Here is a 57,671-nt window from a genome sequence, read left to right as displayed (position 1 = left end):
CGCCCGGCGCTTCGTCGCCTCCAGCTGTGCCCTCTACGACGGGGTTTGGCGCAGCTACTTCATCGAGGCCGACGAGACCGGCATCGTGCACGTGCTCCCGGACTACCGGGTCCGCACGAACGCCGTCGCGTCCCGGCCGGCGTTCACCGCGGCCGACTCCATCGCCGTCGGCGACGGAGTCGTGCGCCGCTTCACCCATCCACGCGGCGTACACGTTCCGGCCGGGCGCAAGAAGACCTTCCAGGGCAGCACCCGCGGCCTGGTCAACTTCCTGGCCGAGGTGCACTCCGACGCGTCCGTGGGGTTCGGCACGGTCCAGTACGTGCCGATCAGGCCCTGACCCTCGATGACCCTCGATGGGTTCCGGACACCAGAACGTGAAGTGGTCTGCTGCCGAGGAACCCCGGAGCATGGCCCCACGTGACAACCGGCCGTCCGTACGCGACCCGGGCGGTCCGCGTTCCCGACTCGCAGAGGATTCAACATGGCAGACGTGATCGGCCTGGGCATGACCCACTACCCGATGGTGGCCACGGACAACGCGAACATGGCGAGCCTGCTTCGCGGAACGCTGAAGGACCCCGACATCCCGGCCGACCGCAAGGATCCGGAGAACTGGTCCGAGCAGGCGCGGCGTGAATGGGGCGACGACGCCGGTGCCGCCGCGGCGCAGGGGCACCGTGAGGCGCTGCGCGCCGGCTTCGACCGCATCCGGGCCGAGCTCGACGAGTTCCGGCCGGACGTGATGGTGGTCTGGGGCGACGACCAGTACGAGAACTTCCGCGAGGAGGTCGTCCCGTCGTTCTGCGTGCTGGCCTACCAGGACACCGTCGTGGACCCGCTGGCGCTGCTCCGCAAGCGCAACCATCCGAACGCGTGGGGCCTGCCCGACGAGGGCCAGAGCTTCGTCATGCGGGGCCGGCCGGACTTCGCCAAGCGGCTCGTCACCGACGTGATCAACTCGGGTTTCGACATCGCCTACTCGTACGAGAAACGCAGCGGGATCAACTTCCCGCACGCCTTCGCCAACACCCAGCTCTTCCTCGACTGGGACAACGTCGGCAAGGAGTTCCCGTACCCGATCGTGCCGATCGCGGTGAACTGCTACGGCGAGCACGTCATCGCCCGCCAGGGCGGCATCGCCCGCTTCGCCGACATCAACGCCGGTGAGGACCTGGACCCGCCGGGGCCGTCGCCGCTGCGCTGCTTCGAGCTGGGCCGAGCCGTCGGCCGGTCCGTGCGCGCCGGCGGTCGGCGAGTGGCGCTGGTCGCCTCGTCGAGCTGGTCGCACGCCTTCCTCAACGACAAGGACTGGCACCTGCGTCCGGACACCGAGGCCGACCTGCGGCTCTACGAGGCCATGGTGGCGGGCGACTACGACACCTGGCGCGCGGCCACCACCGGCGAGGTCGTCGCGGCGGGCCAGCACGAGATGCTGAACTGGTTCTGCCTGCTCGGGGCCATGTCGGAGCTGGGACTGGAGCTGCGGTGGAGCGAATTCGTCACCACCGAGGTCTTCAACTCCAACAAGGCGTTCGCCGTCTACCGCTGAGCGGAGGAACATCCCATGACTGAGACGACAACCGTGAGGCCGGCCGCTGCCCCGGTCTCCGACGCGGAGCTGCGCGCGGTGGAGCGGTACCTGTTCCAGGACGCCGATCTGCTCGACGAATGGCGGTTGCACGAGTGGCTCGGGCGTTTCGCCCTCGAATGCCGCTACCTGGTGCCCTCAACCGACCTGCCGGACGGAGATCCGAGCCGGCACCTGTTCCTGGTGCAGGACGACCGGTTCCTGCTGGAGCAGCGGGTGAACTCGCTGCTGACCCGGTCGGCGCACGCCGAGTACCCGCATTCGAAGACGCGGCGGCTGATCACCAACATCCGGGCCGTCGACGAGGGCGACGACCGGCTGACGGTGCACGCCAACTTCGCGATCTATCGCACGCGCCCGGGGGTGTTCGACACCTACGTCGGCCGGTACCGGCACGTGCTGCGCCGCGACGCCGAGCACGGCTTCGTCTTCATCGAGCGGCGGGCGGTCCTGGACCTCGACACGCTGCGCCCGCAGGGAAAGGTGAGCATCATCCTGTGAACAGGTTGGCGGGACGTATCGCGATCGTGACCGGTGCCAGCCCGAACATCGGCGGCGCGCTGGCCCGCGGGCTGGCGGCCGAGGGCGCCAAGGTCGTCTGCACGGATCTGTCGGCGGACACCGCCGAGGCGTGCGCGAAGAGCATCGTCGAGGCCGGGGGGCAGGCGCTGGCCGTGGCCGGCGACGTCACCGACCCGGCGCACAGCGAGGAGGCCGTCGCCCTGGCGGTCTCGAACTGGGGCGGGGTCGACATCCTCGTCAACAACGCCGTTCTGTTCAACCAGAAAGGCATCCTGACGATGCCGATCGAGCAGTACCGGCGTCAGCTGGACGTCATTCTCTCCGGCGCCTTCCTGTTCACCCGCGCCGCCGCGAAGGCGATGATCGCCGCCGGTTCGCCGGGCAGCGTCGTCAACGTGCTGTCGACAGCGGCATGGCAGGGGCAGCCGGGCAACATCGGATACTCGACCGGCAAGAGCGGTCTGATCAACTTCACCCGGTCGGCGGCGATGGAACTGGCCGAGCACCGCATCCGGGTGAACGCCTTCACCCCGACGGCGACCAAACCGGTCGACCCGGTCAGCATCGAGAGGACGGCGAAGATCAAGGCGACCTCGGCCCGCGACTACACGATGGATTTCGCGGGCCTGATGCCGTGGCATCGGCTTCCGGTGCCCGATGACTACGTGCCGACGGTGGTCTTCCTGGCCTCGGACGAGTCCGCCATGATCAACGGAACGAACATCACCGTCGACGCGGGCGCCACGGCCAAGTACTGGCCCTGGAACCCGCACGGTGCCTAGGTCACGCGCCGGTGCCGGGCCATGAGGATCTTGGCGCCTGCCGGGCGCCGCGCCCCGCTCGGACAGGGAGCGGACACCGGTTCGCCGCAGAGTTCCGGCCGCTGAGACGGTAGATGGAACGGGACGCCGCGCACTGCGAGAGTGACGTCGTCGCCGTTCTCCGACGACGTCAGCGAGATCCTCCCGCCGCTGCCGGGAGAGTGAGCGAAGGAGTGCCTCGAAGGTGGACGCCTTGATCCGGATCAAGCCGGCGCGACGCACGGTCGTCGTCGGGACCCGGACCATCCGGGCCGAACAGATCCATCTGGGCGGTGCCCTCCGGGGTGCCGCGCTGGTCCTGTGCGACGCGGGCGACCTCGGCCCGGACAGTGAGGCCGTCGCCAACGACCTGCTCATGCAGGGGTACGAACCGCTGGTCGCCGAGATCGACGGCGACACGGCGGAGCGGGATCACCGCGCGGACATCGGCGCGTTGCTCGATGTTCTCGCCGAGCGCGGCTGGGAACACCAGCAGGTCGGGGTCCTGGGCTACGGCACCGGCGCGCGAGTGGCCCTCACCGCGGCCTTCGGTTTCGATCTCGGCGCCGTCGTCAGCATCTCGTCGGCGGCGGCCGATGTCGCCGCTCACGCGCTCCACCTGCTCGACCGGCCCGCGGTCATGCGCGTCCCCTGGCTGGGACTGTTCGCCGGCACCGCGACACAGACCGCCGGCACGCTGGCCGATCTGCGGCGCAGGCTGCGCGCGGACGCTCCGGTGTACACGCGGGTGGTCGGCTACGCGGACGGGTCGGCGTGGCCGCACCTCGACGATCGCGACGCGGTCGATCACGCGGCCTCCTTCGACTCCTGGCAGAGGGCGATGGAGTGGCTGAACCTCCGGGTCGTCCCGCGACCCACCGAGCTCGCTCTGGCATGGGCACGGCGGCAGGCGAACGAATGACCGCCGCCGAGCCCGGAGCACGATTGGAGAATCGAGTTTCCATGTACATCGACGATGACCGGACCAAACCGCGATTCAGGGTCCACCGGTCGGTGATGGTGGACACGGAGGTCTTCAGGCTCGAGAAAGAGAAGATCTTCAACCACACCTGGTTGTACGTCGGTCACGAGTCCGAGCTGTCCAAGCCGAACGACTTCAAGACCCGTTCGGTCGGTGGACGGCCACTGATCTTCGCCAGGAACAACAAGGGTGAGATCAAGGTCTGGATCAACTCGTGCCCGCACCGCGGTGCCCTTCTCTGCCGGGAGCCGAAGGGCAACGCCCGATTCATGACGTGCTTCTACCACGGCTGGGCGTTCTCGATCTCCGGTGAGATGGTGTCGCTGCCCGGCGACCAGTCCTACGGCCCCGACTTCGAACGCCCGTCGCTCACCGCGGCCCCCAGGATCGACTCCTACCGCGGGTTCGTCTTCGTCTCCTTCGACCCCGACATCGTCGACCTGAAGACCTACCTGGCCGGTGCCGCCGAATACCTGGACCTGATCTGTGACCAGTCCGAGGTCGGCATGCAGGTGATCGAGGGCACCCACGAGTATTCGGTCCGGGCCAACTGGAAGCTGCTCGTCGAGAACAGCTACGACGGCTACCACGCGGTCACCGCCCACCAGCGCTACTTCGAGATGGTCAAGGCCGCCCGGGGCAGCCTCGACGGCTCGGCACTGGGCAAGTCCTCGGCGATCGACCTGGGCAACGGCCACGCCGTCATCGCCGGGGCCGTCTCCGCCCTCGACACGTTCGGCCGGCCGCTGTCGGAGGAGGGCCGACGGGAGAAGGCCGAGCGGCTCGGGCGGCTGCGCCAGATCCACGGCGACGCCTGGGTCGACAGGATGGAGGGCGCCCGCAACTTGGTGATCTTCCCGAACCTGGTGGTCATCGACCTGACCATGGGCGTCGTGATCCGCAAGATCGACCCGCTGGCACCGGACCACATGGAGGTCACCGGCTGGGAGCTGGTCCCGCCGGAGGAGGGCGACGACCTCAGGCGTCAGCGGCTCGACAACTATCTGACGTTCTGGGGGCCGGGCGGCCTCGCCACCCCGGACGACGTCGAAGCCCTGGAAGCCTGCCAGCGAGGTTTCGCCGCCTTCCAGGAACTGTCCTGGTCGGACATCTCCCGCGGCATGGCGAAGCCCGACCCGTCCGGCTCCGACGAGCTGCAGATGCGCACCTGGTGGCGGCAGTGGAACCGGCTCGTCACCGGTGAGCGACTCCCTCCGGAGGAGCACGCCCCGCTGGCGCCACACTACTCGGGCCGATCCATCCTGCGCGCGGATCTGGAGGCCAGCCCCACCTCCTGACCTCGATCCCGAGGACACCCGCCCGACCTCCGAACTATCCCCCCGCGTCATCGAAGGATGTGAAACGCCGATGTTCGATCTTTCACCCACCGCCGCCCAGCAGAGCGCGGTGGAGGAACTACGCAGCTTCCGCCCCCGGATCAGAGAGATCGCCCGAGAGGTCAACCGCACCGGGAGGCTCCCCGCCGATCTGAGGACCGACCTGAGCCGTGCCGCCGGGGCGACGCCGGAGGCCGTCGCCGACGGCAGCTCCGTGCTGCTGGACCCGGTCGGCCTCGTTCTCGTCGCCGAGGAACTCGCCATCGCCGACGCCGGAACCGCACTGGAGATCATCGGTGCCGCCCAGGCGCAACTGCTCGCCGCGGCCCTCGGCGACAGCGCCGCCGTCGAGCGCGTCGGCGCCCTGCGGGCCTTCGGCGACGTGGCCCTCGGTCTGTACGAGGGCTACGGCCGGGCCCCGTCCGAGTACCGGCTGCGCGCGGAACGGCAGGGCGACCGGTGGTCGCTGGCCGGCCGCAAGGACCCGGTGTCGCACGGCGCCGACGCCTCCGCCGTCCTGCTCGCGGGCCGCACCGACGACGACGCCTCCGCCGCCTTCCTCGTCGAGGCAGCCGGTGTGCAGGTCGAACGCGACGACCGCAAGGAGGGCAAGCTCGCCCTCGGCCTGGTCGCCTCCGCGGCCGTGCGCGTCGACGGCGCGACGGTGCCCGCCACCGCTCGGATCGGTGCGAGCGCCGAGGAGTTCACCGTGCTGCGCGCGTTCAACACGCAGCGCCTGCTCGTCCCCGCCGTCTCCATCGGACTGGGCCAGGCCGCCGTCGACACCACCGCCGAGTGGGTGTCCGGGCGCAAGGTGCGCGGTGCCGCCCTCGGCCGCAACCAGGGAGTCATGTTCCCGCTGGTCGACGCGGGCATCGCGCTCAGCCGGGCCCGGCTGCAGATCTGGGACCTCGCCTCCCGGCTCGCCGAGTTCGACACCGGAGCCGTACTGGAACGCCGCGTCGGCCGTGCCGTCGCCGCCGCCTGCGCCGCCGGCACCCAGGCCGCCCGAATCGCCTGCAACACGATGGGCTGGCGCGGCCTGAGCCAGCAGTTTCTCGCCGAGGCCCGCTACCGGGACGCCGGTGTGCTCTCGGCCGTCGACTTCGACGTGCTCCACCACAACGTCCCCGTCATCGAAGCGGCCTGAGGTTCCTCCTCTCGACCGGCGAAGCGACCACCGATCCCTGCGGAGCAAAGGAATTCAGCGATGGCGATCTCCCTCAAACCCTCTCAGAAGACCGTCGAACTCGTCGAGCTGACCCGCCGCTGGTCGCTCGACGTCGTCCGCCCGTACGCGCGCGAAGCCGACACCAACGAGATCTACCCCGACGTGCCCGAGGTCATCGAGGCCTGTCCGCTCGACGTGGCCCCCGTCGGGTTCGCCACCCTGCGAGACGACGAGTACGTCGACCGGGCCCACACCCTGAAGACCGACATCGAGTTCGGCCCCAACGTGCTGTCGGTCTTCATGACCGAACCGCTGTCGCAGGGCGACTCGTGGGCCTGGCAGATGCTGCACGGCGGCACCGTCTCCGAGGACTTCATCAACCTCATCGGCACGCCCGAGCAGGTCGAGAAGTGGTGCACCGGCGAGCACGTGCTCACCGCCATCGCCATGACCGAGGACCAGAGCGGCACCGACCTGGCCGGCATCCAGACCACCGCCGTGCGCGACGGCGACGAGTGGGTGCTCAACGGCAAGAAGGTCTTCATCTCCAACCTGCTCGAATGCGAGTGGATCGTGCTGCTCGCCACGATCGACCCGGAGGCCGGCAGTGCCGGGGTCCGCGCGTTCATCCTCGACAGGGACGACATAGCGAAGTTCGACGTCACCACCGACAAGGAAGACAAGATCGGGTTCCGGTTCATCCGGAACGCGACGTTCGAACTGCACGACATCCGCATCCCGTTCGACCGTTGCGTCGGCGGTCCTGAGGCCCCCGGCGTCGCCGCCGCCCTCGGTGTCTTCTCGAAGAACCGGGCTACCTGCGCCGTCTGGGGCACCAGCATCGCCCGAGGCTGCCTCGGCTTCACCGAGCAGTGGATCGACGAGCGCGCCGAGGAGTACTCCCCGGCGCGGCTCACGCGCATCCGCGCCGACTTCGCCGAGATGCACGACACCCTCGACGACGTCGTGCGCCTGGCGCTGAAGTCCGCCTGGCTCAAGGACAGGGGCGAGAACGCCGCCGCGACGGCCTGTGAGGCCAAGGCCGTCACACCGAAACTCGCCGAGTCGATCGTCCTGCGCTGCCTTCAGCTCGTCGGCGCGGAAGGCGCCTCCGAGCGGCACCTGCTGGAGAAGTGGTACCGCGACATCAAGATGACCGACGCCATGCTCGGCCCCGGTCAGGTCCAGCGCCGCAGCGTGGCGCAGATGCTGCTGCGCGGGGGAGCGGGCCGATGAGCGCGTCGTTCGATCTGACCCTGCCCGACGAGGTCGTCGCCATGCGGCAGGCCGCGCGCAGCCTCGCGCTCGGCCGGCTCGACGCGGTCGCCCGCGAGGTCGACACGACCGGGCAGGTGCCCGCCGACGTGGCCGGGCACCTGCGCGACATGGGCTTCACCTGCGTCGTCGACAGCGAGTTCGGTGGCGGCGGTGTCCCCGACACCCACACCCAGCTGATCGGCGTCGAGACACTGGCTCACGGCGATCCGTCGATCGTCGGCGCGGAGGTGTTCACCGGCGGCGGAGCGCTGCTGCTCAGCCTGCTCGGCACCGCCGGGCAACGGCGGCGCTTCCTGCCAGGGGCCGCCGCCGGCTCGGCCGCCGCGCCGACGGTGGCGCTCTACGAACGCTTCGAGCCCTCTCCGCGCGCCTATGACACAGAGATCACCCGGATGCCCGACGGCCGCTACCTGGTACACGGCGAGAAGGTCGCCGTCGCCCTGGGCGGCGGGGCCGATCATGTGATCGTGGTGGGCCGTGACCCCGAACAGGACGTGTTGCGGGCCGCCGTCGTCGCACTCGCCGACATCGAGGTGGCGAGCGCGCCGGCCCAGGGCCATCTGGCGATGTCCAGTGCCGGGCTGACCCGAATCCGATTCGACGTCACCGTCGACGCCGACACGCTGCTGCACGACGAGGCCGACGGCGTCACCCTCGCCCAGGCGGTCGCGCGGACCAGGCTGCTCCCGGCCGCCGTCGCGCTGGGCGGGGCGACCCGGGCTCGCGAGTACGCCACCCGTTACGCCACCGAACGCGTCGCGTTCGGCCGGCCGATCATCTCCTTCCAGGGGGTGTCGTTCACCCTCGCCGACAACCACATGCAGCTCGACGCGGCCCGGCTGGGCCTGTGGAGCATCGCGACGGCACTCGACGGGCTCGACGACGACCGGCTCGCCGACGAGGTCGGCCGCACCGTCGCCGAATGCCACGCGGCGGCGACGACGGCGACCCGCGACGCGATCCAGATGCTCGGCGGGCACGGGTTCCTCACCGACCACCCGGTCGAGCTCTGGTACCGCTGCACCGCCCTGCTGTCGACGATCGACTGTGATCCACGCTTCACCCGGTTCGCGCCGGCCGTCTGAGGGAGCCACACATGGTGAATCTGGAGCTCAGCCCGGAGCTGCGGCGCTACGAGCGAGAACTGCGCGAGTGGTCGGTGGAGATGGTGCGCCCGCACGCCCGCAAGGCCGACACCGACCACGAGCCACCCGCGAACTGGAAGGAGATCATCGACTCCTGCCCGGTGCCACTGTCGAAGAACACCGCTCCGGCCGGTGCCGCCGATCACCCCGAGGATCTGCCCACCTTCCCCGACGGGGAGCTGATGCGTGGCCTCGTGCAGTACGAGATGCTGAACTACGGCGACATCTGGGCCATGCACTGCATGGGCGGCGGCATCGCCCACATCGTGGTGCGGATGCTCGGCACCGAGGAACAGTCGAAGCGCTGGTACGAACCGATCATCAGCGGTGGTGGCACGACCGGTTTCGCGCTCACCGAGCCGCAGTTCGGCTCGGACACCAGCATGATCCAGACACGGGCCGTTCGTGACGGTGACACCTGGGTGCTCAAGGGCCAGAAGATCTTCTGCAGTCACGGTGCCTCCGCCGACTTCGTCGTCGCGTTCGCCACGACGGACCCGGCGCGCGGCGCCGCCGCGTCGGAGGCGTTCGTCGTCGAGCGAGGCACCCCCGGCTTCGAGATCATCCGGGCCAACGAGGACAAGCTCGGCCTGCGTTCCTGGGAGACCTCGCAGCTCGGCTTCGACGACTGCCGGATCCCGCTGGAGAACCGGCTCGGCTACGTCCCCGGTGCCGACGGCACCGCGGGCGGTGGGCGGCTGGGCGCGCTCAGCGTGCTCAACAACAACCGCCCCAACGTCGGCAGCATGGCCATCGGCATCGCCCAGGCCGCCCTGGACGTCACCGTCGAGGTGCTGGCCGAACAGCGGCACGGCTACAGGCCGCACCGCTGGTCGGCGATCCAGGACGATCTCGACGCCATGTCGGCGGCGCTGGAACGGGGCCGCCGGATGTGCCGCCGCGCCCAGTGGATGCGCGGGCAGGGCCTGCCGAACAGGCTGGAGGCCTCCGCGGCGAAGGCGTTCTCGCCGGGCACCGCCGAACGCGTCGTCCGCCGCTGCATGCAGATCCTCGGCCCGGACGGGGCCAGTACGGACCTGCTGCTGGAGAAGTGGTACCGGGACTTGAAGATCCTGGACATCTTCGAGGGCACCGGGCAGGTCCAGCGCATGGTTGTCGGCAAGGAACTGGCGAAGCAGGCCGGATAGGAGTCGGGTCGAGTTGCGGGCCATGAATGTCAACGAGGGGGAGCGTGGTGTGTCGGCGGAGGGCGGGGAGCCCGCTCGACTCGACGATGTGCTGGAGCGGATCCTGGCCGGACGCCACAGCCACCGGGCCTTCCGTTCCGAGCAGGTGCCGCCGGAGCTGATCGAGCGGATGTTCGCCCTCGCCCAGCGCACCGCCTCCTGGTGCAACTCCCAGCCATGGCAGGTGATCCTCACCAGTGGTGAGGCGACCGAGCGGTTCCGTACCGTGCTGTACGAGGCGGCCTCGACTCGTGACGGCAGTTCGGACATTCCACAACCGCAGGAGTACCGGGGCGTTTACCGGATACGACGGCGGGAGGCGGGCCACGGGCTCTACGAGAGCCTGGGGATCGACCGGAAGGACTTCGAGGCGCGAAGGCGCCAGGGCATGGAGAACTTCCGCTTCTTCGGCGCGCCCCATGTCGCAGTGATCACATCGGAGCGGTCACTCGGTCCCTACGGCTACGTCGACTGCGGCGCGTACGTATCCGTGCTCCTGCTGGCCGCCGAGAGCCTGGGGATCGCGGCGGTCGCGCAGGGCGCGATCGCGATGCACTCCGACACCGTGCGCGCGCACTTCCGGATTCCCGACGACCGGATGATCGTCTGCGGTGTCTCCTTCGGCTACGCCGACGAGGAGCACCCGGCGAACCTTTTCCGCACCGGCCGAGAGGAACCGACGAACGTGGTCGACCGGCGCGACCGGTGACCGTGGAGGGTCGGTCTTTCATCGCTTTTCTTTGTCTTTGCGGCCTGCTGCTGATAACGGATCGGTAAGACCGTACTGTCATGGGCCGCATACAGTGTGTGATTTTGCCAGGGTGGGAGGGCGAACCGCGGGACGGGAGGCGAGATGCACGATGAGCATGATCGGACTCACGGTCACGGCCTCACGGCGAGACCGCGAGGGCGCATGCCGTACGGCGATCCGCCGCCCCGGCAGCCGTCGCCGTCCGCCGGGCAGCCGCCTTCCGAGCCGTCGCACGCCCCAGAGGCGCCGAGTGCCATCGGAGTCCCGGATCCCCCTGAGCCGCCGGAGCCGGCCCAGCCTCCGCGCCCCGTGCGGCCTCCAGGGTCCCGGGCGCCCGTAGGGCCGCCCTCTCCTCCTGAGCCGTCGGAGTGGCCGGAGTGGGAAGAGGCGACGGTGCCGCGCGGACCCGCGCGGCACCGCAAGGACGAGTGGGACGGGGAGAGCGGTGGCCTCGCCCCCCGTTCGCCGGTCCGCGACTCCCGGTCATACCTCGACAGCAGGCCGTTCTCCATGCCCCCGCCTCCCGGTCCGTGGCGGCGGCCGTGGTCGCGTCTGTCGCGCGACCAACTCCTGAGGCCCGCGCTGATCGCGGGGTTCCTCGCCGCGGCGGGGGTCGGCGTCTGGTCGTCGGGATGGTCCCCGTGGGACGGCGTTCCCACCGCGGGCACGTCGCCCGCGTCTTCCGGGGAGGGCGTTCTCCTGGGGCACGACATGGTGATCACCGCCTCGCGAGCCCCCGGAGTGGACGCGAAGACCCCGCCGGGGGTTCGCGAGGGCGACGAGGGAGGGGACGCGAAGGTCCCGAGAGGGAGAGCCTCCGAGGGAGGGGCGGGACCGGACGCGAAGGCCCCGCGGGGTGGGGATCGCGGGGAAGGGAAGAGGCCGGGCCATGAGAGGGCCGGTGCGGCAGGCGGTGGGAACGGGAAGGTCTCCGCCCCCGCCCCGGCGGGGGTGCTCCCGGCGGACCGCGCCCCCTCCTCCGCCAGGGACGCCAGAAACGAGTGGGTCGAGCGGGTGGAGCGGGCAGGAGCCGCCAAGAAGCCGGCCGAGCGGCACGCACGGCACCGCGAGGGCGATTCCGCGCGGGCCGCCGCCGGGGCGGAGACGGGGCGGGCGAAAGAAGGCGCGGGGCAGGAGAGCGGGCGCGGGGCCGCGTCGAAGGCCGGTGCGGGACGGGGGAACGCGAGCGGCGGGCGAGGGGACGGAAGCGCCGGGCGCCGAGCGAGGGACGCCGGTGGGACGGCGGGACGGTCGCGCTCCGAGGCGCGGGAGGACGGGGCACAGCCCCGGGCGGGCAGGACGGGGGCACCGGCCACCGGGTCGCCGCCGCCCTCGGCCTCCAGGAGCAGGCCGTCGTCCGGGGGCGGCATCAGCGCCGGCTACGCCTGCCGTCATCTGTCCTCCACGGACTGGCGCCACGCCTACTGCGTACAGGTATGGAACGACTACAGAAACAGAAACGGCCTGCGTTGACCCGCTTTCCGCGGGTGACTTCGGTTGACGCGGAGTGATGATTAACCGCCGGACCGGATCGGACAAGGCCGCTGACCCGCGGCGATGCGGAGCGCAAGAAAAACGGGCACGAATATGTTTTCATCCTGAGCGCCGGATGATCGTCGCGTCGGCTCGCAGCCCCGATCTCATCGAAGGATCCGCCGCATGGAAGGGGGGTGGTTCGGACGTTTCCGCGTCGGTGGGCCTGACCTGGGAAGCCTTGACAGGGGGTTTACAGGCAATTTCCGGCGTGTTAAAAATCTGTAACTCGTGCAGCGGGTCGCGAAAAACCAGATTGTTGGTTGTCGCGGCATCGTTGGTTTTCACGGTTCCGTTCTCGGAGACGGCACCCTCCGAGAACGCGCGCACCACCGCACGAATCCGGTATCACCGCACCACCGCACGAACCCTGGTATCACCGGCAGCGCCTGACAACGCCGCCGGCGGCATAAGCGCGGCGGCGCGCGCCTTGCCTGACTGTCCCCCCAAGTCAGGAAAGGACCCTCCATGTCCCCACGCCCTCGGCCGTGGGCCAGGCTGCTGACCGCAGTCCTGCTCATCACCACCGGCGTCGCGGCCACCGGATCGACGGCCCAGGCGGTCACCGGATCGGCCACCGGCGCGGCGGCCCGCGCGATGATCGACATCCCGGCCTCCGACTATCAGCAGGTCGCCCTGGCCAGGGGCTCCGGCTCACTCGGCGAGGCGATGTCGCTGACGGTGCTGCCCGACAGGTCGGTCCTGCACACGGCCCGTGACGGCACGATCCGCCGTACGACCGCGGCCGGGAGCACCGCGACGGCCGGCAAGCTCAACGTCTACACGCACGACGAGGAGGGGCTGCAGGGCATCGCGGCCGACCCCGCCTTCGCCACCAACCGCTACGTGTACGTGTACTACTCGCCCAGGCTGAGCACCCCGAGCGGTGACGCGCCCACCACCGGCAGCGCGGCGACCTTCGACCAGTGGAAGGGGCACCTGAATCTCTCCAGGTTCACCCTCAAGTCCGACAACACCCTGGACATGGCGAGCGAGAAGGTCGTCCTGCAGGTGGCGAACGACCGTGGCCAGTGCTGCCATGTGGGCGGTGACATCGACTTCGACGCGGCGGGCAACCTGTACCTGACCACGGGCGACGACACCAACCCGTTCGAGTCGAACTCCTACGCCCCCATCGACGAGCGCACCGACCGCAACCCGCAGTTCGACGCCCAGCGCTCCTCGGCCAACACCAACGACCTGCGCGGCAAGGTGCTCCGCATCAAGCCGCAGGCCGACGGGACCTACACCATCCCCAGCGGAAACCTGTTCCCTCCGGGCACGGCCAAGACCCGTCCCGAGATCTACGCGATGGGCCTGCGCAACCCGTTCCGCATGTCGGTCGACAAGGCCACCGGCATCGTCTACCTGGGCGACTACGGGCCGGACGCCGGCAGCAGCAACTCCAGCCGCGGCCCGTCCGGCCAGGTGGAGTTCAACCGCATCACCGCCCCGGGCAACTACGGCTGGCCGTACTGCACCGGCACCAACACCACCGCCGAGACCTACAACGAGTACACCTTCCCGTCCGGCCCCTCCCAGGCGAAGTACAACTGCACCGGAGGCCCGACGAACAACTCGTTCCGCAACACCGGTCTGACCACCCTGCCCGCGGCCAAGCCCAGCTGGATCCGCTACGGCGGCGACGCCGGATCGCCGCCGGAGTTCGGCAGCGGCTCCGAGTCGCCGATGGGCGGCCCGGTCTACCGCTACGACGCGAACCTGAACTCAAGCGTCAAGTTCCCCCAGACGCTCAACGGACGGTTCTTCGCCGGCGAGTACGGCCGCCGCTGGATCAAGGCGATCGAGGTCACCTCCTCGGGGGCGCCCGGCGAGATCTCCGCCTTCCCGTGGACCGGCACCCAGGTCATGGACATGTCCTTCGGCCCCGACGGCGCCCTGTACGTGCTCGACTACGGCACCGGCTCGGGCAACCAGGCCCTCTACCGCATCGAGTACATCGGGGGCGGCAACCGCAACCCGATCGCGAGGGCCGCCGCGAACAAGACCTCAGGGGCCGCGCCGCTCGCCGTCACCTTCTCCTCGGCCGGCAGCTCCGACCCCGAGGGCGGCGCGCTCACCTACTCGTGGAACTTCGGCAACGGGGCCACCTCCACCGCGGCCAACCCCACCTACACCTACACGACCAACGGCACCTACACCGCCACACTGACCGTGCGGGACCCCGGCGGGCTGACCGGCACCGCCAACGTCACCATCACGGTCGGCAACACCGCGCCCACGGTGAACTTCGTCCAGCCCGTCAACGGGCAGCTGTTCTCCTTCGGTGACACGGTGCCCTTCCAGGTCAACGTGAGCGACCCCGAGGACGGGACCATCGACTGCAGCAAGGTCACGGTCACCTACCTGCTCGGCCACGACAGCCACGCCCACCAGATCACCAGCAGGACCGGCTGCTCGGGAAGCATCGCGGTCCCCACCGACGGTGAGCACGACAGCGCCGCGAACATCTACGGCGTCTTCGTCGCCAGCTACACCGACAAGGCCGGCCTGACCACCGAGAGCACGCGCACCCTGCAGCCTCGCCACCGTCAGGCCGAGCACTTCGGCGCCCAGTCCGGCGTCCAGCTCGCCGACCACGCCACGGCCGAGGGCGGCAAGACCGCGGGGTTCATCGACAACGGCGACTGGATCTCCTTCACGCCGTACGCGCTCGGCAACGCGACCTCCATCACCGCCCGCGTCTCCTCCGGCGGTGCCGGCGGAACGCTCGAGGTGAGGGCGGGATCGGCCACCGGCACGCTCCTGGGCACGGTCACCGTGCCGGTCACCGGCGGCTGGGACACCTTCAGGGACGTCTCGGCCAACCTGAGCAACGCTCCCTCGGGCACCACCACGCTGTTCCTCGTCTTCAAGGGCCCGACGGGCCAGGGCAACCTCTTCGACCTGGACGCCTTCACCCTGAACACCGGTAGCAGCGGTACCAGCACCACGGTGGAGGGGGAGGCCTACACCTCTAGCTCCGGCGTGCAGTCGGTCGCCCACGCCGGAGCCAGTGGCGGAAACACGATGGGCCACATCGAAAACGGCGACTGGGCCGGCTACAGCACGCTGAGCGCGTCCGGGGCGAAGACCTTCACCGCGCGCATCTCCTCGGCGGGTTCTGGCGGCACCATCCAGATCCGCGCCGGTTCGCAGACCGGGACGATCCTCGGCTCGGTGGCGGTACCGGTCACCGGCGGCTGGGAGACCTACCAGAACGTCACCACCACCCTCACCGGGACGGGCTCAGGGGCGATCTTCCTCACCTTCACCGGTGGCTCCGGCTCACTGTTCGACGTCGACACCATCACGATCACCAAGTGACGGATCCCCGGCGCGGCACTTCGCCGCGCCGGGAATTCTCACGTACCCGAAAGGACAGCGATGCGTAGTCTCATCGCACGCGGGCTCGCGGTAGCCGCGGCGGCCCTCACGGCGGCAGCGACCGTGCTCGTCCCCGGCGCGGCCCAGGCCGCCGCCCCGTTCGACGTGCTGGTCTTCTCCAAGACGGCCGGATTCCGGCACGACTCCATCCCGACCGGCATCCAGACCATCAGGGATCTGGGCACGGCCAACGGCTTCACCGTCACCGCGACCGAGGACGCGGGAGCCTTCACCACGGCCAACCTGGCCACGTACGAGGCCGTGATCTTCCTCAGCACCACCGGTGACGTCCTCAACAACACCCAGCAGAGCGCGTTCGAGAGCTACATCAACGGCGGTGGCGGCTACCTCGGCATCCACGCGGCGGCCGACACCGAGTACGGCTGGGCCTACTACGGCCAGCTGGTGGGCGCCTGGTTCAGCAGCCACCCCGCGATCCAGCAGGCCACCGTGCGGACCGAGGACAACACGCACCCGGCCACCTCCCACCTCGGCGCCACCTGGAGCCGCAGCGACGAGTGGTACAACTACGGCACCAACCCCCGTTCCAACGTGCGCGTCCTGCAGAACCTCGACGAGGGCAGCTACAGCGGCGGCAGCATGGGCGGCGACCACCCCATCACCTGGTGCCGCACGCAGGGCTCGGGCCGCTCGTTCTACACGGGCCTGGGGCACACCATCCAGTCCTACGCGGAATCGGCCTTCCGCAGCCTGCTGCTCGGCGGCATCAGGTACGTGGCCGGGCAGGTGACGGCCGACTGCAGCCCGAGGACCTCGGGCACCAGCATCACGGTCGAGGGGGAGTCCTACACCTCCAACTTCGGCGTGCAGCCGGCGAACCACGGCACGGCGAGCGGCGGCAGGACGGTGGGCTACATCGAAAACGGTGACTGGGTCGGATACTCGTCGGTCAACGTCTCCGGGGCGAAGACCTTCAGCGCCCGCGTCTCCTCGGCCGGTGCCGGTGGCACCATCCGGGTGCGCGCGGGCTCGCAGACCGGGACGGTGCTCGGCACGGTGAACGTGCCGAACACCGGCAGCTGGGACACCTTCAGGACCGTCTCCACCACCCTCACCGCGACGGGTTCGGGGCCGCTGTTCCTCACCTTCAGCGGCGGCTCAGGCTCGCTGTTCGACGTCGACACCATCACGATCACCAAGTAGTGCCCGCGGCCGGTGAGTGCTCCACCCGATCGTGATCGGCCTGATCGGTCGTTCGCGGAGGTGGGAGGCTCACCGGCCGCACCTGTCTCTTCGCGGTGGGCCGTCGACGACCGTGGCTGATCGCGGCCGAGGACGGCCCCTGACGGCCGTCCTCGCTCGCTCGGGGCGTTTCATGAGGGTATGTGGGCAGGGGCTTTTCAAATAGTGGACTGTTGTTTGGCGTCTCGTCTCAACCCTCGGTACCCTTGATCTCAAGGTCGAGAGGCGCTGCAACGGGCTCGGGTCCGCCACGCTCGGCCCTGATCTTCCGGTAAGGGCGCCTCCCACAACAGGGAGGTGGACCGATGAACGGATCCTTGAAGCACGCCGGCGAGCACGAGAATGACTCCGCCTCGCACACATCCGGTGACGGTGCGCGTTCCGCGGACGGCACCCAGGGAGCCGAGGCCCGCGCGCGGGCACTGCGCGAGCTTCTCGGGCAAAGAATCCTGGTGCTCGACGGAGCCTGGGGCACGATGCTGCAGGGGGCCTCGCTCACCCCGGCCGACTACCGCGACGATCGCTTACTCGACCATCCGCGCGACGTGACCGGCGACCCGGACCTGCTGAACCTGACGCGCCCCGACGTCATCCTGGACATCCACCGCCAGTACCTCGCGGCCGGCGCGGACATCACCACCACCAACACCTTCACCGCCACCAGCATCGGCCAGGCCGACTACGGGCTGGAGTCGCTGGTGCGGGAGATGAACCTGCGCGGCGCCCAGCTGGCCCGCCAGGCCGCCGACGAGGCGGGCGGGCGCTTCGTGGCCGGCTCTATCGGCCCGCTGAACGTCACGCTGTCGCTCTCCCCGCGCGTCGAGGACCCCGCCTACCGGGCGGTCTCGTTCGACGAGGTCCGCGCCGCCTACGCCGAGCAGATCAGCGCGCTCGCCGAGGGCGGGGTCGACCTGCTCCTGATCGAGACGATCTTCGACACGCTCAACGTGAAGGCCGCGATCACCGCCGCGCGCGAGGTCGCCCCGCACCTGCCGCTGTGGATCTCGGTGACGATCGTCGACCTGAGCGGGCGCACGCTGTCGGGACAGACCGTCGAGGCGTTCTGGAGTTCGATCCGGCACGCCGAACCGCTCCTGGTCGGCGTGAACTGCTCGCTGGGCGCCGAGGAGATGCGCCCGCACGTCGCCGAGCTCGCGCGCCTCGCCGACACCTACGTCGCCTGCCACCCCAACGCGGGCCTGCCCAACGCGTTCGGCGGCTACGACCAGACCCCGGACGAGACCGCGGCGCTGCTCGACGAGTTCGCCAGGGCGGGAATGGTCAACGTCGTCGGCGGCTGCTGCGGGACCTCGCCCGCGCACATCGCGAAGATCGCGTCCGCCGTGTCCGGCCTGCCGCCCCGCCAGGTGGCCGAACCCGCGGCCCGCACCCGCTTCAGCGGCCTGGAGCCCTTCGAGATCGGCCCGGACACCGGGTTCGTCATGATCGGCGAGCGCACCAACGTCACCGGCTCGGCGCGCTTCCGGCGCCTCATCGAGGCCGACGACCACCAGGGCGCCGTCGACGTCGCGCTGGAACAGGTACGCGGCGGCGCCAACCTGCTCGACGTCAACATGGACGCCGACCTGCTCGACAGCGAGCAGGCGATGACCACCTTCCTGAACCTGATCGCGACCGAGCCCGAGGTCGCCCGCATCCCGGTCATGATCGACAGCTCGCGGTGGAGCGTGCTGGAGGCCGGTCTCAAGTGCGTGCAGGGTAAAGGCGTCGTCAACTCGATCAGCCTGAAGGAGGGCGAGGAGGCGTTCCTGCAGCAGGCGCGGATCATCCGCGACTACGGCGCCGGTGTGGTGGTCATGGCCTTCGACGAGCAGGGACAGGCCGACACCGTCGAGCGCAAGGTGTCGATCTGCGCCCGCGCCTACGACCTGCTGACGCAGAAGGCCGGGTTCGCCGCCGAGGACATCGTGTTCGACCCCAACGTGCTCGCCGTCGCCACCGGCATCAGTGAGCACAACGGGTACGCCAAGGCGTTCATCGAGGCCCTGCCGCTGATCAAGGAGCGCTGCCCCGGAGCGCTGACCAGCGGCGGCATCTCCAACCTCTCGTTCTCCTTCCGAGGCAACGACATCGTGCGCGAGGCGATGCACTCGGCGTTCCTGCTGCACGCGGTGCGCGCCGGCCTCGACATGGGCATCGTGAACGCCGGGCAGCTCGCGGTCTACCAGGACATCCCCGCCGACCTGCTCGAACTCGTCGAAGACGTGATCTTCGACCGGCGTGAGGACGCCACCGACCGGCTCGTCGCCTTCGCCGACACGGTGAGCGGGTCCGGCACCCGCCGCGTCGTGGACCTCGCCTGGCGCGAGGCCCCGGTGGAAGAACGCCTGTCGTACGCCCTCGTACACGGCATCGTCGACTTCATCGAGGCCGACACCGAGGAGGCCAGGCAGCAGCGGAAGCGTCCCCTGGAGGTGATCGAGGGGCCGCTCATGGACGGAATGAAGATCGTGGGCGACCTGTTCGGGTCGGGCAAGATGTTCCTGCCGCAGGTGGTCAAGAGCGCGCGGGTGATGAAGCGCTCGGTCGCCTACCTCGAGCCCTTCATGGAGGCGGAGAAGGAGCAGGCGAGGCTGGAAGGACGCCTCGACACCAGCCGGGGCCAGGGCAAGGTGGTGCTCGCCACCGTCAAGGGCGACGTCCACGACATCGGCAAGAACATCGTCGGCGTCGTGCTCGGCTGCAACAACTACGAGGTCGTCGACCTCGGGGTGATGGTCCCCGCCTCGGTCATCCTGGACACCGCCGTCGCCGAGGGAGCCGACGTCGTCGGGCTCTCCGGCCTCATCACCCCGTCGCTGGACGAGATGGTCACCGTCGCCGAGGAGATGCGCCGCCGAGGGCTGAAGCTGCCCCTGCTGGTCGGCGGCGCCACGACCTCACGTCAGCACACCGCGGTCCGCATCGCTCCCGCCTACGACAACCCCACGGTCCACGTGCTCGACGCCTCCCGTGTCGTCGGCGTCGTCTCGGACCTGCTGGACGCCGACCGCGCCGAGGCGCTGGACGCGAGCAACCGCGCCGACCAGGAGCGCCTGCGCGAGCAGTACGCGAACAAGCAGCGCACCCCGCTGCTGAGCGTCGAGCGGGCCCGCGCCAACCCCGAGAAGGTCTCCTTCGAGGACCTGCCCGTCCCCGACTTCACCGGCATCCGCGTCGTGGAGCCGGACCTGGCCGTGCTGCGGGAGATGATCGACTGGCAGTTCCTCTTCCTCGCCTGGGAGCTGAAGGGCAAGTATCCGGCGATCCTCGACCAGCCGGTGGCCCGCGAACTCTTCGACGACGCCAACACCATGCTCGACCAGATCATCGCCGAGGGGAGCTTCCAGGCCAAGGGCGCCTACGGCTACTGGCCCGCACACTCCGAGGGCGACGACATCGTGCTCGAACACGGCCTTCGCCTGCCGATGCTGCGCCAGCAGACGGCCAAGCCCGAGGGCCGGCCCAACCGGTGCCTGGCCGACTACATCGCCCCGGCCGGAGACCACCTCGGCGGGTTCGCCGTGGCGATCCACGGAGCCGAGGAGCTCGCGGCCCGCTACGAGGCCCAGAACGACGACTACCGATCGATCATGGTGAAGGCCCTCGCCGACCGCCTCGCCGAGGCGTTCGCCGAGCACATCCACCTGCAGGCACGGCGTGGCTGGTTCGAGCCGGACGCCGACCCCCTCATCGAGGACCTGCACGCCGAACGCTTCCGCGGCATCCGCCCCGCGCTCGGCTACCCCGCGAGCCCGGACCACAGCGAGAAGCGGGAGCTGTTCGACCTGCTGGACGCCGACCGCCTCGGCATGGGGCTGACCGAGTCCTTCGCGATGACCCCGGCCGCGAGCGTGAGCGGGTTGATCTTCGCCCACGAGTCGTCGCGGTACTTCACCGTGGGACGCCTCGGCCGCGACCAGGTCGAGGACTACGCCGTGCGGCGTGGCCTGGACCTCGCCGAGGTGGAGCGCTGGCTGCGGCCCAACCTGGCCTACGACCCCGAGTGATCTGATCCGTCGGCCGGTGTCGTGGGGCGTTTACGGCCCCGGCCGACAGGATTCACCTCTAAAGCCAGGGCGGCTCGCCGGGACGGTTCCTGGGTGGAGCGGAGTCCAGTGCACGGGGGACAGGCTTCGGCAGGGATCAAGGTGTCCCGGCGGCTGCTGGAGCAGGGGGTATCGGGCGAGGGGAGGGGATTTTCTGGTTGCCCTTCCAGGTGTCTCGCTCGCCATCGAGAGCGTCTGGGACGTCGTGGTCATCCGCCTGCCTGGGTTGGTTGCGGGCCACGATGAACCGGAGGTCCGACCTTCGCAGTGGTCAGGTCTCGGAGAGTTGGAACCAGACCACCCGGCCGGTCGGGGTCTCGTACCAACCCCAGGAGGCGGACAGTTCCTGAACCAGCCAGAGGCCGCGTCCGCCGCTGCTGTCTGGGTCAACGTCGGAGCAGATGCGGGGCGTCTGTCCAGGTGATCCGGCGTCAATGACGTCGATCCTGGTTGGTGACGGCGACGGAGACCCTGCCGTCGGGGTGGCGGCCGGAGTCGGAATGGCGTACCGCGTTGGTGAAGAGTTCGCTGACCAGCAGTAGCGCGTCGTCGGTCTGCTTATGGTCGATGCGGTCGAGCAGGTCGCGGACGTAGCGGCGGGCCAGGGGAACGGACTCCACCTCGGCAGGGAGGTCGGCCCGGCCCAGCGGCTCCGGCATCCTCATCGCGCCACCTCCAGGAGTCGCTCCGCCGCCATCCGCATTCTGCTCCGGCCCTGCCGGTCACGGTTCGCGCGGGCGGAGATCCGCTCCCAGGTGAACACCGAGGTACGGCCCCGCTGCGCGGTGACGACCCTCGACCGCCCTGGCGGCATGAAGATCTCCACACTCGGCCGACGGCCGGGCGAGAGTCGGACCACGGAGTCGAACCCGAGATCGTTCAACTCCCAGGCCAACTCCAGCAACTCACCACCCCACCCTTGAAGATCACGAATCTTCATCTTCCTGTCATCCCTCCGTCGATCCTGAAGCCGCTCGGCGTTGGGCGTGATGGGTCTGCGGCTTACGCGGAACGGGCTACAAAGCCTGCGATTGCGACGTACCATCACTCTCGGTGAGCGAGCACGTGCTAAATCTGCACCTGCAAATCTGAACCTGCAAGCACTTTCGCACAACCAGTTAAAGATTCATTACGATGTGTGATCAAACAGGTGTCTTGGGAGGGAGACCCATGGCCAGCTTCTCGCCGACCGTCCGCCATCGACGACTGCTGCAGGAGTTGCGACAACTCCGCACCGCGGCCGGCCTCAAGCAGGAGGAAGTGGCTGATCATCTGAACTGGTCGACGTCGAGGATGACCAAAGTGGAAGGCGGGACGCTGCGGATCTCCGTCAACGACGTCCGGGCCATGTTGCAGCTCTACGGACTCCGTGAGGGCGCTGAGTACGACGCGCTCGTCCAGCTGGCGAAACAGGCGAAGGAGCGAGGGTGGTGGCATGCCTACAGCGATGTGATCCCGCAGTGGTTCCAGGTCTACGTAGGGCTGGAAGCGGAGGCGTCGTCACTTCGTAACTACGAACCCGAACTCGTTCACGGACTCTTCCAGACCGAAGACTACGCTCGCGCGATCTACCGGGCGGCACGGGTGACCGACGCACCCGACGAGATAGAGCGGCACGTCAGCCTGCGCATGGCCCGACAGAGTGTCATCACCCGATCCGAGCAGCCCATGAACTTCTGGGCGATCGTGAACGAGGCCGCTCTGCGTCGCCGCGTCGGTGGCACCCGTGTCATGAAAGAGCAGCTCCAGCACCTCGCGGACATTTCGGCTCAGCCGAATGTGACCATCCAGGTCTTGCCCTACGCCATTGGCGCTCATGCGGCGATGCTCGGATCGTTCGCCATCCTGTCCTTCTCCGATGGAGCGAGTGAAGTCACCTACCTGGAGTACGTGACCGGAAGCCTCTATCTGGAGAAGATGGAAGAGATTCGGGCATATACGTTGGCATATGACCACCTGCGTGCTTCGGCTCTCGATCCCCGGGATTCAATCGATATGATCGCGAAGCTTGCAAAAGAAGACCTATAAGCACTGAAAGGGGCAAAGTGTTCCACGAAGAAATAGCTGGGGCAGTCTGGCGAAAGAGCAGCCTTAGTGGTGGGAATGGTGGCAGTTGCATCGAAGTGGCCTCTTTGAACGGAGGGCGTGTAGGTGTTCGTGACAGCAAGGACCGGAGCGGGCCGGCGCTGATTTTCGCCTCCACTGAGTGGCAAACCTTCATCAGCGGCATCAAGGACGGCTCCCTTGCGGATCCGGCCGCTTGAAGGTCTATCCGAGGCACCAGCCACGGTCGCGGATTGGGCTGTCGAAGTGCTGTCTGTCGGCCGCGCCGTTGTGAAGAGTGCCGTTCCTGAGAGGGGACGGCAACATGCCTGTGACAGGCTTCGGGGCGTGCGTTATCGACTGGCACTCTCGGGTGCGCGTCGGTGTCCTCAGGATGACATCCGTGCTCCGCTGGAAGTTTCTGAAACGACGGAGGCGAAGCGGCATGGTGCCTGACCTGCCAGGCGAGATTTGCGATGATGTCTCGGGCAGGGCTCGGATCACGGAGTGGGGGAGGGGTGAGGTGATGGCATTTGACCCGAAGTTGGCGGCGGCGCTGTCGGGGGCCACGCTCCGTCAGCTCGCCCACTGGCGCAAGGCCGGCGTCAACCGTGGCGCGGTGTTGATCCCGGAGATTTCCGGCACCCGGCCCGTTCTCTATTCCTTCCGCGATGTGGTGGCGTTACGGACCTGCGTCAAGCTGTGCAATGACGCCTCGCTGCAGAAGATCAGGCGGGCGCTCGACACCCTCCGCGGCGACTTGCAGGAGCACGATCACCTTTCGTCGTACACGCTGGTCGCCGACGGCAGCAGCATCTACCTGGCCGAGTCCGACCAGGCGGTCGACCTGGTACGCAGGAAAGCCAACGTGGTCATCCACGAGATGGTCGATGTCCTGCAGCCGTTCTACCGCGACGGCAGGCATATCCCGCCACTGCTGCGGCCCCGCGCGTATGTGACGGTGAATCCGGCGGTTCGCGGCGGAGTACCGGTGATCGAGGGCACTCGCGTCCCCTATGACGAGGTCGCCGCTCTCCTTAGAGACGGGCTCCCCCCGGAGCGGATCTCCGAGTACTACCCGAGCGTCACCCCTACGGCGGCTCTGGACGCCGCCGACTTCGCCGACTACGTCAACAGCTACGATCCCCCCAAGGAATCACGTGAGGCTGCTGCTGGATGAGAACGTGTCCCGGCCGCTCCACCAGGCCATCAACGCCTTCGTTCTGGGGCATGAGATCGTCCATCTGCTGGATCTCGACCGCTGGTCCGGGACTCGGGACGAAAACCTCTACCCCCGAGCGGTGGCCGAGGGATTCCACGTCATCCTGACCAACGATGCCAGGCAGATGCAGCGCCCCCGGGAGGTCGAGGCGATCGCCGCCTCCGGGTGGAACACGACTGGGCTCGGGAGTACGCGAAGAAACCCGGAGTGCACGTGGTCTCCGGCCTTGAGCAGTTACTGTCGGTGGTCGAGCAAGTGATCTCCGATCTCCACGCCGGTCCTGATCCTCTTCCGGAGGCCCCCTACCTTGCTTGGAGCAGTTGATCCCCGGGACTTCTACTTAAAGCGGTGGCGAAAGACCGACCGGTGGGCGGGGCCAAGCCTGGCCCTCAGCGGCGCCGAAAAGGTTGCGTCCTGGCTCGTCTACTCATTCCCGCCACCACCGCTGTCGACCATGTGCTGTCCTGGTTGCGTTTCAGACTCGTTCATCAGAGCCGGGCATTGATCAGCCACTACCACAGCCGAGGCGACCCCCTACCTCAAGATCTGCGAATGTAGTACCGGCGTTCCCCGGGAGGTTCGGCTCGATCGAAGACGCCCGTGTCTTCTGCGAACAGTTCTTTGATTATTACAGCAATGAGCATCGTCATTCGGGCATCGCGATGCATGGCCCGGCGTCCGTGCACGACGGCACCGCCGTCAAGATCCGCGCCAAGCGGATCGCCACGCTGAACGCGGCCTTCCTGGCCCGCCCCGAACGGTTCCGTGGTCGACGCCCCTACCCGCCGTCGCTGCCCGCCAGGGTGTGGATCAATAGGTCACTCACGCCCCTTCAGGCCAATACCTCACCACGAACCACAAAAGTGAACTGATGTCTCATTGGGTTTGACAGGCACCGCGGACCACGTAAGGGAAAAAGCGCCCTTCCTGAACGGCAAAGCATGAGCCATGATGTCAATGGCGCGCTCGAACAGTCGGGCCAGTAAAGGGGACCAGTAAAGGGGATCCGTCACATGAAACCGCTTGATAACGCCCAACCCGCCTTCGAATCCGAGCTATTTGATCTCGATAGAGTTTCACTGACGGTACTGCGAGGAATGCCCCTTGCCGCACTCGGACCGGCCCTGCCACATGTCGCTGAGGAAGCCGAGGACCCAACCAGAAGCAAGACCTCCTGCTCGAACGCAACCGGAGTTGGCTGACCCTCGGCTCGCCGCAGTCGATCACGCAGGAAGGCTTGCCATGCAGGCAGAAGATCCTTTTGATGACCTGCACTTCCGAACGCACAAGGTTCCTCGGCGCGACTTCGATCAACTGACGCACGGGCAGGCGACGCCTCGCGCGGTCCGCGGGATCCGGCAGGCCGAACACAGCCGGCGCCTGCTCCTGCTGCGTGCGGTTGACGAGAAAGTCAAGAAGCGGCCGGACCTCATGGGTCCCCTGCCGCATCCGGACCGCGCCTGGGAGCTACCCGACCGGGTGGAGCAGGTTTCCCGCCGCACCCTCGATCTGGTGCTCGCCCATCCGTACACCGGAGCGTGGGCCGGCTACACGACCCGGCTGCTGCAGGCCCCACCGCCCCTTTGACGGACCGCGACGATGGGGAGGACCGTCGGATCTGCCGGGCGACCACGGGACTGTCTGCCAAAACGCGGAATTTTCCACCTCGTGTCCATCAAGTCGAAAAGGCTTCATACTATGCATTTCAGGATCCTTGGTTCGCTCGATGTTTCACTTGATCGAATTGCTCTACAATTTCCGCACGGCCGCCAGCGAACCATATTAGCGATGCTGCTCATGCAGGTAGGAAATCTCGTATCGCTCAACCGGATCACTGAGGGGATATGGGGAGAGGATCCACCCGTCACCGCCAAGGGCCAGATCCAGACCTGCATATCTGCCTTGCGGCGTCAGCTGCGGAAATTCGGTGACGATCATGTGATCGTCACCAGCCTGGTAGGCTATACCATCCATATTCCCACCGAGTCGCTCGACTCTGCTGTATTCCGCCGGATGATCAACTCCGGCCGGGAGCTGGCTGCTGCCGGGAAGATCAGGGATGCGGCAGCCGAGCTTCGTGCCGCGCTCGCGCTTTGGCGCGGCACGGCGGTCGCCTCAGACGTCGAGAGCGGGGTGGTCAGAACGATGGCGATTCGGCTTGAAGAGGAGCGAATCAGGGCCACCGAAGAGTGTATCGAGCTTGAGCTCAAACTCGATCGGCATCACGAACTCGTAGCCGAGCTGAGTGAGCTCGTCAGATCTTACCCACTGCGCGAGCCGCTGAGAGCGTTGCACATGCTCGCTCTGTACAGGTCAGCCCGGCAAGCAGACGCCCTTGAATCATTCCAGGAAATCCGGGCCATCCTCGGAGAGGAACTTGGCCTGGAGCCATCCGACCAGCTTGATAGGATACACAAGTCCATCCTGAAACGGGAAAATTCGCTTACAATCGCGCCCTGGAATGGTCTCGGATCGGAATCTACAGGCAAGGTTGGCGCCATTATCCCCCGACAGCTTCCCAAGGCCGTTACGTTCTCGGCCGGTGAGACCGCTGCGTCCCTGGGGCGGGTGACCCAGTAAGGGCGCCCCAGTGCGGAGATGACAAACGCGACCCCTGATGATCGTCGGCTGTCTAAGCCAGTCGATCAAGAACAGGGGCCGCGTTCGCGTGCCATCATCCCCGATCGATGTGCCCTCCCGCCACCTGGAGCACGTCGCCCTCACCGACCCAGCCGCTGACCTGCATACGCCGGCCGAGGTCCTCGATTCCATGCCCGACCCACGCAGCCACCGGGGACGCCGCTACAGGCTCGGCCCGCTGCCGGCGTCAGCCCTGCTCGCTGTGCTCAGCGGGGAGATGCCCGCGCCCCTTCCCGTCCCTGCACTTGTCCCTGCCGGCCAACCGATGGGGTCGTCAACGTCAACCGAAACCGCCTCGCATATAACGTAATAGCGCGGCGTCATCGCTGACGGGTGTGCGGACAGCATGGCCATGCACCGTGCGTGAGCTTGTTCCGGCGTACGGACGGAATCGGAAGCCTCGACATACGCCACAAGCGGTTCGCCGGCTACCTGTGAAAAAATCCGCGCCTTGGCCGGTGCGAACGCGTCATCGAGAAGTCTCTGGATTTCAGTCAGCTCAACCCACTGGACATCGGCCTTTACCCAGTTCGAGTCCCGGCGGACTGGCTCCATCTGAAGGACATCGATTATATCCTCGTGATCGAGGTTACCGCCGGCTGCTGCTACCAGGAGGCGCTCAATGGCCTGCAGCAACGATATCAGGTGTTCCACCGGCACTCGGCCAATGTCGGAACTCCAGCCACAGAGTTCCACCTCGCCTTCCAGCCTGGAAACATCGAATCGGACGGGTGTTCCCAGACGGTACGGCATAGGGTAATGGCGCAGTTGAGTCCGGCTCAGCATGGCGGTCATGTGCTCGGGCGATGGTGCGCGTTCATTCATTGGTATACCGCTTTCGATGACACTACAGTTGTAGATGGCCTCGAAATAGAAATAGACGCCGCGGTCATGCGATATCCGGTTATGGATTTTTTCGAGCTCATAGACATCGTAAACGCTGTGCATGCAACCTTCCAGCATGCCACGCCATGCCTGCCTTACCAATTCATCGAAGCTCGCAGAGCCGACATCGATAGCGGCGATGCCTGTTTGAGCAAGCGTACCGACGTAGTCGTAAAGGTGGCGCTCAAAGCGGTTTGAGGGCATCACGGGAAAGACTATCTCGCGATAGCCGGTACGCACTGAGAGCACGGCGCACAACGCGGCGAGCAGGCAGCTGGACCGGCTGGTTCGCGTGCGTGCGCTCACGCACTGCACGGCTAGTGCAGCGGCTGGTGATGACATGTAGACGCCCACCGTGTCGTCAGCGTCCGCCTCCGTGAGCTCGGACCCCGCGGAAGGCGTCAGGTAGAGAGGCGAGGGCATTACGGCAAGATTGCTGCTCCAGTATTCCAGCGCTCTACGACGTTTCTGACATTCACGCTCCGAGCGCTCGAGTTCCGCCTGATCCAAAGGCTGATGACGGGGCGGTCCTATGACTCGAGCAGCAGAATCGCTTATCAGTTCAGCCAGCTCATGCTCAAGGATTCGCAAGGCTGCCCTGTCCACAGCCATGTGAGATAACTCAAGGAAGCCTGCGTACACCACTTCAGCGCTCATGGCCAGGGCGACTCGCAACTGTTGGCCGGCCAGCCGCTGCCCATCAGGCTGTCTTGGGGCTGTGATCTCCAGGTGCCTGGCGAGCTCGGCTTCAACGTCAACCCGATTGGCTCGGCCGCCTTCCAGCGAATAGATGTCAACCATCAATGTGCCAACGGAGGAAACACGCTGACATGGCTGCGGTCCGGTGGCGAAGGACGTCCGTAGCACTTCATGGCGGGCGATCAGGATGGCAAGGCTTTCAGTGACATCCTCCACACTCGCCGTTCCACTCAGGCTTATAGCACACGTTACGACAGGATACGGACGCCCCTCTACCGAACTGGAATCATCAATCCACTTCAGAATGTTGAGCTGACCTATAGTCAGTGGTCCTTGCCGGGTGGTCTCGGCCGAGAAATGTACGGGTACTGAAGATCGCGGTGTAAGTTTGATGACTGACATACCACTTCTCCACACACGCTCACGGCGTGCAAGAATTGATGGTTCGACCATCGTCTTTGGCTATTTCTAGCGCAGGCATCTGTAATCGTCAATAAGCTAGAGACACGCCTTGACATCATGAACTGACGTACGATTATGTCTTCGCGTATGGCTGATGTGGTCATGCTTCCGAAAGGAGCGGCCAGGTGAGCGTCAACAAGGGGGTCAAACCGATCGGGTTCTTGATGAGGAATCCGAACCTCGGGACGTTGCTGGTCGTCAACCTGGTCTCGTCGCTGGTGGGATCGGGCGTGGGCATCGCCTTGAGCGTCCATATCTACCAGCTCACCCAATCGCCGATCTGGACAGCCGTGCTCGCGGCGGTCCCGACCGTGGCCGGGTTGGCCTTCGGGCACCTGGCCGGGAGTGTCGCGGACCGCTGGGGCAACCCCCTGCGGATCATACGGATCGCGCTCTTCCTGCGGGTGCTGGTACTGGTGGCCGTCTTCGCACTCGCCGACTCGCCGCTTGGCCTCGTCTCCGCGGTGTTCGCCCAGGCGGTCCTGCAGCAGCTCTACATTCCCGCCGAGCAGGTGCTCATTGCCGACTACGTCACCGCCGAGGACCTGGCCGAGGCCAACGGCCTGAATTCGTTCGCCTCCAATGCCACCAGGCTGGTTGGGCCGGCGCTCGGTGGGTTCGTCATGGGATGGGCCGGATTCCGCTGGACGGCCATCGGGGTGACGACGCTGATGCTGCTGTCCGCACTGCTCAGCCTGCTCCTGCGGGGCTCCGGGCGGAAGACGCCGACCGCCGGCGGCACGGTGGAGGAAGGCGAAGAAGGCTGCGGCGACGGGTATCTGGCGATGCTTCGACGCAGCCGTCGCGTCCGGGGCCTGGTACTCCTGCAAGTCCTTGACGCGATCAAGGAGGGGCCGCTGTCTTCCCTGTTTCCAGTGCTGATGCTGGGCGTGATCGGCGCCACGTCCGGGCAGATGGGCCTGGTCAACAGCGCGTTCGCGGTCTCGGCCGTGATCGCGGGCCCGGTGATCGGCACGGTGGTCCGCCGACTGGGGTACCGGCTTCCTGTCCTGCTCGGCGCCGCGATCTCCAATGGCGCGATCCTGGTGCTGGCGATCTGGCCGTCGCTGCCGCTGGCGCTGATTGCCTTCGTCGTGTCCGGGCTGCCCTTCACCATCTCCTGGGTGGGCGGGCAGACCTGGCTGCTGCTCAGCACGCCGCGCTCGCTGCGCGGCCGGATCGTGGGTACGACCGGCGCCATCTACGCCGGGGTGTCGCTCGTCACCATGCTCGCAAGCGGCGTGCTGGCGGAATGGTTCGGCCCGCGCTGGGTCATCGGCCTGGGATCCTTCATCGCGCTGGCAGGCCTGATCGCCGTCACCGCACTGCTCGACGAACGCCGGCAGCCGACCAGCACCAGCCAGGCGGCATAGGCCACACCCGCGAAGTGACCAAGACGCCCCCGCCTCTGCCCGAGAGTCAGCCAGGGAGCTGTCAACCGGAAACTGCGAATTTGTTGTCCTGCCGGGCAGGACAACAAACATGCCGCGACGTTCCGCTACCTCGGAAGCCGACCTGCTGTCACGAGGGAAGGCTCTTCTGAGGCTGCCTCGGCGCTGGCATCACCAAAGCGTTGACAGCGGTAGATTCCGGAGGCCAACATTTCGACATGGACATGTCGATGCCTCCAACGGGACTCAAGTCTGCCCTGTTCTCCGACTCGGGAATCAGCGATCAATCACGTATTCAATCGCTCATGGAGGACATGTTCCGGCATGTGCAAGGGCGCGCAAATGTATTGGACGACCGGGTTAGCTGCCTGTCCCAGGTCCTGTATCTCATGTATCTGGCACGTGCCCGGAAGGCCATTTCCATAGCCGAGATAGGTTTTAGCATCGGCTTCTCGAGTATCGCCTTCCTCGAAAGCTCTCCCCAGGCGAAGGTCACATCCTTTGAAATCAACACCGAGACCTACGCCGGCTCGGCAAAGGAGTTCATCGACTCTCGTTACCCGGGTCGCCATCGCCTGATCTACGGAGATTCCACGCAAACGGTTCCGGCTTTCCAGGTAGCCGACCCGATGGATGGTTTCGATCTCGTCTTCTTCGACGGAGGCGACGAGTACTCGTGCGTGAAGGCGGACATCGCGAACGCTCGACGGCTGGCCAAGCCAGGCGCCACGCTCGTGGTCGATGGCATGACTCCCTGGTTCAAGTGGGGAATCGGCCCGACGACCGCATGGGAAGAGGCGGTCCGAGATGAAATCGTCACCCCGCTCGAGTACGTGTCCGACGCGCTTGCCGTCAGCCGGCTTCAGGGACCGACCGAGCGCGCGTGGGCAGTTGGACAATACCGGTAAGCGAAGGACCGCCAAGATCGGCGACGGTAGTAATATGTCCGCTTCCGGATGATCGATTTCCGAGTGACGCTGCGCAAATAAATCACTCCATCCCTACCGGGGGTACCTCGGTAGGGATTCTTGCTATGACGGCTCTTCTGAAGTTTCCTCAGCGCCGGCAGCACCGAGGTGTTGACAGCGGAAGCTTTAAAAAGCCAACATTGCCGTATGGACATGTCGATGCCTCCAACGGGACTCAAGTCTGCCCTATTCCCTGACTCGGGAATCAGCGATCGATCACGTATTAACTCGCTCATGGAGGACATATTCCGGCATGCACAAGGGCACGGAAGCGCATTGGGCGAAGGAATTAGCTGCCTGTCCCAGGTCCTGTATCTCATGTATCTGGCGCGTGCCCGGAAGGCCATTTCCATAGCCGAGATAGGTTTCAATATCGGCTTCTCGAGCATCGCCTTCCTCGAAAGCTCTCCCCAGGCGAAGGTCACATCCTTTGAAATCAACACCGAGACCCACGTCAAGTCGGCAAAGGAGTTCATCGACTCTCGTTACCCGGGTCGCCATCGCCTGATCTACGGAGATTCCACGCAAACGGTTCCGGCCTTCCAGGTAGCCGACCCGATGGATGGTTTCGATCTCGTCTTCATCGACGGAGGCCACGAGTACTCGTGTGCGAAGGCGGACATCGCGAACGCTCGACGGCTGGCCAAGCCAGGCGCCACGCTCGTGGTCGATGACATGATTCCCTGGTTCAAGTGGGGAATCGGCCCGACGACCGCATGGGAAGAGGCGGTCCGAGATGAAATCGTCACCCCGCTCGAGTACGTGTCCGACGCGCTTGCCGTCAGCCGAATTCAAGGGCCGGCCGAGCGCGCATGGGTAGTCGGACAGTATCGGTGAACAGGGTAGAGGCGGAACACGTCGAGGATTTGCGGCGTCACCGCACAATTTTGCCGGTGACGACGAATCCCAGCGTCCGGGCGTACCAGCCGTATGCGTACCCGGTCTCCATCATCGAGGCGCATGCCCCCAAGAACCGTGACTGGATTCTCTCGAACTTCATACACCTGGCCTATGACGAACACCCGATAGAGTCCCCGTCGCTGTGCTTCTATTCCTATGATTTCGCGGCCAATCCGTATCTGCACACTATCAGGGCAGACCGTGAGTGGATGCGAAGGTGGATCGGCCACAGCTTCGCCGAGTTCGTGCATGCACAGCTTCTCGATGGCTGGTATATCTACGCGTTTGTCGATGAGTTCTTCATCCCGAGACGACCGACGTACGGGGAGAGTTCTTTTCATCACGACGTTCTTGTCCATGGATCAGACAGTGATGCAGGGATCGCGCATCTACTGGGTTACGACGAGTTGATTCGATTTGAAACCACCCGTGTTTCATGGGCGGAGCTTGACGCCGCTTACGAATCCTGCGCGAACGCGGACCAGCCGTGGACGCGATCATTCATTCTCTTCAAATTCAACGCAATGGCATCCTACCGATTCGACCCGCGGTTTGTGGTTGCCGAGCTCGAGCTTTTTCTCGCTTCTGGGAATCCGGGGCGGGCTACCCAGGGCCTGGTCATGCCGGATGGTCGCCTGTACGGCGTGGCGGCGCTTGAAGCGTACCGGGACGAGCTCCTGGACACGCCGCCCGAAGAAGATGCGGGGCTCGATCTCCATGCCCCGCGGGCGCTGTTCGAGCACAGCAAATTGATGTCCGAGCGGTTGCAGTTGCTGCTCGGGGATGATCTGTGGCAACGTCATATCAGCGAGCGATACAGTGCGGTACTTCGATTTTATTCTGCTCTGCCCGTGGCGGTATTCGGTGCAAAGCAGAACAACGACCGTTCGGCACTGCATCGACTGATGGCCGGCTTTCCCGAGATCATCAGGCAACAGACAAGTACGGTGACGGATGCACTGGACTGTCGACACGCCGGCTTCAGGCACGCGGAGCGCAGGGAAGAACCGATGAGCCGTGATCGCGGCGACATGACTAATTCGCGTTACTCGACAAAGGACGCTGACGATGCGGGCGCGCAAGGTTCTTGAACAAGAGTTCCGCGAAGTGACTGGTCGCGAGCTGACGGACATGACGGTAGACGTATTCGGGCTCGGTCTCGACTCGCTGGGAATTCTTTCCCTGCTGGGAGGGCTGCGGGAGGCGGGATACAACGTTTCACTGAACGACCTGATGTCTGCGGCCAGCATGAATGAATTCGTGGCGACGATGGCGAACGCCGAGTGACCGGGGGGAAGCCATCATGATCAGCTCTGGTCCGGACAGACGGGCAGCGCTAGCCGCGGTCTTGGATGAGCGGATCCGTCGTGGAGCTGCCGAGACAGCCTTGGTGGACAGCACGGGCGATGTCTTGTCTTACGCCGACCTCGGTGCCCTTGCCTGCGCATGCGATGAGTTCTTCGGTCAACGGCACGCGGAACGGGTCGCCATCGTCGGTACGGCGTCGATCGAGGTCAGCGCGTCGATCACGGCATGTCTCTGGGCGGGGCGGACCTTCATGGTCGTCGACGACCAGGAAAGCAACGCCGTGCGGCGGCGGCTCATCGATCAGTTCGCCGCCGACGTGGTCCTCCTGACCGGCCCATCCGCCGAAACCACGCCTGCGAACCTGATGGATGAACCGGTCACCGTTACCGGGCGGGACCTGAGCAAAGCCGCCCGGCAATGGGATGACCAGGCTGTGCTCGAGCACAGCGAACGCATGGCGGTGCGGACACCGCAGGCAGCGGCATACTGTGTTCGGACTTCTGGCACGACAGCGGACCCGAAGCTGATCGAGATGAGTCGTGCGGCGATCGAGTCCTACTGCGCGGAGTTCAACGCCAGATATGGCCTCGCGCCGGGCCACCGCCTGGCGCTGTGGGCGGCCCCCACCTACGACGCCCTCTACTGCCAACTGATCTCGGCCCTGGCCAGTGGCGCGGCGGGCGTTGTCGCGCCGATGTCCATACGCAATGACGGGGACGCGGTGCTTCAGTGGCTGAGGGAGGCGCGCATCACCCATTTTGAGACCACCCCGTCGATTCTGAGGCGGGTGGCGTCCGCTGCGGTGCGGCCCGGGGCGTCGTGGCCGCCGCACCTGACGGAGGTGATGTGCAGCGGCGAGTGGTTCGACCCGCAAGTGGCAAGGCAGGTCTTCGACGCCGCGGAGCGCTGCGGGGCCAAGGTCGGACTGCACAATGAATACGGCCCTTCGGAGTGCATTCTGCTGACCTGGCACCAGATCACCCCGGAGGACGCCGACTCGGGCGACATTCCGGTTGGTAAAGCGATCGCAGGACGGACACTGTCCATCGAGCCGTTGGACGGCCGATCCGGATCCTCAGCGCAACACCCCGGCGAGATCGTGGTGGAGTCCGAGCACCTATGTCGCGGATACGGATCGGAGCAGGCCGGCTCGCTTGTGGCTTTCCCGGCACCCAATGGCGTCCCGGTCTTCCGGACAGGGGATCTCGGCTATCTGGACCACCGTGGTCGTCTGCGGTTGTCGGGACGGCGCGATCGAACCGTGAAACGACGCGGTGTACGGATCAATCTCGACCAGGTGGAGGCGGTGCTCCACGCGCTTCCGGCCGTGGGGCAGGCGGCCGCTCGAGCCGACGAGGCAGACGGGCAGGTGATGATCCACGTCTGGATCGTGCCGTCCGACAGCCGCCTCGATCGTGCCGCGGTCCTGACGCAGATCACCGAGACGGTGGAGGTCCGCCTTCTGCCCGACCGGGTGGTGATCTGTACATACCTGCCGCGCCTGCATTCCGGGAAGGTCGACTACCGGTCGCTCAAGGTAGCCGACTCGGGCGACGAACAGGTGGAGGTGACGGCGGATGAGACGACGCTGAAGGCGGTCGCCGCAGCGTTCGAGCGGGTACTGCCCGATGTGGCCATAACCGGCTCGACTGACTTTTTCGCCAGCGGCGGACACTCCCTCCTGGCGCTCGAGCTGAGCGCTCACCTGGAGCGCGACCTGGGAGTCAGGCTGACGATTCGTGACTACCTGGCCCACCCCACGGTCGCCGGGCTCGCCGGCGTGGTGGACCGCAACCGTCGTCAGACTCCGCGATCCGTATCGACCGCTGCCCCAGTAACCCTCGGTGAGGAGCTGACCTCCACTGAACGGCCGATCTGGGTGTGGAGTCAGATGTTTCCCGGCGACGGTGCACTGAACGTCGTCGGGGGATTCACCACGCATGCGGCCATCACCGAGCAGCGCCTCCGGCAAGCGCTGTCGGACTTGCTCAAGGACGTAGACCAGCTGAGAGTCCGGTACGTCCTGGGCCGCGATCGCCCGCGACGGGTTTTGCACGCAGCAGGTGTTGCGCGGGTCGACGTACTCCAGATCTCCGCATCCGCCGACACCTTCCCCCAACCGGAGGTGGACAGCAGTGCGTACCAGCCGTTTGACGTCGGGGCGGATCAGCTGGTCCGGGCCATATTGGTCCGCTCGAGCACGGAGCCCGCACCGGTGGGCGTCTATCTGATCGCCCACCACCTGGTATGCGACGGAGTGAGCATGGGACTGCTCGTAGCGGAGCTGCAGCACCGCCTTGGCACACCGGAACGCCGGACATCGCTGTCTTCGCTGTGCGTGCTGCCCCCGGCAAGACCGGATGCCCGTCTCGTCCAGTCTGCGGCAGGGCACTGGTCCACGGTCAGGCGTGGGCTGAAGGCTCAGCCTTACGACGAGCGGCTGCGCCCGAACGATGCCGCCGCAGGAGCGTCGGTGGTCGATTGGCGGCTGCCGACGCAGCCGATCAGGGAACTCGCGGACCGCCTGTCAGTGAGCCGGGCGGCTGTCCTCATCACGTTGATCGCCAGGGCGGTCGGCCGGGTGCTGGACCGGGACCAGGTTGTTGTCGAGACACCGGTCTCAACGCGGACTCCGGATGAGGTCCGCTCGATCGGCAATTACGTGGTCGACGTGCCCCTGCTGGTCGATGCCGCCGGTCAGGACACCACCCGCGTCATCGAAGCGGTTAACCGCGACCTGTTGGCGGCTGTCGACTTCGCCGCGCTGGTCCCGGGATTCGGCAGCGTACGGCCGGGACAAGGGTGGGCACCCGTCGGCGACGTCGTCGTCGTCCTGGAGGATCACGTGCCTGCGCCGGCTGTCGAGATCGACGGCGTGGCGAGTTCGGCTACGCAGCTCATCGGCTCGCCCCCGCGCCATGCCCTCGCGTGCTACTTCCGGGCCGACGCACTGGCCGAGGACATCACCTGCGTCGTCACGGGCCGCTCCGACGGTGAAATGGCACGTGCACTGTGTGCTGAGGCCGACGCCACTCTCACCACCATGACAAAACAGTTCTCAATGAGGAGGTTCGGCGATGGCCAACGTCGTGATTCGACCCGATGAACGCTGGGAACTCGAGCAGCTGATGGCCGGGATCGATCCCGGCAACACAGTGGTCCTGGCGGATGAGGTCACCGAGGCGATCAGGCGTTCGTCCAAGTGGGTCGATTCGCTCGCCGCGAGACCCGAGTTGCTGTACGGCGTCAACTCCGGCTTCGGCGCGCTGGCCAACGTCCGCGTCCGGCCCGGTGAAGAGGCGGAACTCCAGCGTCGCCACATCCTTTCCCACGCATGCGGCATCGGGCTCGGTGCTCCCGTTGAAGTCGTCCGGATGATGCTTCTGATCAAGCTGCTGACCTTCCGCGGCGGCTACACCGGCGTGTCGCTGGAGGTCGCGGAAAGCCTGCTGCGGATGCTCAACAACGGCATCCACCCCGTGGTACCCGAGCGCGGCACCGTCGGTGCGAGCGGAGACCTCGCACCTCTGTCCCACCTGGCGCTTCCCCTCCTGGGCCTCGGCCAGATCATCCTGGACGGCCAGGTGTGCGACACCAGGGACGTCGAGGAGCAGCTGGGCCTCGGCCGGGTAGAGCTCGGTCCCAAGGACGGTCTCGCGCTGACCAACGGGACCCAGTACATCTCGGCCGTCGCGGTGATCGAACTGCGGCGCCTCCTTGAGCTCGCGCGCTCGGCCGACCTGATCGCGGCGATCAGCACCCAGGCATTCAGTTGCGCCGACAGGTTCTTCCACGAGCGATACCACCGCGATTCGGGGAACCGGTGGCGGGCGGTGGTCGCCAAGAACCTCTCCCACTACACCCGCGGCGGAAACCACGCAGCCCTGGACTCCGCTGCACCGTCGATGCAAGACCCCTACTCGTTCCGATGCACTCCTCAGGTCCACGGGGCCGTGCGCGAGCACATCGCATACGCCCAGAACTCGATCCTCAACGAGATCAACACGACCGCCGACAACCCGCTGTTCTTCGTGGATGACGACCTGGTGCTCATGGGCGGCAACCTGCACGGCGAGTCGGTCGCCATGGCCGCGGACATGCTCGGCATCGTCGCCACCGAGCTTGCCGCCATCTCCGAGCGCCGGACCTACCAGCTACTGTCCGGACGCCGCGGTCTCCCGGACTTCCTCACCGAGGATCCCGGCGTCAACTCCGGGCTCATGATCAGCCAGTACTCCGCTGCGGCACTGGTAAGCGAAGCCAAGACCCTGGCGCACCCCGGCAGCGTCGACTCGATTCCAACCTGCCAACTGCAGGAAGATCACGTGAGCATGGGTGGCACCTCCGTGCTGAAGCTGCGGCAGATCGTGGACAACCTGGAGAACGTGCTGGCCATCGAGTTGATGACCGCATGCCAGGCCGCCGATCTCAAAGCCGGGCTGGTCCTTTCCCCCGCGGTCCGCGGCGCACACGAGCGTTACCGCACACGAGTGCCCCGGCTCAAGGACGACCGCGTCTTGGCCGGCGACATCGAGCAAACCCGCCAATTCCTCCGGCACGACCTGGCCGGCGACCTTGTCGCGGAACAGACCGCCGCAGCCGGTGCTCGAGAAGAGGCGGGTCGATGAGGCCAATGGATTACCCGCGGGTCCTGGAAGAGGTTGAAGCCTGCTGGCGTGATATCGCGCCGGAGTCCGCGATGAAGCCGGCCCCGCACGACGACCTCTTCGAAAGCGGCGCCGACTCCTTCACCTTCATCCGGCTGGTGCGATCGGTTGAAGCCGCGTGCGATGTCACGCTGCCGATGCTCGAGGTCTTTGAGGCTCCGCAGCTGGCTACCATAACGCGTTGCGTTATCGCAGCCAGGCGACGCTGAGATGGCGATGGTTCTGCCTGCCACCGCGGCCGAGTTCGGCCTGTGGTATCAGGAGCAGGCGGCCGAACTGCGAGGGCGTTACCTGTGCCTGGCGGCCGCGGAGCCATGCCCCGGGTCGCAGGTGAGCCTTCGCGACGCGGCCGGCGCCATGACCGCTGCCCTGGCCTGCCATCCCGAGGCGCTGGCACGGTTCGCGGTCGACGAGCAAGGCATACTTCACAAGTTTCTCGAGTCGCCTGCGGCTTCGCTGCCCGCGGAGATCCTTGTGTTCCCGGCGGAATGGCGGCGCACGGACGTCGTCTCCCACCTGGCAGGGCTGCCGACCCCCCTTGCGACCGGGCCGCTGATCCACCTGGCCGCACAGGCCGATCGCAGGGGAAACGCCACGCGGCTGTTCGTTCTGGCCCACCACATCGTCTGGGACGCACATTCCGAGGAGATCTTCTGGACCGAGGTCGACCGCCGGCTTACCGGACCCGGGGCAGGCGACGCGGGACATCACCATCCCGGCTGCGGTCCTTCCGTGCACCGCATTGCCACGCGAGACCATGCCCCGCTCGTGACCGACCTGCAGCGGCACCTGGCGATCTCGAATGGCGACCGTGTCTGGGAGCAACTTGCGGCCGCGGCGCGGAGGGCCGGAGTCACCCCGTTCGCCTGGACCGTCGGGCACCTGGCGGCTGCCGCAGCGGCTTGGTCGGAGCCGGCGACGGTCATGGCGTACATCGACGTGGACCTCCGCCCGCTGGCCGGCACGTCCCAGGACACGATGGGTTTCCACCTGTCTCAACTGGAAATCGCCACCGTCGACCGCGGCACGTCCGGTCCGGCCGCGGCCGCCGCCGTCCACACGGCTGTGATGCGCCGGCTGGCCGCCGCCATGCGGCAGGAGATCCGCCCGGTCAGCGAAGCCGCCGGCCACGGTGGTCACCCCTGCAAGTTCTATTTCCGTGACATCCGGCATCGGCGTCGTCTGCGTCACCTGCGGCCCGTCGACATCCGCTTGCCGGTGGCACGTAACCAGCTGTCAGTAGGCGTGACGGTCACCGATACCAGCCTTGAAGTGACGGTGACCGCACGACGCGGCACCGCTGACAGCACCGGTATCGCTCGTTTGGCGCAGCTGGCACGCCGGCACCTGATCTCGGCAGCGGCATACGGTGAAAGGGCGGCCCCCGATGCAGCACCTTAGGCTCGACGGCCCACCGGAAGTGTGGTGGCTCGCCAACTCCACGGCGGTTGCGGAGCACCTTCGCCGTAACGGTGCGGTCGTCATCGACGGCGATGGGTTGTGCCAGGACGTAGCGACTTTCCAGCGACTCGCCGCCGCGGCTTGCGGGCCGCTCGCCAAAGACAACCCGGAGCACAACAGCATCGACGATGACCCCACGGGCACGATCAACAGTCCGACCCCCTACTCACGGACCAGGAAGCTGCTGTGGCACAACGAGAACACGTTTGCGCGCATGTGGCCCAGGCGAATCATCTTCGGCTGCCAGGAGATCGGGGACGGTGGGCAGACACCGACTGCGGACATGACGGCCGTCTACGAGCGGCTTAGCAGCTTGGCCAAGGACGTCCTCGCCACCGGCGTCACCTACGTTCGCCGACTGGGGATGGACCTCGGGCTCGACTGGCGCAAGGTCTACCGCACCACTGATCCAACCGTTGTCGAGCGCGCCTGCGAACGGGAGGGCGCCACCTGGAGGTGGGATGAGCGCGGCGGCATCCTTACCACCGAGCAGCGGCGGCCGGCTGTCATCCTCGACCCGGCCACCGGCCGACCCTCGCTGACAGCACAAATCCTGCATTGGCATCCTCGGGCACTGGACGAGGATATTCACGATTCGCTCAGTCTGCTTTACGAGCCTCACGAGTTTCCCAAAGGGTGCCGACGCGGGGACGGCAGGCCGATCCCCGACGCCGTCATCGACGAACTTGTAGAAATCTGCTCCGACCTGGAGGAAGTCGTGCCCTGGAAGGCGGACCGCACGATAGTCGTCGACAACCTGCGCCGCAGCCACGCTCGTAACCCCTATACGGGCGTGCGTCGTTTGCTGGTCGCCGTCGGCGACCTCGTCGACTGCGCAGAATTGGCAAGGCCGTGACCACGCGCGCGCACAGCCTTGTCGGCGAACTGACCGGTTCCACCGCCGCCGCGGTCATCGAGCAGGGCGCGGTCACCACCCATGCGCAGCTACTCTCGCACGCACGCGAGGTCGCCATCCATTTGCGCCGCCGCGGGGCCGGACCCGGGGCGATCGTGCCTATCCAGGCGGCCCCGAGCACGACCGCCCTCGTCCAGATCGTGGCCATCCTGATGACCGGAGCCGCCTTTGCTCCGATCGATCTCCGCGTGCCGCCACGCACTGCCGCCAGGATCGCCCGTCTGTGCGGTGCCGCCTTCATCCTCGGGGACGCCGGCGGGACGACCGACGGCGTCGTCTGGCTCAGCCCCGGGGACGTGGCCAACGATCCAGGCGCCAACCGCCTCATACCAACCGTCCCGCAGGACACCGTGTACGTGATCTTCACCTCAGGCACCAGCGGCGATCCAAAGGGAGTCGTCGTACCCGAGCCGGCCGTGCGGGCCTACCTCGACTGGTCGATGCGCGAGTACGACTGCACCCGAGGATGGGGGGCACCGCTGTTTACCTCGCTGGGCTTCGACCTGACGATCACCAGCCTCCTCGGACCGCTCCTGAACGGCAGACGGGTACAGGTTCTCGATCCCTTGCGTTGGCCGCTTCAGGTCGCCACCGACCCCGGCATCCTCCAGGGCTCCAGTTTCGTCAAGATGACGCCAAGCCAGGTCAACATGCTGTGTGAGCTGCTGGAGGCGAGTGGAGCCCGGTGCTCGATGCCACTCCTGGTTGTCGGAGGTGAGGCCCTCTACGGGCAAAGTATTGCCCGCTGGCGGCACAGCCTCCCCGACACGCTGGTGGTCAACGAGTACGGCCCTTCCGAGGCGACTGTGGGCTGCTGCCGCTACACCGTGCCGGCCGGCTTCACCGGTCACGAGATTCCGATCGGGACCGCCCCGCCAGGTGTGGAGTTGAGTATCGAGGGACAGCCGCCCCAGGCCGGAGACGAGCTTGAGGAGGGTGAGCTGGTAATCGCCGGGGTGCAGGTGGCGACTGGTTACCTCACCGCCTCGAACTCGGACGACGCCGCGGATGGCCGCGGGCAGTTGCGACCTTTCCCCGGTTCCGCCGGCAAGCGCAGCTACCACAGCGGAGATCGCGTGCGGCGCGACCACGACGGAACCTACACCTACGTCGGCCGGCTGGGACGGGAGGCGAAGGTCGCCGGCTTTCGGATCAACCTGGCCGCTCTTGAGTCTTGCCTCAATGCCTTTCCAGGGGTGGTGAGCGCCGCCGTCCAGGCGGACGAGGTGCACGGCCTCCACTCGGCCGTGGTGACTCGGGACGGCGGGACGACCCAAAGCGATCTTCTCGCGCACCTGCGCCAGACATTTCCGTCCTATGCGCTGCCGCGTTTCATTCGGATCAACACACAGATCAACGTCACAGAACGTGGAAAGTCGAGCGCGTCATGGGAGTGACAGGAAAGATGCCGGACACCCCGATCACGCCAGCCGACCTGAACGGTGACCTGACCGCCAGGCTGAATGACGAGCAGTCCCGGTATATCAACGAGCGGCTGATGTCAGCGGGCCGTGTCCTGTTCCGAGGATTTCCCCTCGAAAGCACAGCCGACTTCGCGAAGGCGGTTCAGGCACTGGGCGGCGACCCGTTGCCATATACGGAGCGCTCCACACCGCGAAAGCAACTCGAGTCCGGAATCTACACGTCGACCGAGTACACCCGGGAGGAGGAAATATTCTTCCACAATGAAAACTCTTACCAGGCGACCTGGCCGGGCAGGCTCTTCTTCTTCTGCCAGCGGCCGCCCACTTCAGGCGGGGCAACGCCACTAGCCGACGTGCGTCAGGTCACCGCCTCGCTTGACGTCGACCTCGTCGAAGAGTTCCGCAGGCGCGGCTGGCGGCACATCCGAAATTACCATCCACAGATCGGCCTGCCGTGGAGCGAGGTATTTGGAACCACAAGCCGCGAAGCCGTGGATCTCTACTGCGGAAACAACGGCATACAAACGCACTGGAACAGCGACGGGACTCTCCGCACCGTAGCCGATCGAGTGGCTCTTCATCGCCATCCAGAAAACGGCGATGAACTATGGTTCAACCACATAGCCTTCTTCCACTGGACAACCCTTCCCGAGCGTGTCATCGGAGTCCTTGAGGAGCTTTTCGGAAGGTCCGGCCTTCCCAATAACACCGTCTACGGTGACGGGGCGGAAATTCCAGCGGAGGTATGCGCACACATCCGCGAGAAATATCGTGAGGCAGCGACACGGTTCGACTACCGGCAAGGCGACCTGCTGATGATCGACAACATGCTGACGGCCCACGGACGCGAACCGTACGAAGGGGAGCGACGGATCGCGGTGGCGATGACCTGACCAGGCCAGGCCGGGCCAGGCCAGGCCCGGCCGGGCTGGAGCCGCCGACGAAACACCTGCCCAAGGTTCATCGAGATCGAAGAAACCGATGCGAACCGGCAGTGTCGACAAGAGAGGATCAGCAATCGTGCGTTATGTCCTGGGAATTAGCGGGCTGGGCCAGAGCCAGCCATACATGCGGCGGTCGTTTCCGGGGCTGGGCGAGCGCGTATATCGGCTCGCCCAGGGGGCGGACTCGGCAGCGGCCCTCGTCACCGAGGATGGCATCGTGGCCGCCGCGGCCGAGGAGCGTTTCGTGCGACGCAAGGGCACCGGAGAATTCCCGCAGGCCGCGATCGAGTATGTGCTCGGAGCGGCCGGCATCACTCCGCGTGACGTGAGTGCGGTCGCGCACAACTTTGACTTCGGCCGGTACCAGACATACTTCGAATCCGAAGGGGCGATCGAGGAATACAAGCACGTGTACGCGCCAGAGGTCATACACCGCGATCTATTCGCAGCATTTCCAAGGGAACTCTGGAGCGATGACCTGAAGGTCATCCCGATATTGCACCACCAGGCCCACGCCGCTAGCGCGTTGCACTGTTCCGGCTTCGGCTCTGCCGATGTCCTGGTCGCCGACGGGATTGGGGAGTTCGAGAGCACGTCGCTTTACACAGGCGGATCGCAGGGACTGCGGTTGCGCGGCCAGGTGCGCGGACTGCACTCCGTGGGACTCGTCTACGGGCTGGTTACCATGCATTTGGGATTTTGGATGAACTTCGACGAGTACAAGGTCATGGGACTGGCGCCCTACGGGGACCCGCAGCGACTTCGTCCGGCGTTCGACACCCTTATCGTCCGCCAAAACGACGGCCGTTACACCACGCCTCTGACATACTTGAACGAAACAGCACAGGAACGCGCTACTTACCAGAGGTCACTGGAACATCTCGCCTCGGTTCTCGGCCCGCCCCGGGAACCGGGTGCGAACCTTGAGCAGCGTCACCTCGACATCGCCGCGGCGCTGCAGGCCGTGACCGAGGAGACCGTCGTCGGCTTCCTGGCGGCGCACCGGGATGAGCAGTCCAGCGAGAATCTATGCCTGGCCGGCGGCGTGGCCCTGAACTGCGTCGTCAACCAGGCCATCCGCAAGAGCGGGATGTACCGGCGACAGTTCGCCCAGCCGGCGGCCGGCGACGACGGAACGGCGCTGGGTGCGGCGCTGGTGGTGATGGAGGAGGAGGGCGCCGAGGTGCCCAGGAAGCGGGTTCGCCCGCGCATCGGGCTGCCCTACCTCGGTCCGGCATTCACCTCCGAGCGCATCCAGGCCACGCTGGAGCGCACTGACCTGCGATGGCGGCGATGCGAACTCAACGACCTCGTCGCCGAGGTTGCTGGGCTTCTGAGTGACGGAAAGGTCGTCGCGCTCTTCCAGGGCCGGATGGAATACGGCCCGCGAGCGCTGGGGAACCGCAGCATTCTCGCCGATCCACGAACCGTCGAGATGAGGGACCGGATCAACTCAATGGTCAAGCAACGGGAGGAATTCCGGCCGCTCGCGCCGGCGGTCTTGCACGAGTACGCAGAGCAGTGCTTCGAGATCGACGATCCTGACGAGTATCTGTGGATGATCGAAACCGTCGATGTCCGTGAGGCTTGGCGTCCGAGACTTGGGGCGGTGACGCACGTCGACGGCACTGCCCGGATCCAGGTGGTGCGACGCGAGGACAACGAGCTCTACTGGCGGTTGATCGATGCCTTCCGGGCAATCACCGGCATTCCGGTCCTGCTCAACACCTCGTTCAACTCGCGCGGGGAGCCGATCGTCTGCTCACCCGAGGACGCGGTGGCGACGTTCTCTCGGATAGACATCGACGCGATGGTCATGGGAGACCATCTGGTGTCGCGATAGAAGGGCCAGCGGATCCGTGGATCCCCGTAGCCAAGGCAGGCTCTCGGACCTCAGGAGGCAGCCGTGAGAACCATCGATGAAACTCAAGAGCTGATCGGGAGCATCTGGGTTGAGCTTCTCGGCCTTGATGCACCGCCTGACCGCTCGGCGCGCTTCTTCGCCGTTGGCGGCGACTCAATCTTGTGTGTGCGCTTTGTCGCCATCGCGCGCACACGGGGTGTCGAACTCACCATTCGCGACGTACTAGAAGATGACGAGATCGAGTCCCTCGCGGCCCGAGCACGTCCAACGGGGGAGCGATCGTGACAGGTCGGGGCCGCGACACCATCTCCGAGTCTGTCCGCGCGACGCTCTACGCGGCAGCCGGAGGCAGCGAGGTGGAGGCATTCGAGGTTCCAGACGACCGATGGGTGCAGATACCCGCGCTGGGTCTGGTCTCGCCGGATGATCGCCGACGGCTGCCGGCCGGTGCCGTGGATGCCTTCCCGATGAGCGAGCAACAGGCCGTGATGGCCACTCGGATGCTCATGGCCGCTGCCCTCCGAGACCGCGGCGCCATCGGTGTCCCGGCCTATCACAACGTCGCAACCTCGCGTCTGACCGTACCTCGCGTGGAGCCCGCAGCCTTTGAGGCGGCCGGGCTTGGCTTGGTGCGGGAGCATGAAATGTTCCGCTCGCTGCTGGACTTGGACCGCTACTCGCGCCCGATGCAGATCGTACTGAGCCATGTCGACCGGCCATTGGTGAAAGTTTGCGACTTGCGAGGGCTCCACGACCGTGAACAGCAACAACGGTTGGCCGAGTTCGCTGACGCCGAGAACACGCGGACCATCGATCTGAAGGATCCGCCCCTCGTCACGATCACGGTCCACCTCCTGAGCGAGACGGCGATCACCTTGACCCTTACCGAGCCGCATGCGATTGCTGACGGGTGGAGCACCCATCTGAACCTGGTGGAATTCCTGGAGCGCTACGTCGCGGAACTTACCGGGCGGCCCCCCGAGCAGCCGGCGTCATCTGCCTCGAACGCCTCGCCCCGCTTCAGACTCCGCGAGCATAGCGCGCAGCAGCTCTTCCAGTCGCTCACGCTCGCCGACTCACAGTGGTGGAGCCGGTACCTGGACGGACTGGAAACGCGGTCGAGTGCCGAGACCACTCGCGACTGCCACACCTGGCAGGACTCGGTGGAGATCGCAGGCCAGGAGAACCGGATGCTGAGCCGACTTGCGGCGAGTTCCTCCTCCGGGTTGAAGTCCGTGCTTCTCGCGATCCACCTTGAAGCGCAGGCGCGATTGGTCGGCGGGCGGAGCATCCTGACCGGCGTCCCTGTCAATACCCGGCTCGCGGTACCGAACGGCGTAGATGCGCGGGGGATGTTCCTCAACGTCGCCCCGCTGCGAATCGACGTCGCAGCACCTGGTAAGGAGGCCATTGCCCGGGCGCATCGGGAGCTGATGAAGGTCACCATGCGCGGCCGGACTCCGCTGGCCCAGTTGGCCCGCACTGTTGGCAGGGCAGTAGTACCAGCTTCCCTGTTTGGCTTCAACAGCTTCCATAGCATCGCCGGCGCCGCGCTACGGCTCGGTCTGGACACGCTGGAGGCGGTCGAAGACTGGTCCCACACGGACTTCCCGTTCGAGGCCAGCTTCAATCGAAGCGAAGAGACAGGCGAGCAAATCCGCATTCTGCTCTACTCCGAGGGCTCCTCACATACGCGCGCCGATGCGACTGCGGCGTACCGCGACGCCGTTCAGCGGTTCGCCCAGCTTGATTGATGAGGGAGAGCAGGGCGACCTCACTTGTTATTCACCAGGCCGAGCTGCCGGCAGGCACCGTGTCGCTGTCCGCCGCCAAGCGTCAGCCAATGGCTCGCGTCACCGGGTTCGGGTCCCGCGAAGCGAATGCCAGAGCCGCGCGAGCGGCCTGCTCAAGCATCAGCTGCGCCCACGTTCCAACGGAGAGCTGAGACTTGCTGGCCGCCTCCGTGATCATGGCAAGCTGATCGTCGGTGACATCCAGGTGCAGTTTCAAGGCCATGGCGCTGTCGCCGATACCGGCACCTTCATGCCTGGCATGATCGTGACCCCTGGCGTGATCATCAGCGGTTGCCCCAGCCGCGATACCTCGGTCAGCCAGGTCCTCGCCGCGCGCGGCGAGGCTGGCGCGCACCTCGCGCCGCAGGTCGTTCCTCGACCAACCAAACAACTCTGCCTTCCGAAGCCAATAGTCCTGCTCCGGTTCGGGGAGACTGGCGACTGCGGCGTGATGCTCGAAGCTCAATCCCGCTCTTCGCCTTGCGTGCGCGAACTTCCTGGCGACCCACGCATAATTGCGAAGCGTCTTGTAATCAAGCGAGGTTTGCTCGATAGCACTGCGGTAACGCCCGGTGAAGCGAGTTTCACCGTAAATCAGCCAGTCGCCTAGGCACCATGCCGAGCTGCTCACGGCCTCGGCCAACCCCTGGCCAATTCCAAGCCAATTATCAAATGGTATCCCACTGTCAAGGCGCAGTCCTGTTGAGGGCAGAACGGCGACACCGGCTGTGATATGACCTGCGGGCAGGGGCAGGAACTGCGAAGGCACTCCTGGCTTAGCTTTCATTACCCATCCTCCCTGAATATGGTGCAGTTAGCGGGAGTCGCCAGCAGCGTGATCCTATGAACATGGCCACGGTTGGCCATGAAGAAGTACACCCCAATCGCCGAATTATAGGGCGCGTGCCGGCGCGCAGAAGTAGTCAACAAGATCGAATTCAAGCCTGTACGCTCCAGGCGGTAGTGAAAGTTCCTACAAGCTCAAGACCTGCCCACTTTCGTCTGCTTGCCCGGTCCATCGCTGCAAAAATTAACCATCGACCTCTCGACTGAGGCTAACCGTAAGTCCGGCGGCCGGCCTTCCCTGGATGCCGTTAACGACCCGGACAGAGACGCTCACGACGAGATTCGACCCTCCTTGTAATCATGAATCGAAAGCCGACCCTTTCGGCCACCTGGCTTACACATCCGACCATGGAGGGCGCCGGTCCTTCTTCGCTCTCACGGCGCTCTTATCGGACTCCTCTCGCCTCCACGCGATAGCAGCACAAGACGCGTACCTACCTCTTTCGGACTTCTGTCATCTCATGTAGCCGACTGTCCGGAATATGCAGGGCACCTCAAGGTCCAAGCTCTGGACCTCGCGGACATCCTCGGGCGAGATTGCAAAACCTCGTTGGAGTTGATAGCGGCAGGGCCTATGAAAGCGGTAGTGGAGCGTGCCCTGGACGTCGGCGACACCCGTTCCTTACGTCGCTCTGCCGAGGACGACGACACGCTCGTATCTGCCGTCGATGATCCGGCCAGGTTGCCGCCGATTTCCACCGCGGGCAAGGCGGAGGCGTTCTCGGCTGGTGAGATGGTCGCTGCCCTGTACCGGGCTGGTGATCGAGAGCGCCCCGATGCGTAGATGGCAAACGCGACCCCTGATGATCGTCGGTGTCTAAGCCAGTCGATCAGGAACAGGGTCCGCGTTCGCGTGCCATCATCCCCGATGGACGTGACCCAGGTCGCCTGGCCGCCGGTCACAGCGCAGCACTGCAGGCACTGCCACCGCGAGCCGATTTTCTTCGAGTGGCCGCGCATCAGGTCGGCGAGATGGTTCAAGAGGTCGTTCGACAGCGGCAGGCGGGCGGTGTGCCGGTGTCTTCGTCGCCGATGTGAGCGGCGCGGCTGAGCACGGGACGACTGCTTCAGCTTTCGTTCGCGGCCGAGTACGGTGGCTGCCAGGCCTGGTTCCGGAACTGTGCGGGCGACAAGCCGACCACGCGGCGGAACGCGGTGCTGAAGGCGCTCTCGGACAGGTAGCCCGTGGCCCGTGCGAGCTCGGAGATCGACAGGGTGTCGCGGGCGAGGGCGTCGCGCGCGAGGCTCATACGCCATTGGATCAGGTACTCCAACGGCGGGATCCCGACGTGGTTCTTGAAGGCCTGGGCGAACGCGGAACGCGACATGTGGCTGATCTCGGCGAGCTCCTTGAGGCTCCAGGAGTGGGCCACGTCCGCGTGCACGGCACGCAGGGCGGCACCGATGCCGTCCTCGTTCAGGGCACCCAGCCAGCCGGTTGGCCGGTCTGTCTGACCGGCGTGAGCACGCAGCATGTGTACGAGCAGGATCTGTGCGAGGTGGTTCTGCACCAGCGGGCCGCCGGCGGCGGCGATCCCGATCTCGGTGGCGAGGAGATCGATCAGCTGCGCGAGCCGCCTGCCGTGAGGATCGGCCCTGCGGACGATCACGAGCGGCGGCAGAAGATCGGTCAGCAGGGCCGCGTTCCCGTCGTCGAACGCGATGTGCCCGACGCAGAGGTAGAAGTCCTCCTCGGACTCCGGGCCGATCCGCACGAACCCGTCTTCGGCGCCCGCCAACACCGGCTCCGCGGGGCGCGGGCTCGCGTCGAGCGCGCCGGCCAGCACGTAGGGCGGCGGGTTGCCCAGCATGAAGGTGTCACCCTCCCGCAGGAGCACCGGCTCGTGCCCTTCGAGGATCAACCAGCACGTGCCGCGTACGAGGCCGCCGATCCGCACGTGCAGGAACGTGTCGAAGCGCAAGGCCCACTCTCCCGTGGCCCGGAGACCGGGCCCGATCACCGTGTGGGGCCGGAGCAGGCCGATCGCGTCGGCCACCGGATCCCGAAATCCGAGCACTGACGACACCTCCTGGACGATACGTAAAGAATGCCGGATTCTGCATTATGGATGGTATCCCCGATCTCCCGCAGTATCGATGGCGAACGGATCGGCATCGAGAGAGTGATGGAGATACCCACATGGGACAGCTGGAAGGCAAGACGTCGGTGGTCACCGGGGGCAGCACCGGTATCGGTCTGGCCACCGCCGTCCGGCTGGCGGACGAGGGCGCGTACGTGTTCGTCACCGGCCGGCGCGAGGCAGAACTGGAGGCCGCCGTCAAGACCATCGGAGCGGACCGGGCCACCGCGGTCGTCGGCGACATCTCGAAGCCGGAGGACCTGGACCGGCTCTACGCGGCGGTCCGGGCGCGGGGCAGGGGTTTGGACGTGCTCGTGGCGAACGCGGCGATCGGTTCGTTCGTGACGCTGGAGCAGACCACCGAGGAGCACTTCGACCAGACCTTCGCGGTCAACGTCCGAGGCACGCTGTTCACCGTGCAGAAGGCGTTGCCGCTGCTCAACGACGGAGCCTCGATCGTCCTGGTCGGTTCGACGGCCGGCGACCGTGGAGTGGAGGCGTTCGGCGCGTACGCGGCGTCGAAGGCGGCCGTCCGGTCCTTCGCGCGGACGTGGTCCAACGAGCTCAAGGGCCGGGGCATCCGGGTCAACGTGGTCTCGCCGGCATGGATCGAGACTCCCGGGGGCACCGCCGTTTTCGGCGACGAGGAGACCGCCAGGGCCGTCAAGGAGAACGTCGCCGCGACCGTGGCCAAGGGCCGCATGGGTCAGCCTGAGGAGGCCGCCGCGGTCGTGGCCTTCCTGGCCTCGGAACAGAGCAGCTACGTCGTCGGCACGAACATCTACGTCGACGGCGGCACGAACCAGATCTGAGCGGGCACCACCCGGTGGGTGGCATCTGAGGCGTTCCAGGTTCTGCGCCGCCACTACCCGGAGCGTGCGGTGAACCGCCCGTCGCCCAAGAGTGCGGTTCGATGTGACAGGGAATGCGTCCCGGATCGGCATCGGCGCAGTTCAGGGGTGTGATGGCGTGGCGGCGTCGAATCCCGTCCTCCTCGTTCGACGTGTCAGCGAGGCCGGGTGAGACCGGCGGAACGAGTACGGCGACGGGGATCCGTCGCGGCAGAGAGGAAACCGTCATGACCGCCTTGCACCCCGGAGCCACCGTCACCCGTTCCGTCACCCCGGCGACGCGTGTGCTGCTCGCCTGCGCCGTCGCCGCCGCGCCGCTCTTCGCGGCCGTGTCGCTGGCGCAGGTGTTCACCCGCGAGGGCTTCGATCTGACGCGCCACCCGTTGAGCATGCTGAGCACCGGCGACCTGGGCTGGTTGCAGATCGCCAACTTCCTGCTCAGCGGGGCTCTGACGGTGGCCGGCGCGATCGGCCTGCGCCGTGCGCTGCGAGGTGCGCCCGGTGGCACCTGGGCGCCCCGGCTGGTCCTGGTCGCGGGGGTCGCGATGGCCGCGGCCGGGGTGTTCGTCATGGATCCGGGCGACGGCTTCCCGGCGGGCACTCCGCTGGGTCAGACGGGTACGTTGAGCGCGAGCGGCCTCATGCACATGGTCGCCGGGTCCATCGCGTTCACCGCGTACATCGTGGCCTGCTTCGTGCTGGGCCGCCACTTCTCCCGGGCGGGCCGCCCAGGCTTCGCCGTCGCCTCGCGGCTCAGCGGTCTGGTCTTCGCCCTCGGCGACGGGTGGGCGATGGCGGGCGGGACGGCCGGATCGCTGACCCTGGCGATCGGCGCGCTCACCGGGATGGCGTGGATCGCGGTGGTGGCGGCGGATCGATGGATCGCGCTCAGGTAGCGAGGTTCGCACGGCCCGGTCTTCTCGCGTCGCGAGGGGGCCGGGCTTTTCGCGTTCCGAGGACTGGGAACGCGCCGCACCTCGCCCTTTTCATTTTGTACCAGATTCGCGCGCCTCATGAGACATCAAAAAGTACTTCATACTGCCCGTTGCGAACCGACCCGACGAACGATGGGGGCAACGGAATTGGGTTACGTACTGGGTTTCGAGGAGATCCACTCGACGGATATCGCAGACGTCGGGGGAAAGGGAGCGCACCTGGGAGAGCTCTCGCGGATCGAAGGCGTTCGCGTGCCGGACGGCTTCTGCGTCACGACGGAGGCCTTCCAGCGGGTCGTCGCCGAAGCACCGTCGATCAATGCTCAACTTGATCTGCTGTCGCGCGTGAAACCGGACGACCACGCGGCGATCCGCACCCTGAGCGCCGAGATCCGCCGCGTCGTCGAAGGCGTGACGATTCCCGCCGATCTCGTGGCGGCGATCGGCGAGTCGCTCGCCCGGTTCGGGGAGCAGGAATCCTACGCGGTACGTTCCAGCGCGACGGCCGAGGATCTGCCGACCGCGTCCTTCGCCGGCCAGCAGGACTCGTACCTGAACATCGTGGGCCTGCCGGCGATCCTTTCGCACATCCGAATGTGCTGGGCCTCGCTGTTCACCGAGCGGGCGGTGACCTACCGGCGCCGTAACGGCTTCGACGACCACAGGGTGCGGATGGCCGTGGTCGTACAGCGGATGGTGTTCCCCGACGCGGCCGGGATCCTCTTCACCGCCGATCCCGTGACCTCGAACCGGAAGATCGCCACCGTGGAGGCCGGCTGGGGGCTCGGCGAGGCGCTGGTCTCCGGTCTGGTCGCCGGGGACGTCTACGCGGTGCGCGACGACCAGATCGTCACCACGACGGTCGCGACCAAATCGCGGTTCGTCCAGGCGTCGCAGGCAGGCGGTACCCGGGAGGTACCCGTCGAGCCGGGGCGCCAGACGCAGCCGGCTCTGACGGACGCACAGGTCGTGCGTCTGGTGCGGCTGGGCCGGCGCATCGAAGCGCACTTCGGCAGGCCACAGGACATCGAGTGGTGCCTGGTCGGCGAAGACTTCCACATCGTCCAGAGCCGGGCGATCACCACCCTGTTCCCCGTCCCGGAGACCGACGACCAGGACAACCACCTCTACGTCTCCGTCGGTCACCAGCAGATGATGACCGATGCGATGAAGCCGCTGGGACTCTCCGTGTGGCAGATGACGACCCCGAGGCCGATGCCCGAGGCGGGCGGACGGTTGTTCGTCGACGTGGCTCCCGCCCTGGCGACGCCCGCGGGGCGCGCGAGCATCCTCGGGAACCTGGGGAAGTCCGACCCGCTGATCCGGGACGCGCTGCAGACCGTCCTCGACCGCGGCGACTTCATCCGCTCGGTTCCCGACGAGGAGTCCGTCGCCGCACCGGCCGGTGCCCCACCCGCTCCGATCGAGACCGATCCGGCCGTCGTCACCGAGCTGATCCGGCACAGTCAGGAGTCCGTCGCCACCCTGCGGAGCGAGATCCAGCTCTTGTCGGGGACGGCGCTGCTCGACTTCATCCAGACCGACATCGCGGAGCTGCAGCGCATCCTGTTCGATCCGCGGAGCCTTCAGGTGATCATGGCGGGGATGGAGGCGGCCTGGTGGCTCAACGACCACCTCGAGGCGTGGCTGGGGGAGAGGAACGCGGCCGACGCGCTCACGCAGTCCGTCCCGCACAACGTCACCTCCGAGATGGGGCTGGCGCTCCTCGACGTCGCGGACACGATCCGACCGCACGCGGATGTCGTGACGTTCCTGCACCGTGTCGTGGACGAAGGCCGGGAGGGCGACGGCTTCCTGAACGAGCTGGCCGGGCTCGCCGGCGGGCAGGAGGCACGTGACGCCATCCGGGGCTACCTCGACGAGTACGGCATGCGCTGCACGGGCGAGATCGACATCACCAGGACGCGCTGGAGCGAGCAGCCCGCCACGCTCGTGCCCGCCATCCTCGGCAACATCAGGAACTTCGAGCCGGGCGCCGGCAAACGACACTTCGAACAGGGACTCCTGCAGTCACGAAGGAAAGAGCAGGAACTCCTGACGCGACTGCGCGCCCTGCCCGACGGGGAGCGGAAGGCCGAGGAGACCAAGCGGATGATCGACCGCGTCCGCACCTTCGCCGGATACCGGGAGTATCCCAAGTACGGCAAGGTCAGCCGCTACTTCGTCTACAAGCAGGCGTTGCTGAGGGAGGCCGATCGCCTCGTCCGCTCCGGCGTCCTGCGCGAGAAAGAGGACATCTTCTTCCTTCGTTTCCCTGAGTTGCGGGAAGTCGTGCGCACCAACGACGCGGACGCCGAGCTCATCCTGCGAAGGCGGGAGGCGTTCCGGTCGTACGAGGCGCTCACGCCGCCCCGGGTCCTCACCTCGGACGGCGAGGTCATCACCGGCCGGTATCGGCGTGAGGACGCCCCGCCCGGCGCGCTGGCCGGCCTCCCGGTCTCGGCCGGGACCGTCGAAGGCCGTGCCCGGGTCGTCACGGACATGGCGCGGGCCGACCTGGAGGCGGGCGACATCCTGGTCACCGCCTACACCGACCCCGGCTGGACCCCTCTGTTCGTCACCGTCGCGGGACTGGTGACGGAGGTGGGCGGCCTGATGACGCACGGGGCGGTGATCGCGCGGGAGTACGGCCTGCCGGCCGTCGTGGGGGTGGAGCAGGCCACCCGGCTGATCCGGGACGGGCAGCGGATCCGCGTGCACGGAACCGACGGGTACGTCCAGATCCTCGTCTGAGCCGACGCGGCGTCCCGGCGCCCTTGAATCTTTCAAGGGTGCCGGACGCGACTCGCGATCGGTGGACCGAAATATCAGACATACGCCTTCAGCGTCGGCGTCCATGGAAATTTCATCAACGTCGCTGGTTGCACGTTCTTCCGCGCGGTCGTTTCCCTGCAAGACGACGAATCGACCGGCGATGGATTCGGACTTCGAGATCCCCTCGCCGTAACGGTTGCGGCTCTGTTGAAATCGCTCGACCGTTGACCGCGCCGGGTGAGGATGCTGAATTCGCGGTGGCCGATGTCAGAAGTATTAAGGAGGAACGGAGATGCTCGCCGCGAAACTGCTTCGTCGAGGGCTGGCGCTCGGATCCGCGCTCATCGTCACCTGCGCGTTGGGTGTCGTGAGCCTGGCGCAACCCGCCACCGCGACCAGCGCCGTACTGTACGGCAGGGTGGAGTGCACCAATTCCAACCACTATGGAAATGTCAGCAACTGGTATCCCTTGAACGTGAGGCTCTCCACCGGATCGTCCCAGATAGTCCCCGGCCTGGTCACCGTTCCCGGCACGTACGCGTTCCAGTTCACCCAGGCACTGCCCGCCGGGGCCACGGGCATGGGGGTCAGGGCCCTGTGCAGCAGCGGCCACTCCCCGTACGGCGACTTCGACGGAACGTCCGAGTACACCAGCATTCCCGCCGGGACAACCAGCATCACCGCGAGTTGGAGGTGCTCCACGGCACCGGTCAACCCTGGCCCGTGGATGACCAACTGCACCCTGCGGTCGGTGTCGTTCAGCTAGACCTCGTCCCGTTCCGGCGAGTTCGCGCGTCTGTGGTCAGGCCGGAGCCGGGTGAGGTGAGTGAGGACTCCCAGGCCGGTGAGCGAGCTTCCCGGAGCGGGCATCCGGGGTCATCGGCATCACGGGCGGCTCCCTCCGAGGGGCCGCCGGGGGTCTTGGCGGCCGGTTGCGGGTTTGTTCGACGGTTTGTTTGACGGTGTCCGACTGCTCGCGCTCGATCCCAGGCGCGCGTCACGCCGAGGTGCGTGAGACACGGCTTGACGGCCAGGGCGCCAAGATGGTGCGGAAGACGTAAAATTGCAATCGACTCCAAATTTTCAGTAGGCTCCATACATGTCTGAGGGCCTGCGCGAGCGCAAGAAGCGACAGACCCGGCAGCGTGTCTCCGATGTGGCCCTCGGTCTGTTCGTCGCGCGTGGCTTCGACAACGTCACGATCGCCGAGATCGCTGCGGCTGCCGAGGTGTCGGTCAACACCGTCTACAACTACTTCCACACCAAAGAGGACCTCGTCCTGCCACCGGAGGAGGCATCCCCGCAGCGACTGGCCGACATGGTGCGCGGGCGTGAGCCCGGCCAGTCGGCGGCCGATGCGGTCCTGGCGCGGCTGCGGCAGGAGGTGAGCGGGCATGAGCGCAAGGTCGGGCTGAGCGAGGGATTCGGCCGCGTGCTGGAGATGATGCGAGCCGCGCCCACGCTGACCGCCCGGCTTGAGCGGCTTGCCCACCAGATGACCGCCGAACTGGCCGCGCAGTTGGTCCAGGAGACCGGCGCCGAGCCCGGCGACCCGGTGCCGCAGGTTGTCGCCTGGCAGCTGGGGAGCCTGCACAGCATGGTCCTGTCGGAGATCGGCAGGCGGACCGCGGCCGGCGAGCGGCCGGACGTCATCGCCGCGGACGTGCTGAAGCTGATCGACGCCGCGGAGGGCCTCATGGGGAAGCGCCTGCTCGGCTATGCCGTACGAGAGGGATGAGCAGTTGTTCAGAGTGACGATCAGAGGGAAGTTCACCGGGCTCGACGACACGGGGCGGGCGGCCGTCCTGGCCGCGGGCGACATCGCCTACACCGAGGCCGGGACGTTCACCCACGATCAAAGCATGACGGCCTTCACCTTCCGCTGCCAGGTTCCGGCAGGTCCGGACGACGGCCAGGACGAGGCGGCGCTCGGCGCGATGGCCGCGCTGGAAGCGCACGGGCATTCGCACGAGATCCTGCAGCTCGCGGTGACCGACATGCGCGAGATCAAGATCCGCCCCAAGCGGCGTCGGATGTGACCGCCGAGCCGGCCTCGGCATGGATCGCCTCCGACCGCAAGCCCGACAGTGCTGCCGCTTTCTGGTGACATCGCCGGCTACGTCGACAACCGCGCCCCGGGCCGGTGCCTTCGGGCGAGTCATGACGGTGTCCACGCTCGGCGTGGTTGTCGCTCGTCGCGGTTGCCGATCATTTTCGGCGGGACGGGGTGAGAGCGTCATCTCCGGGTGGATGTCGGGAACGGATACCGGGGCCGCCTCCGGGAAAAGTCGTGGGAAATGAACCTTTCATCCGTTTTGTAGCGTATGGCCAGTTCCCGGGCGGTCGCCGTCCGGGAAGCGTGCGCCATGGTTGCTCCGGGGCCGGGGGGTGGGCGACGGTGGTGACCCTCTGGCGTGAGGACTCCGCCCTCATTCGGCGCGCCAGGTCTCGTCATCCCGGCATTCGAAATCCCGGCCTTCAAAAGGAGACCTTCACACGATGAGGTCACGTACGCTCCGACTTCTGCGCGATCAAGTGCACGTGTCCGACGGCGTCACCGTCCACCGAGTCTCGGTCTGGCGGATGGTCGTCGCGGCCGCCGTCGCGCTCGCGACCGCGCTCATGTTCACCACCGTGCTGGCGGGCCCCGCCTCGGCGCACGGCTCGATCAGCGACCCGCCTTCGCGCAACTACGGCTGCTGGGAGCGCTGGGGAGGTGACTTCCAGAACCCGGCCATGGCCCAGCAGGACCCGATGTGCTGGCAGGCCTGGCAGGACAACCCCAACGCGATGTGGAACTGGAACGGGCTGTTCCGCGAGAACGTCGGCGGCAACCACCAGGGCGCGATCCCCGACGGGCAGCTGTGCAGCGGCGGCCGGACCGAGAACGGCCGTTACCGGACCATGGACACGGTGGGCGCGTGGAAGACCGTGGACCGTCCCTCCTCGTTCACGATGAACCTGCTGGACCAGGCCTCGCACGGCGCGGACTACATCCGCGTCTACGTCACCAAACAGGGCTTCAACCCCAAGACCCAGGCGCTGAAGTGGAGTGACCTGGAACTCGTCAACGAGCTGGGCAGGAGGCCGACGGGCACCAGCACGGCCATCCCGGTGAACGCGCCCGGCCGTACCGGCCACCACATCGTCTACACCGTCTGGCAGGCGAGCCACCTCGACCAGTCGTACTACTTCTGCAGTGACGTCAACTTCACCGGTGGCACGAACCCCACCCCCACTCCCACGCCCACTCCGACCCCCACTCCGACTCCCACCCCGACTCCCACGCCCACTCCGACCGTGACCCCGACCCCGGGTCCCGGCGGCTGCTCGGCCACCTACCGCGTCACCTCCCAGTGGTCCGGTGGCTTCCAGGCCGACGTGAGCGTGACCGCCGGCTCCAGGGCGATCACCGGCTGGACGGTGAACTGGACCTTCGCCAACGGCGAGAGGATCAGCTCGTCCTGGAGCGCGACCGTGACCGCGAACGGATCCGCGGTCACCGCCCGCAACGCCGCCTACAACGGCTCGCTGGGCGCCGGCGCCTCCACCACCTTCGGATTCATCGGCTCCGGCTCCGGTAACGCCCCCACCCTCACCTGCACGGCGACCTGACCCTCTCCCGCCGAGCGGGCACACGTCGGCCCGCCGCCGAAAGGC

51 protein-coding genes (1 of these 51 running past the window's edge) are annotated in these 57,671 nt (G+C 66.6%); 45 read left to right on the top strand and 6 right to left on the bottom strand.

Annotation, left to right across the window (positions count from 1 at the left end; all coding sequences use genetic code 11):
- The 12 genes from ABT352_RS32315 to ABT352_RS32260 form a co-directional block, all read left to right on the top strand.
- Window positions 1–340, top strand: the end of a protein-coding gene (locus tag ABT352_RS32315) for a DUF7064 domain-containing protein (RefSeq protein WP_350948781.1). It extends 617 nt beyond the left edge of the window; the window shows 340 of its 957 coding nt (coding positions 618–957); its start codon lies beyond the left edge, outside the window; the stop codon is at window positions 338–340.
- Window positions 341–484: 144 nt separating this feature from the next.
- The gene (locus ABT352_RS32310; protein ID WP_350948780.1) at window positions 485–1,552 is read left to right on the top strand and encodes a DODA-type extradiol aromatic ring-opening family dioxygenase; all 1,068 of its coding nucleotides are present in this window, start codon (window positions 485–487) and stop codon (window positions 1,550–1,552) included.
- A gap of 15 nt (window positions 1,553–1,567) precedes the next feature.
- Window positions 1,568–2,092 (top strand): aromatic-ring-hydroxylating dioxygenase subunit beta, encoded by a 525-nt coding sequence (locus ABT352_RS32305; RefSeq protein WP_350948779.1) that lies wholly within the window; start codon window positions 1,568–1,570, stop codon window positions 2,090–2,092.
- Entirely contained in the window at window positions 2,089–2,895 is an 807-nt protein-coding gene (locus tag ABT352_RS32300) for an SDR family NAD(P)-dependent oxidoreductase (RefSeq protein WP_350948778.1), read from the top strand. The genes ABT352_RS32305 and ABT352_RS32300 overlap by 4 nt, the downstream gene beginning before the upstream one ends.
- A 223-nt stretch (window positions 2,896–3,118) precedes the next feature.
- Complete coding sequence (locus tag ABT352_RS32295; protein WP_350948777.1) at window positions 3,119–3,835, top strand: dienelactone hydrolase family protein; 717 nt, start codon at window positions 3,119–3,121, stop codon at window positions 3,833–3,835.
- Between the two features lie 41 nt (window positions 3,836–3,876).
- On the top strand, window positions 3,877–5,193 hold the full coding sequence (locus tag ABT352_RS32290) for an aromatic ring-hydroxylating oxygenase subunit alpha (protein ID WP_350948776.1): 1,317 nt from the start codon (window positions 3,877–3,879) through the stop codon (window positions 5,191–5,193).
- A gap of 70 nt (window positions 5,194–5,263) precedes the next feature.
- Window positions 5,264–6,382, top strand: coding sequence for an acyl-CoA dehydrogenase family protein (locus tag ABT352_RS32285; RefSeq protein WP_350948775.1), 1,119 nt, complete (start codon window positions 5,264–5,266; stop codon window positions 6,380–6,382).
- Window positions 6,383–6,442: 60 nt separating this feature from the next.
- Window positions 6,443–7,639, top strand: a complete 1,197-nt coding sequence (locus ABT352_RS32280; protein WP_350948774.1) for an acyl-CoA dehydrogenase family protein — start codon at window positions 6,443–6,445, stop codon at window positions 7,637–7,639.
- Entirely contained in the window at window positions 7,636–8,766 is a 1,131-nt protein-coding gene (locus ABT352_RS32275; protein ID WP_350948773.1) for an acyl-CoA dehydrogenase family protein, read from the top strand. Before ABT352_RS32280 ends, ABT352_RS32275 begins: the two co-directional genes overlap by 4 nt.
- A gap of 11 nt (window positions 8,767–8,777) precedes the next feature.
- Window positions 8,778–9,974 (top strand): acyl-CoA dehydrogenase family protein, encoded by a 1,197-nt coding sequence (locus tag ABT352_RS32270; RefSeq protein ID WP_350948772.1) that lies wholly within the window; start codon window positions 8,778–8,780, stop codon window positions 9,972–9,974.
- 22 nt (window positions 9,975–9,996) lie between these two features.
- Window positions 9,997–10,722, top strand: a complete 726-nt coding sequence (locus tag ABT352_RS32265; RefSeq protein ID WP_350948771.1) for a nitroreductase — start codon at window positions 9,997–9,999, stop codon at window positions 10,720–10,722.
- Between the two features lie 435 nt (window positions 10,723–11,157).
- Window positions 11,158–12,237, top strand: a complete 1,080-nt coding sequence (locus ABT352_RS32260) for a hypothetical protein (RefSeq protein ID WP_350948770.1) — start codon at window positions 11,158–11,160, stop codon at window positions 12,235–12,237.
- Between the two features lie 120 nt (window positions 12,238–12,357).
- Here the strand turns inward: ABT352_RS32260 and ABT352_RS32255 are convergent, their stop codons facing one another.
- Window positions 12,358–12,630 (bottom strand): hypothetical protein, encoded by a 273-nt coding sequence (locus tag ABT352_RS32255; RefSeq protein WP_350948769.1) that lies wholly within the window; start codon window positions 12,628–12,630, stop codon window positions 12,358–12,360.
- A 135-nt stretch (window positions 12,631–12,765) separates the two neighbouring features.
- On the opposite strand from ABT352_RS32255, the gene ABT352_RS32250 reads away from it, so the two are divergent.
- The 3 genes from ABT352_RS32250 (at window position 12,766) to metH (ending at window position 20,897) form a co-directional block, all read left to right on the top strand.
- Complete coding sequence (locus ABT352_RS32250) at window positions 12,766–15,624, top strand: carbohydrate-binding protein (RefSeq protein WP_350948768.1); 2,859 nt, start codon at window positions 12,766–12,768, stop codon at window positions 15,622–15,624.
- A gap of 60 nt (window positions 15,625–15,684) precedes the next feature.
- Window positions 15,685–16,848: a ThuA domain-containing protein gene (locus tag ABT352_RS32245; RefSeq protein WP_350948767.1), complete on the top strand. Its 1,164-nt coding sequence runs from the start codon at window positions 15,685–15,687 to the stop codon at window positions 16,846–16,848.
- Window positions 16,849–17,192: 344 nt separating this feature from the next.
- Window positions 17,193–20,897 carry a methionine synthase gene (gene metH, locus ABT352_RS32240; protein WP_350948766.1) on the top strand — a complete coding sequence of 1,235 codons (3,705 nt, stop codon included), beginning with the start codon at window positions 17,193–17,195 and terminating at the stop codon, window positions 20,895–20,897.
- A gap of 470 nt (window positions 20,898–21,367) precedes the next feature.
- On the opposite strand, the gene ABT352_RS32235 is transcribed toward metH, so the two are convergent.
- Both ABT352_RS32235 and ABT352_RS32230 read right to left on the bottom strand, forming a co-directional pair.
- A complete protein-coding gene (locus tag ABT352_RS32235; RefSeq protein WP_350948765.1) occupies window positions 21,368–21,601 on the bottom strand; it encodes an ATP-binding protein in 234 nt (77 codons plus the stop codon).
- Entirely contained in the window at window positions 21,598–21,876 is a 279-nt protein-coding gene (locus tag ABT352_RS32230; protein WP_350948764.1) for a hypothetical protein, read from the bottom strand. The genes ABT352_RS32235 and ABT352_RS32230 overlap by 4 nt, the downstream gene beginning before the upstream one ends.
- 230 nt (window positions 21,877–22,106) lie before the next feature.
- Between ABT352_RS32230 and ABT352_RS32225 the strand changes: the two genes are divergently transcribed.
- The 7 genes from ABT352_RS32225 (at window position 22,107) to ABT352_RS32195 (ending at window position 26,781) form a co-directional block, all read left to right on the top strand.
- On the top strand, window positions 22,107–22,964 hold the full coding sequence (locus tag ABT352_RS32225; protein WP_350948763.1) for a helix-turn-helix domain-containing protein: 858 nt from the start codon (window positions 22,107–22,109) through the stop codon (window positions 22,962–22,964).
- Between the two features lie 17 nt (window positions 22,965–22,981).
- A complete protein-coding gene (locus tag ABT352_RS32220) occupies window positions 22,982–23,200 on the top strand; it encodes a DUF397 domain-containing protein (RefSeq protein WP_350948762.1) in 219 nt (72 codons plus the stop codon).
- A gap of 305 nt (window positions 23,201–23,505) precedes the next feature.
- The gene (locus tag ABT352_RS32215; RefSeq protein WP_350948761.1) at window positions 23,506–24,159 is read left to right on the top strand and encodes a DUF433 domain-containing protein; all 654 of its coding nucleotides are present in this window, start codon (window positions 23,506–23,508) and stop codon (window positions 24,157–24,159) included.
- Window positions 24,140–24,460 (top strand): DUF5615 family PIN-like protein, encoded by a 321-nt coding sequence (locus tag ABT352_RS32210; RefSeq protein WP_350948760.1) that lies wholly within the window; start codon window positions 24,140–24,142, stop codon window positions 24,458–24,460. Before ABT352_RS32215 ends, ABT352_RS32210 begins: the two co-directional genes overlap by 20 nt.
- Before the next feature lie 421 nt (window positions 24,461–24,881).
- Window positions 24,882–25,073 (top strand): hypothetical protein, encoded by a 192-nt coding sequence (locus ABT352_RS32205; RefSeq protein ID WP_350948759.1) that lies wholly within the window; start codon window positions 24,882–24,884, stop codon window positions 25,071–25,073.
- Window positions 25,074–25,443: 370 nt separating this feature from the next.
- Entirely contained in the window at window positions 25,444–25,788 is a 345-nt protein-coding gene (locus ABT352_RS32200; protein WP_350948758.1) for a hypothetical protein, read from the top strand.
- Window positions 25,789–25,869: 81 nt separating this feature from the next.
- Window positions 25,870–26,781: an AfsR/SARP family transcriptional regulator gene (locus ABT352_RS32195; RefSeq protein ID WP_350948757.1), complete on the top strand. Its 912-nt coding sequence runs from the start codon at window positions 25,870–25,872 to the stop codon at window positions 26,779–26,781.
- Window positions 26,782–27,003: 222 nt separating this feature from the next.
- On the opposite strand, the gene ABT352_RS32190 is transcribed toward ABT352_RS32195, so the two are convergent.
- Entirely contained in the window at window positions 27,004–28,827 is a 1,824-nt protein-coding gene (locus tag ABT352_RS32190; RefSeq protein WP_350948756.1) for a condensation domain-containing protein, read from the bottom strand.
- Between the two features lie 185 nt (window positions 28,828–29,012).
- Between ABT352_RS32190 and ABT352_RS32185 the strand changes: the two genes are divergently transcribed.
- From ABT352_RS32185 to ABT352_RS32115, 15 genes are all read left to right on the top strand, one after another.
- Window positions 29,013–30,260, top strand: a complete 1,248-nt coding sequence (locus ABT352_RS32185; protein ID WP_350948755.1) for an MFS transporter — start codon at window positions 29,013–29,015, stop codon at window positions 30,258–30,260.
- A gap of 236 nt (window positions 30,261–30,496) precedes the next feature.
- Window positions 30,497–31,186, top strand: a complete 690-nt coding sequence (locus ABT352_RS32180) for an O-methyltransferase (RefSeq protein WP_350948754.1) — start codon at window positions 30,497–30,499, stop codon at window positions 31,184–31,186.
- A 294-nt stretch (window positions 31,187–31,480) separates the two neighbouring features.
- On the top strand, window positions 31,481–32,083 hold the full coding sequence (locus ABT352_RS32175) for an O-methyltransferase (protein ID WP_350948753.1): 603 nt from the start codon (window positions 31,481–31,483) through the stop codon (window positions 32,081–32,083).
- 56 nt (window positions 32,084–32,139) lie between these two features.
- Window positions 32,140–33,237 carry a hypothetical protein gene (locus ABT352_RS32170; RefSeq protein WP_350948752.1) on the top strand — a complete coding sequence of 366 codons (1,098 nt, stop codon included), beginning with the start codon at window positions 32,140–32,142 and terminating at the stop codon, window positions 33,235–33,237.
- On the top strand, window positions 33,215–33,433 hold the full coding sequence (locus tag ABT352_RS32165) for a phosphopantetheine-binding protein (protein WP_350948751.1): 219 nt from the start codon (window positions 33,215–33,217) through the stop codon (window positions 33,431–33,433). The genes ABT352_RS32170 and ABT352_RS32165 overlap by 23 nt, the downstream gene beginning before the upstream one ends.
- Window positions 33,399–36,560, top strand: coding sequence for an AMP-binding protein (locus ABT352_RS32160; protein WP_350948750.1), 3,162 nt, complete (start codon window positions 33,399–33,401; stop codon window positions 36,558–36,560). The genes ABT352_RS32165 and ABT352_RS32160 overlap by 35 nt, the downstream gene beginning before the upstream one ends.
- Window positions 36,532–38,082 (top strand): HAL/PAL/TAL family ammonia-lyase, encoded by a 1,551-nt coding sequence (locus ABT352_RS32155; RefSeq protein ID WP_350948749.1) that lies wholly within the window; start codon window positions 36,532–36,534, stop codon window positions 38,080–38,082. Before ABT352_RS32160 ends, ABT352_RS32155 begins: the two co-directional genes overlap by 29 nt.
- Window positions 38,083–38,087: 5 nt before the next feature.
- Complete coding sequence (locus ABT352_RS32150) at window positions 38,088–38,330, top strand: acyl carrier protein (protein ID WP_350948748.1); 243 nt, start codon at window positions 38,088–38,090, stop codon at window positions 38,328–38,330.
- A 1-nt stretch (window position 38,331) separates the two neighbouring features.
- Window positions 38,332–39,522: a hypothetical protein gene (locus tag ABT352_RS32145; RefSeq protein WP_350948747.1), complete on the top strand. Its 1,191-nt coding sequence runs from the start codon at window positions 38,332–38,334 to the stop codon at window positions 39,520–39,522.
- Window positions 39,509–40,438 carry a TauD/TfdA family dioxygenase gene (locus ABT352_RS32140; protein ID WP_350948746.1) on the top strand — a complete coding sequence of 310 codons (930 nt, stop codon included), beginning with the start codon at window positions 39,509–39,511 and terminating at the stop codon, window positions 40,436–40,438. The genes ABT352_RS32145 and ABT352_RS32140 overlap by 14 nt, the downstream gene beginning before the upstream one ends.
- Window positions 40,435–41,895, top strand: coding sequence for an AMP-binding protein (locus ABT352_RS32135; protein WP_350948745.1), 1,461 nt, complete (start codon window positions 40,435–40,437; stop codon window positions 41,893–41,895). The genes ABT352_RS32140 and ABT352_RS32135 overlap by 4 nt, the downstream gene beginning before the upstream one ends.
- An 8-nt stretch (window positions 41,896–41,903) precedes the next feature.
- Window positions 41,904–42,815 (top strand): TauD/TfdA family dioxygenase, encoded by a 912-nt coding sequence (locus ABT352_RS32130; protein ID WP_350948744.1) that lies wholly within the window; start codon window positions 41,904–41,906, stop codon window positions 42,813–42,815.
- A gap of 127 nt (window positions 42,816–42,942) precedes the next feature.
- Entirely contained in the window at window positions 42,943–44,709 is a 1,767-nt protein-coding gene (locus ABT352_RS32125; RefSeq protein ID WP_350948742.1) for a carbamoyltransferase family protein, read from the top strand.
- A 63-nt stretch (window positions 44,710–44,772) separates the two neighbouring features.
- Window positions 44,773–45,015: a phosphopantetheine-binding protein gene (locus ABT352_RS32120; RefSeq protein ID WP_350948741.1), complete on the top strand. Its 243-nt coding sequence runs from the start codon at window positions 44,773–44,775 to the stop codon at window positions 45,013–45,015.
- Window positions 45,012–46,484 (top strand): condensation domain-containing protein, encoded by a 1,473-nt coding sequence (locus ABT352_RS32115; RefSeq protein ID WP_350948740.1) that lies wholly within the window; start codon window positions 45,012–45,014, stop codon window positions 46,482–46,484. Before ABT352_RS32120 ends, ABT352_RS32115 begins: the two co-directional genes overlap by 4 nt.
- Before the next feature lie 82 nt (window positions 46,485–46,566).
- On the opposite strand, the gene ABT352_RS32110 is transcribed toward ABT352_RS32115, so the two are convergent.
- Window positions 46,567–47,310, bottom strand: a complete 744-nt coding sequence (locus ABT352_RS32110) for an LmbU family transcriptional regulator (protein WP_350948739.1) — start codon at window positions 47,308–47,310, stop codon at window positions 46,567–46,569.
- Between the two features lie 645 nt (window positions 47,311–47,955).
- Here ABT352_RS32110 and ABT352_RS32105 point away from each other — a divergent pair.
- Entirely contained in the window at window positions 47,956–48,153 is a 198-nt protein-coding gene (locus ABT352_RS32105; RefSeq protein WP_350948738.1) for a hypothetical protein, read from the top strand.
- Window positions 48,154–48,436: 283 nt separating this feature from the next.
- Here ABT352_RS32105 and ABT352_RS32100 read toward each other — a convergent pair whose 3' ends face one another.
- Entirely contained in the window at window positions 48,437–49,396 is a 960-nt protein-coding gene (locus ABT352_RS32100) for an AraC family transcriptional regulator (RefSeq protein ID WP_350948737.1), read from the bottom strand.
- A 113-nt stretch (window positions 49,397–49,509) separates the two neighbouring features.
- Between ABT352_RS32100 and ABT352_RS32095 the strand changes: the two genes are divergently transcribed.
- The 7 genes from ABT352_RS32095 (at window position 49,510) to ABT352_RS32065 (ending at window position 57,626) form a co-directional block, all read left to right on the top strand.
- The gene (locus tag ABT352_RS32095) at window positions 49,510–50,262 is read left to right on the top strand and encodes an SDR family NAD(P)-dependent oxidoreductase (protein ID WP_350948736.1); all 753 of its coding nucleotides are present in this window, start codon (window positions 49,510–49,512) and stop codon (window positions 50,260–50,262) included.
- A gap of 266 nt (window positions 50,263–50,528) precedes the next feature.
- Window positions 50,529–51,197, top strand: coding sequence for a DUF998 domain-containing protein (locus tag ABT352_RS32090; protein WP_350948735.1), 669 nt, complete (start codon window positions 50,529–50,531; stop codon window positions 51,195–51,197).
- A gap of 171 nt (window positions 51,198–51,368) precedes the next feature.
- Complete coding sequence (rph, locus tag ABT352_RS32085; RefSeq protein WP_350948734.1) at window positions 51,369–53,990, top strand: rifamycin-inactivating phosphotransferase; 2,622 nt, start codon at window positions 51,369–51,371, stop codon at window positions 53,988–53,990.
- 313 nt (window positions 53,991–54,303) lie between these two features.
- Window positions 54,304–54,777: a hypothetical protein gene (locus tag ABT352_RS32080; RefSeq protein WP_350948733.1), complete on the top strand. Its 474-nt coding sequence runs from the start codon at window positions 54,304–54,306 to the stop codon at window positions 54,775–54,777.
- 333 nt (window positions 54,778–55,110) lie between these two features.
- The gene (locus ABT352_RS32075) at window positions 55,111–55,749 is read left to right on the top strand and encodes a TetR/AcrR family transcriptional regulator (RefSeq protein ID WP_350948732.1); all 639 of its coding nucleotides are present in this window, start codon (window positions 55,111–55,113) and stop codon (window positions 55,747–55,749) included.
- A gap of 4 nt (window positions 55,750–55,753) precedes the next feature.
- Window positions 55,754–56,050, top strand: coding sequence for a DUF6204 family protein (locus tag ABT352_RS32070; protein WP_350948731.1), 297 nt, complete (start codon window positions 55,754–55,756; stop codon window positions 56,048–56,050).
- A 460-nt stretch (window positions 56,051–56,510) separates the two neighbouring features.
- Entirely contained in the window at window positions 56,511–57,626 is a 1,116-nt protein-coding gene (locus ABT352_RS32065) for a lytic polysaccharide monooxygenase auxiliary activity family 9 protein (RefSeq protein ID WP_350948730.1), read from the top strand.
- Window positions 57,627–57,671 lie beyond the last annotated feature (45 nt).

Origin of the sequence: Streptosporangium sp. NPDC000563 (assembly GCF_040299985.1) — a bacterium.
GTDB lineage: Bacteria > Actinomycetota > Actinomycetes > Streptosporangiales > Streptosporangiaceae > Streptosporangium.
This window is presented reverse-complemented; position numbering and strand designations above follow the sequence as displayed.

Excerpts from the sequence above, each read along its gene's own strand:
- ABT352_RS32160 (WP_350948750.1), top strand. The coding sequence starts at position 33,399 with ATGAATTCGTGGCGACGATGGCGAACGCCGAGTGACCGGGGGGAAGCC.
- ABT352_RS32145 (WP_350948747.1), top strand. The coding sequence starts at position 38,332 with ATGGCGATGGTTCTGCCTGCCACCGCGGCCGAGTTCGGCCTGTGGTAT.
- ABT352_RS32245 (WP_350948767.1), top strand. The coding sequence starts at position 15,685 with ATGCGTAGTCTCATCGCACGCGGGCTCGCGGTAGCCGCGGCGGCCCTC.
- ABT352_RS32305 (WP_350948779.1), top strand. The coding sequence starts at position 1,568 with ATGACTGAGACGACAACCGTGAGGCCGGCCGCTGCCCCGGTCTCCGAC.
- ABT352_RS32150 (WP_350948748.1), top strand. The coding sequence starts at position 38,088 with ATGGATTACCCGCGGGTCCTGGAAGAGGTTGAAGCCTGCTGGCGTGAT.
- ABT352_RS32075 (WP_350948732.1), top strand. The coding sequence starts at position 55,111 with ATGTCTGAGGGCCTGCGCGAGCGCAAGAAGCGACAGACCCGGCAGCGT.
- metH (WP_350948766.1), top strand. The coding sequence starts at position 17,193 with ATGAACGGATCCTTGAAGCACGCCGGCGAGCACGAGAATGACTCCGCC.
- ABT352_RS32110 (WP_350948739.1), bottom strand. The coding sequence starts at position 47,310 with ATGAAAGCTAAGCCAGGAGTGCCTTCGCAGTTCCTGCCCCTGCCCGCA.
- ABT352_RS32310 (WP_350948780.1), top strand. The coding sequence starts at position 485 with ATGGCAGACGTGATCGGCCTGGGCATGACCCACTACCCGATGGTGGCC.
- ABT352_RS32250 (WP_350948768.1), top strand. The coding sequence starts at position 12,766 with ATGTCCCCACGCCCTCGGCCGTGGGCCAGGCTGCTGACCGCAGTCCTG.
- ABT352_RS32165 (WP_350948751.1), top strand. The coding sequence starts at position 33,215 with ATGCGGGCGCGCAAGGTTCTTGAACAAGAGTTCCGCGAAGTGACTGGT.
- ABT352_RS32285 (WP_350948775.1), top strand. The coding sequence starts at position 5,264 with ATGTTCGATCTTTCACCCACCGCCGCCCAGCAGAGCGCGGTGGAGGAA.
- ABT352_RS32180 (WP_350948754.1), top strand. The coding sequence starts at position 30,497 with ATGGACATGTCGATGCCTCCAACGGGACTCAAGTCTGCCCTGTTCTCC.
- ABT352_RS32080 (WP_350948733.1), top strand. The coding sequence starts at position 54,304 with ATGCTCGCCGCGAAACTGCTTCGTCGAGGGCTGGCGCTCGGATCCGCG.
- ABT352_RS32090 (WP_350948735.1), top strand. The coding sequence starts at position 50,529 with ATGACCGCCTTGCACCCCGGAGCCACCGTCACCCGTTCCGTCACCCCG.
- ABT352_RS32265 (WP_350948771.1), top strand. The coding sequence starts at position 9,997 with ATGAATGTCAACGAGGGGGAGCGTGGTGTGTCGGCGGAGGGCGGGGAG.
- ABT352_RS32130 (WP_350948744.1), top strand. The coding sequence starts at position 41,904 with ATGCCGGACACCCCGATCACGCCAGCCGACCTGAACGGTGACCTGACC.
- ABT352_RS32215 (WP_350948761.1), top strand. The coding sequence starts at position 23,506 with ATGGCATTTGACCCGAAGTTGGCGGCGGCGCTGTCGGGGGCCACGCTC.
- ABT352_RS32095 (WP_350948736.1), top strand. The coding sequence starts at position 49,510 with ATGGGACAGCTGGAAGGCAAGACGTCGGTGGTCACCGGGGGCAGCACC.
- ABT352_RS32225 (WP_350948763.1), top strand. The coding sequence starts at position 22,107 with ATGGCCAGCTTCTCGCCGACCGTCCGCCATCGACGACTGCTGCAGGAG.
- ABT352_RS32190 (WP_350948756.1), bottom strand. The coding sequence starts at position 28,827 with ATGTCAGTCATCAAACTTACACCGCGATCTTCAGTACCCGTACATTTC.
- ABT352_RS32275 (WP_350948773.1), top strand. The coding sequence starts at position 7,636 with ATGAGCGCGTCGTTCGATCTGACCCTGCCCGACGAGGTCGTCGCCATG.
- ABT352_RS32140 (WP_350948746.1), top strand. The coding sequence starts at position 39,509 with ATGCAGCACCTTAGGCTCGACGGCCCACCGGAAGTGTGGTGGCTCGCC.
- ABT352_RS32200 (WP_350948758.1), top strand. The coding sequence starts at position 25,444 with ATGCAGGCAGAAGATCCTTTTGATGACCTGCACTTCCGAACGCACAAG.
- rph (WP_350948734.1), top strand. The coding sequence starts at position 51,369 with ATGGGGGCAACGGAATTGGGTTACGTACTGGGTTTCGAGGAGATCCAC.
- ABT352_RS32155 (WP_350948749.1), top strand. The coding sequence starts at position 36,532 with ATGGCCAACGTCGTGATTCGACCCGATGAACGCTGGGAACTCGAGCAG.
- ABT352_RS32230 (WP_350948764.1), bottom strand. The coding sequence starts at position 21,876 with ATGAAGATTCGTGATCTTCAAGGGTGGGGTGGTGAGTTGCTGGAGTTG.
- ABT352_RS32280 (WP_350948774.1), top strand. The coding sequence starts at position 6,443 with ATGGCGATCTCCCTCAAACCCTCTCAGAAGACCGTCGAACTCGTCGAG.
- ABT352_RS32065 (WP_350948730.1), top strand. The coding sequence starts at position 56,511 with ATGAGGTCACGTACGCTCCGACTTCTGCGCGATCAAGTGCACGTGTCC.
- ABT352_RS32290 (WP_350948776.1), top strand. The coding sequence starts at position 3,877 with ATGTACATCGACGATGACCGGACCAAACCGCGATTCAGGGTCCACCGG.
- ABT352_RS32270 (WP_350948772.1), top strand. The coding sequence starts at position 8,778 with ATGGTGAATCTGGAGCTCAGCCCGGAGCTGCGGCGCTACGAGCGAGAA.
- ABT352_RS32175 (WP_350948753.1), top strand. The coding sequence starts at position 31,481 with ATGGAGGACATATTCCGGCATGCACAAGGGCACGGAAGCGCATTGGGC.
- ABT352_RS32235 (WP_350948765.1), bottom strand. The coding sequence starts at position 21,601 with ATGAGGATGCCGGAGCCGCTGGGCCGGGCCGACCTCCCTGCCGAGGTG.